At 73.2% G+C, this 55,470-nt stretch carries 54 protein-coding genes and 1 tRNA gene (2 of these 55 running past the window's edge); 21 read left to right on the forward strand and 34 right to left on the reverse strand.

Translation table 11 applies throughout. The features are described from left to right. On the forward strand, nt 1-57 hold the end of the coding sequence (locus tag ACZCAH_RS04125; RefSeq protein WP_464339861.1) for a zinc-binding alcohol dehydrogenase family protein. 960 nt of this gene lie to the left of the window's left edge; the window shows 57 of its 1,017 coding nt (coding positions 961-1,017); its start codon lies beyond the left edge, outside the window; its stop codon occupies nt 55-57. 38 nt (nt 58-95) lie between these two features. Then, nucleotides 96-1,529: a tagaturonate epimerase family protein gene (locus tag ACZCAH_RS04130; protein WP_464339862.1), complete on the forward strand. Its 1,434-nt coding sequence runs from the start codon at nt 96-98 to the stop codon at nt 1,527-1,529. An 18-nt stretch (nt 1,530-1,547) separates the two neighbouring features. On the opposite strand, the gene ACZCAH_RS04135 is transcribed toward ACZCAH_RS04130, so the two are convergent. Beyond that, nucleotides 1,548-2,165 (reverse strand): biotin transporter BioY, encoded by a 618-nt coding sequence (locus ACZCAH_RS04135; RefSeq protein WP_464339863.1) that lies wholly within the window; start codon nt 2,163-2,165, stop codon nt 1,548-1,550. A gap of 59 nt (nt 2,166-2,224) precedes the next feature. Continuing rightward, nucleotides 2,225-2,944, reverse strand: a complete 720-nt coding sequence (locus ACZCAH_RS04140) for a M50 family metallopeptidase (RefSeq protein ID WP_464339864.1) — start codon at nt 2,942-2,944, stop codon at nt 2,225-2,227. On the opposite strand from ACZCAH_RS04140, the gene ACZCAH_RS04145 reads away from it, so the two are divergent. After that, nucleotides 2,937-4,532 carry a SulP family inorganic anion transporter gene (locus ACZCAH_RS04145; protein ID WP_464339865.1) on the forward strand — a complete coding sequence of 532 codons (1,596 nt, stop codon included), beginning with the start codon at nt 2,937-2,939 and terminating at the stop codon, nt 4,530-4,532. The two genes, ACZCAH_RS04140 and ACZCAH_RS04145, sit on opposite strands and share 8 nt — an antisense overlap. Before the next feature lie 80 nt (nt 4,533-4,612). Continuing rightward, entirely contained in the window at nt 4,613-6,859 is a 2,247-nt protein-coding gene (locus ACZCAH_RS04150) for a family 78 glycoside hydrolase catalytic domain (protein ID WP_464339866.1), read from the forward strand. Nucleotides 6,860-6,964: 105 nt separating this feature from the next. Here the strand turns inward: ACZCAH_RS04150 and ACZCAH_RS04155 are convergent, their stop codons facing one another. The 3 genes from ACZCAH_RS04155 to ACZCAH_RS04165 all read right to left on the reverse strand — a co-directional run bounded on the left by ACZCAH_RS04155 (nt 6,965) and on the right by ACZCAH_RS04165 (nt 8,065). Beyond that, nucleotides 6,965-7,168, reverse strand: coding sequence for a cold-shock protein (locus ACZCAH_RS04155; RefSeq protein ID WP_329747072.1), 204 nt, complete (start codon nt 7,166-7,168; stop codon nt 6,965-6,967). A gap of 171 nt (nt 7,169-7,339) precedes the next feature. Further along, a complete protein-coding gene (locus ACZCAH_RS04160; protein ID WP_329747071.1) occupies nt 7,340-7,552 on the reverse strand; it encodes a helix-turn-helix domain-containing protein in 213 nt (70 codons plus the stop codon). Then, nucleotides 7,553-8,065, reverse strand: coding sequence for a DUF2975 domain-containing protein (locus ACZCAH_RS04165; RefSeq protein ID WP_464339867.1), 513 nt, complete (start codon nt 8,063-8,065; stop codon nt 7,553-7,555). 141 nt (nt 8,066-8,206) lie between these two features. Here ACZCAH_RS04165 and ACZCAH_RS04170 point away from each other — a divergent pair, with 141 nt between their 5' ends. From ACZCAH_RS04170 to ACZCAH_RS04185, 4 genes are all read left to right on the forward strand, one after another. Next, nucleotides 8,207-8,518, forward strand: a complete 312-nt coding sequence (locus tag ACZCAH_RS04170; RefSeq protein WP_464339868.1) for a putative quinol monooxygenase — start codon at nt 8,207-8,209, stop codon at nt 8,516-8,518. A gap of 222 nt (nt 8,519-8,740) precedes the next feature. After that, nucleotides 8,741-10,783, forward strand: coding sequence for a PTS sugar transporter subunit IIA (locus ACZCAH_RS04175; RefSeq protein ID WP_464339869.1), 2,043 nt, complete (start codon nt 8,741-8,743; stop codon nt 10,781-10,783). 7 nt (nt 10,784-10,790) lie between these two features. Next, nucleotides 10,791-11,933 carry a mannitol-1-phosphate 5-dehydrogenase gene (locus tag ACZCAH_RS04180; RefSeq protein WP_464339870.1) on the forward strand — a complete coding sequence of 381 codons (1,143 nt, stop codon included), beginning with the start codon at nt 10,791-10,793 and terminating at the stop codon, nt 11,931-11,933. Nucleotides 11,934-12,002: 69 nt separating this feature from the next. Beyond that, the gene (locus tag ACZCAH_RS04185; RefSeq protein ID WP_464339871.1) at nt 12,003-12,275 is read left to right on the forward strand and encodes an HPr family phosphocarrier protein; all 273 of its coding nucleotides are present in this window, start codon (nt 12,003-12,005) and stop codon (nt 12,273-12,275) included. Nucleotides 12,276-12,353: 78 nt separating this feature from the next. Here ACZCAH_RS04185 and ptsP read toward each other — a convergent pair whose 3' ends face one another. Next, nucleotides 12,354-14,042: a phosphoenolpyruvate--protein phosphotransferase gene (gene ptsP, locus ACZCAH_RS04190; protein ID WP_464339872.1), complete on the reverse strand. Its 1,689-nt coding sequence runs from the start codon at nt 14,040-14,042 to the stop codon at nt 12,354-12,356. Nucleotides 14,043-14,104: 62 nt separating this feature from the next. Between ptsP and ACZCAH_RS04195 the strand changes: the two genes are divergently transcribed. Next, nucleotides 14,105-15,010: an SDR family NAD(P)-dependent oxidoreductase gene (locus ACZCAH_RS04195; protein ID WP_464339873.1), complete on the forward strand. Its 906-nt coding sequence runs from the start codon at nt 14,105-14,107 to the stop codon at nt 15,008-15,010. Between the two features lies 1 nt (nt 15,011). Here the strand turns inward: ACZCAH_RS04195 and ACZCAH_RS04200 are convergent. After that, nucleotides 15,012-15,099: transfer RNA gene (locus tag ACZCAH_RS04200), tRNA-Ser, on the reverse strand. Between the two features lie 108 nt (nt 15,100-15,207). On the opposite strand from ACZCAH_RS04200, the gene ACZCAH_RS04205 reads away from it, so the two are divergent. Both ACZCAH_RS04205 and ACZCAH_RS04210 read left to right on the forward strand, forming a co-directional pair. Continuing rightward, nucleotides 15,208-16,185, forward strand: a complete 978-nt coding sequence (locus ACZCAH_RS04205) for an MDR family oxidoreductase (protein WP_464339874.1) — start codon at nt 15,208-15,210, stop codon at nt 16,183-16,185. Between the two features lie 141 nt (nt 16,186-16,326). Then, nucleotides 16,327-17,277, forward strand: coding sequence for an NAD(P)H-quinone oxidoreductase (locus tag ACZCAH_RS04210; RefSeq protein ID WP_464339875.1), 951 nt, complete (start codon nt 16,327-16,329; stop codon nt 17,275-17,277). On the opposite strand, the gene ACZCAH_RS04215 is transcribed toward ACZCAH_RS04210, so the two are convergent. The 3 genes from ACZCAH_RS04215 to serS form a co-directional block, all read right to left on the reverse strand. Beyond that, nucleotides 17,261-17,452 (reverse strand): hypothetical protein, encoded by a 192-nt coding sequence (locus ACZCAH_RS04215; RefSeq protein WP_464339876.1) that lies wholly within the window; start codon nt 17,450-17,452, stop codon nt 17,261-17,263. The two genes, ACZCAH_RS04210 and ACZCAH_RS04215, sit on opposite strands and share 17 nt — an antisense overlap. Before the next feature lie 341 nt (nt 17,453-17,793). Beyond that, complete coding sequence (locus ACZCAH_RS04220; RefSeq protein WP_464339877.1) at nt 17,794-18,660, reverse strand: HAD family hydrolase; 867 nt, start codon at nt 18,658-18,660, stop codon at nt 17,794-17,796. A 74-nt stretch (nt 18,661-18,734) separates the two neighbouring features. Further along, nucleotides 18,735-19,997: a serine--tRNA ligase gene (gene serS, locus ACZCAH_RS04225; RefSeq protein ID WP_464339878.1), complete on the reverse strand. Its 1,263-nt coding sequence runs from the start codon at nt 19,995-19,997 to the stop codon at nt 18,735-18,737. A gap of 44 nt (nt 19,998-20,041) precedes the next feature. Between serS and ACZCAH_RS04230 the strand changes: the two genes are divergently transcribed. Then, the gene (locus ACZCAH_RS04230) at nt 20,042-21,223 is read left to right on the forward strand and encodes a diacylglycerol/lipid kinase family protein (protein ID WP_464339879.1); all 1,182 of its coding nucleotides are present in this window, start codon (nt 20,042-20,044) and stop codon (nt 21,221-21,223) included. Nucleotides 21,224-21,233: 10 nt separating this feature from the next. Here ACZCAH_RS04230 and ACZCAH_RS04235 read toward each other — a convergent pair whose 3' ends face one another. From ACZCAH_RS04235 to ACZCAH_RS04260, 6 genes are all read right to left on the reverse strand, one after another. After that, nucleotides 21,234-21,773, reverse strand: coding sequence for a YdeI/OmpD-associated family protein (locus ACZCAH_RS04235; protein WP_464339880.1), 540 nt, complete (start codon nt 21,771-21,773; stop codon nt 21,234-21,236). Nucleotide 21,774: 1 nt separating this feature from the next. Continuing rightward, nucleotides 21,775-22,752 carry a prephenate dehydratase gene (gene pheA, locus ACZCAH_RS04240; RefSeq protein ID WP_464339881.1) on the reverse strand — a complete coding sequence of 326 codons (978 nt, stop codon included), beginning with the start codon at nt 22,750-22,752 and terminating at the stop codon, nt 21,775-21,777. Nucleotides 22,753-22,766: 14 nt separating this feature from the next. Next, entirely contained in the window at nt 22,767-24,278 is a 1,512-nt protein-coding gene (locus ACZCAH_RS04245) for an HNH endonuclease signature motif containing protein (protein ID WP_464339882.1), read from the reverse strand. 149 nt (nt 24,279-24,427) lie between these two features. After that, nucleotides 24,428-24,931, reverse strand: a complete 504-nt coding sequence (locus tag ACZCAH_RS04250; RefSeq protein WP_464339883.1) for a GNAT family N-acetyltransferase — start codon at nt 24,929-24,931, stop codon at nt 24,428-24,430. Then, nucleotides 24,928-25,341: a GntR family transcriptional regulator gene (locus tag ACZCAH_RS04255; RefSeq protein WP_464339884.1), complete on the reverse strand. Its 414-nt coding sequence runs from the start codon at nt 25,339-25,341 to the stop codon at nt 24,928-24,930. Before ACZCAH_RS04255 ends, ACZCAH_RS04250 begins: the two co-directional genes overlap by 4 nt. Next, complete coding sequence (locus tag ACZCAH_RS04260) at nt 25,338-26,255, reverse strand: hypothetical protein (protein ID WP_464339885.1); 918 nt, start codon at nt 26,253-26,255, stop codon at nt 25,338-25,340. The genes ACZCAH_RS04255 and ACZCAH_RS04260 overlap by 4 nt, the downstream gene beginning before the upstream one ends. 149 nt (nt 26,256-26,404) lie before the next feature. Between ACZCAH_RS04260 and ACZCAH_RS04265 the strand changes: the two genes are divergently transcribed. Next, nucleotides 26,405-28,351, forward strand: a complete 1,947-nt coding sequence (locus ACZCAH_RS04265) for a hypothetical protein (protein WP_464339886.1) — start codon at nt 26,405-26,407, stop codon at nt 28,349-28,351. Here the strand turns inward: ACZCAH_RS04265 and ACZCAH_RS04270 are convergent, their stop codons facing one another. The 11 genes from ACZCAH_RS04270 to ACZCAH_RS04320 all read right to left on the reverse strand — a co-directional run bounded on the left by ACZCAH_RS04270 (nt 28,352) and on the right by ACZCAH_RS04320 (nt 40,019). Then, a complete protein-coding gene (locus ACZCAH_RS04270; RefSeq protein ID WP_464339887.1) occupies nt 28,352-29,680 on the reverse strand; it encodes a glycosyltransferase family 2 protein in 1,329 nt (442 codons plus the stop codon). Continuing rightward, nucleotides 29,677-30,507: a DUF5926 family protein gene (locus ACZCAH_RS04275; RefSeq protein ID WP_464339888.1), complete on the reverse strand. Its 831-nt coding sequence runs from the start codon at nt 30,505-30,507 to the stop codon at nt 29,677-29,679. Before ACZCAH_RS04275 ends, ACZCAH_RS04270 begins: the two co-directional genes overlap by 4 nt. A 10-nt stretch (nt 30,508-30,517) precedes the next feature. Next, nucleotides 30,518-31,015, reverse strand: coding sequence for a GNAT family N-acetyltransferase (locus ACZCAH_RS04280; protein ID WP_464339889.1), 498 nt, complete (start codon nt 31,013-31,015; stop codon nt 30,518-30,520). After that, nucleotides 31,012-32,055, reverse strand: coding sequence for a glutaminase A (gene glsA / locus ACZCAH_RS04285; protein WP_464339890.1), 1,044 nt, complete (start codon nt 32,053-32,055; stop codon nt 31,012-31,014). The genes ACZCAH_RS04280 and glsA overlap by 4 nt, the downstream gene beginning before the upstream one ends. 36 nt (nt 32,056-32,091) lie before the next feature. Next, nucleotides 32,092-34,125, reverse strand: a complete 2,034-nt coding sequence (locus tag ACZCAH_RS04290) for an iron ABC transporter permease (protein WP_464339891.1) — start codon at nt 34,123-34,125, stop codon at nt 32,092-32,094. Then, nucleotides 34,125-35,162, reverse strand: a complete 1,038-nt coding sequence (locus tag ACZCAH_RS04295) for an iron-siderophore ABC transporter substrate-binding protein (protein WP_464339892.1) — start codon at nt 35,160-35,162, stop codon at nt 34,125-34,127. The genes ACZCAH_RS04290 and ACZCAH_RS04295 overlap by 1 nt, the downstream gene beginning before the upstream one ends. A gap of 11 nt (nt 35,163-35,173) precedes the next feature. After that, the gene (locus ACZCAH_RS04300) at nt 35,174-36,034 is read right to left on the reverse strand and encodes an ABC transporter ATP-binding protein (RefSeq protein ID WP_464339893.1); all 861 of its coding nucleotides are present in this window, start codon (nt 36,032-36,034) and stop codon (nt 35,174-35,176) included. A gap of 50 nt (nt 36,035-36,084) precedes the next feature. After that, nucleotides 36,085-37,380: a uracil-xanthine permease family protein gene (locus ACZCAH_RS04305; protein WP_464339894.1), complete on the reverse strand. Its 1,296-nt coding sequence runs from the start codon at nt 37,378-37,380 to the stop codon at nt 36,085-36,087. A 29-nt stretch (nt 37,381-37,409) separates the two neighbouring features. After that, nucleotides 37,410-38,993 carry a DUF7937 domain-containing protein gene (locus ACZCAH_RS04310; RefSeq protein WP_464339895.1) on the reverse strand — a complete coding sequence of 528 codons (1,584 nt, stop codon included), beginning with the start codon at nt 38,991-38,993 and terminating at the stop codon, nt 37,410-37,412. A 118-nt stretch (nt 38,994-39,111) separates the two neighbouring features. Next, nucleotides 39,112-39,603 (reverse strand): flavin reductase family protein, encoded by a 492-nt coding sequence (locus tag ACZCAH_RS04315; protein WP_464339896.1) that lies wholly within the window; start codon nt 39,601-39,603, stop codon nt 39,112-39,114. Continuing rightward, nucleotides 39,600-40,019 (reverse strand): YccF domain-containing protein, encoded by a 420-nt coding sequence (locus ACZCAH_RS04320; protein ID WP_464339897.1) that lies wholly within the window; start codon nt 40,017-40,019, stop codon nt 39,600-39,602. The genes ACZCAH_RS04315 and ACZCAH_RS04320 overlap by 4 nt, the downstream gene beginning before the upstream one ends. 46 nt (nt 40,020-40,065) lie before the next feature. On the opposite strand from ACZCAH_RS04320, the gene argS reads away from it, so the two are divergent. Together argS and ACZCAH_RS04330 are read left to right on the forward strand one after the other, a co-directional pair. Then, nucleotides 40,066-41,817: an arginine--tRNA ligase gene (gene argS, locus ACZCAH_RS04325; RefSeq protein WP_464339898.1), complete on the forward strand. Its 1,752-nt coding sequence runs from the start codon at nt 40,066-40,068 to the stop codon at nt 41,815-41,817. Nucleotides 41,818-41,894: 77 nt separating this feature from the next. Further along, on the forward strand, nt 41,895-42,602 hold the full coding sequence (locus ACZCAH_RS04330; protein ID WP_464339899.1) for a lysoplasmalogenase family protein: 708 nt from the start codon (nt 41,895-41,897) through the stop codon (nt 42,600-42,602). A gap of 3 nt (nt 42,603-42,605) precedes the next feature. Here ACZCAH_RS04330 and ACZCAH_RS04335 read toward each other — a convergent pair whose 3' ends face one another. Beyond that, nucleotides 42,606-43,502 carry an alpha/beta hydrolase fold domain-containing protein gene (locus ACZCAH_RS04335; RefSeq protein WP_464339900.1) on the reverse strand — a complete coding sequence of 299 codons (897 nt, stop codon included), beginning with the start codon at nt 43,500-43,502 and terminating at the stop codon, nt 42,606-42,608. A 91-nt stretch (nt 43,503-43,593) separates the two neighbouring features. Here ACZCAH_RS04335 and mtnN point away from each other — a divergent pair, with 91 nt between their 5' ends. Both mtnN and ACZCAH_RS04345 read left to right on the forward strand, forming a co-directional pair. Beyond that, a complete protein-coding gene (gene mtnN / locus ACZCAH_RS04340) occupies nt 43,594-44,313 on the forward strand; it encodes a 5'-methylthioadenosine/S-adenosylhomocysteine nucleosidase (protein WP_464339901.1) in 720 nt (239 codons plus the stop codon). A 191-nt stretch (nt 44,314-44,504) separates the two neighbouring features. After that, nucleotides 44,505-46,274: a BCCT family transporter gene (locus ACZCAH_RS04345; protein WP_464339902.1), complete on the forward strand. Its 1,770-nt coding sequence runs from the start codon at nt 44,505-44,507 to the stop codon at nt 46,272-46,274. A 21-nt stretch (nt 46,275-46,295) separates the two neighbouring features. On the opposite strand, the gene ACZCAH_RS04350 is transcribed toward ACZCAH_RS04345, so the two are convergent. Continuing rightward, complete coding sequence (locus ACZCAH_RS04350) at nt 46,296-47,237, reverse strand: phosphoglycerate dehydrogenase (RefSeq protein WP_464339903.1); 942 nt, start codon at nt 47,235-47,237, stop codon at nt 46,296-46,298. A gap of 50 nt (nt 47,238-47,287) precedes the next feature. Here ACZCAH_RS04350 and ACZCAH_RS04355 point away from each other — a divergent pair, with 50 nt between their 5' ends. Then, nucleotides 47,288-49,075, forward strand: coding sequence for an alpha/beta hydrolase (locus ACZCAH_RS04355; protein ID WP_464339904.1), 1,788 nt, complete (start codon nt 47,288-47,290; stop codon nt 49,073-49,075). Here the strand turns inward: ACZCAH_RS04355 and ACZCAH_RS04360 are convergent. From ACZCAH_RS04360 to ACZCAH_RS04380, 5 genes are all read right to left on the reverse strand, one after another. Then, entirely contained in the window at nt 49,050-49,892 is an 843-nt protein-coding gene (locus tag ACZCAH_RS04360; RefSeq protein ID WP_464339905.1) for a sulfurtransferase, read from the reverse strand. The genes ACZCAH_RS04355 and ACZCAH_RS04360 overlap by 26 nt on opposite strands. A gap of 17 nt (nt 49,893-49,909) precedes the next feature. Beyond that, complete coding sequence (locus ACZCAH_RS04365; RefSeq protein ID WP_464339906.1) at nt 49,910-51,127, reverse strand: endonuclease/exonuclease/phosphatase family protein; 1,218 nt, start codon at nt 51,125-51,127, stop codon at nt 49,910-49,912. Nucleotides 51,128-51,188: 61 nt separating this feature from the next. Then, nucleotides 51,189-51,485, reverse strand: a complete 297-nt coding sequence (locus ACZCAH_RS04370; RefSeq protein WP_329747029.1) for a hypothetical protein — start codon at nt 51,483-51,485, stop codon at nt 51,189-51,191. Between the two features lie 10 nt (nt 51,486-51,495). Next, entirely contained in the window at nt 51,496-52,689 is a 1,194-nt protein-coding gene (locus ACZCAH_RS04375; RefSeq protein ID WP_464339907.1) for a TFIIB-type zinc ribbon-containing protein, read from the reverse strand. Beyond that, a complete protein-coding gene (locus ACZCAH_RS04380) occupies nt 52,686-53,870 on the reverse strand; it encodes an SPFH domain-containing protein (RefSeq protein WP_464339908.1) in 1,185 nt (394 codons plus the stop codon). Before ACZCAH_RS04380 ends, ACZCAH_RS04375 begins: the two co-directional genes overlap by 4 nt. A gap of 115 nt (nt 53,871-53,985) precedes the next feature. Between ACZCAH_RS04380 and ACZCAH_RS04385 the strand changes: the two genes are divergently transcribed. The 3 genes in view from ACZCAH_RS04385 to ACZCAH_RS04395 are tightly spaced (at most 4 nt apart) and all read left to right on the forward strand, a layout consistent with a single transcriptional unit that may run on beyond the window. Then, the gene (locus ACZCAH_RS04385; RefSeq protein WP_464339909.1) at nt 53,986-54,321 is read left to right on the forward strand and encodes an ArsR/SmtB family transcription factor; all 336 of its coding nucleotides are present in this window, start codon (nt 53,986-53,988) and stop codon (nt 54,319-54,321) included. Beyond that, a complete protein-coding gene (locus ACZCAH_RS04390) occupies nt 54,321-55,004 on the forward strand; it encodes an SRPBCC family protein (protein ID WP_464339910.1) in 684 nt (227 codons plus the stop codon). The genes ACZCAH_RS04385 and ACZCAH_RS04390 overlap by 1 nt, the downstream gene beginning before the upstream one ends. A 4-nt stretch (nt 55,005-55,008) precedes the next feature. After that, nucleotides 55,009-55,470: the beginning of an arsenic resistance protein gene (locus tag ACZCAH_RS04395; RefSeq protein ID WP_464339911.1), read on the forward strand. 468 nt of this gene lie beyond the right edge of the window; only the first 462 of its 930 coding nucleotides appear in the window; its start codon is at nt 55,009-55,011; its stop codon lies off the right edge, out of view.

A 55,470-nucleotide genomic window follows, 5' to 3' on the forward strand; every position in this document is an offset into this window, starting at 1 on the left:
GCGGCCGCCGAGGGCGCCACGGCCGACCTCAAGATCCTGCTCGACCTGACCCGCTGACCCGACCCCACCCAAACCCCTTCAGATCGGAGAGATCCATGACCCTGCGCACCGACGCGCTCGAGGCCGACATCCACTACGACGGCGCCGTCCGCTCCCTGCACGTGCGCGCCGCCGCCGCGGACGCGCTCGCCCCCTTCGAGGGCGAGATCCGCCCCGACGGCGAGGCCCATCTGCTCGAGGGCCCGCTCAGCACCGCCAATGCGAAGGCCCTGCAGGACGCCTTCGCGGTGTTGCGCCCGCAGCTGATCAGCCGCCACCGCACCTCGGTCGGGACCGGCGACCGCATCGGCCTGGCCGGTCCCGGGCAGGCCGCGGCCTTCGCCGCCCACGGCCAGGGGGTCATGCCGGTGCTGGCCCAGCAGTCGATCCGCGAGATGGACCGTCTGGGCCGCTCGGCCCGGACCGTCATGGACGATGCGGTCTTCGGCCTGCTCGAGGCCGGCTGGGAGGGCGGCTTCGGCGCGGACTGCGACCACATCAAGACCACCGAGGGCATCGACCGCGGACTCGAGGCCGGATTCGTCATGTTCACGCTCGATCCGGGCGATCACGTCGCCGACGTCACCGGCGGCGTCACCGCGGCGGACGCCGCCTCCCTGCCCTGGGACGCCCTCGAGGACACCCTCGAGCAGACGCTCGCCCGCTACGCCGGCCTCACCCTCGACGTCGGCCACTCGCGGATCGAGGTCACCGAGCAGGACGTGATCACCGCGGCCGTGAAGTACGGGGCGGCGGTCGCCGACGCGATCCGGCTGTACCGCCACGCGACCTCGACCGCCCGTCACGAGATCGAGATCGAGTTCGCGGTCGACGAGACCGCCTGGCTGACCACCTTCTTCGAGCACTTCTACCTGGCCACCGAGCTGAAGCGCCTCGGGGCGAGCTGGTTCAGCTTCGCCCCGCGCTACGTGGACGGCTTCGAGAAGGGCCTGGACTTCCTCGGCGATCCCGAGGAGCTGCGCCTGAACCTCGAGGCCCATCACGCGATCTCCGAGCAGTTCGGCGGCTACCGCATCTCGCTGCACTCGGGCTCGGACAAGTTCTCGATCTACCCGCTGTGCGTCGAGGCGACGCAGGGCCACGTGCACCTGAAGACCTCCGGCACCAGCTACCTGTGCGCCCTCGAGATCATCGCCGCCCACGACCCGGAGCTGTTCGCCACGATCTGGGGGATCTCCCGCGCCTCCTACGTGAAGGCCCGCGCGAGCTACCAGGTCTCCGCGCACGAGGACCGCACCCCCACGACCCTCGAGGGGGTCGACCTCACCGAGCTGATCCGCTCGGACGATGCCCGGCAGATCCTCCATGTCGGCTACGGCGACTCGCTGAACGGTGCACTGCCCTCCGGCGAGTCGATCCACGACCGCTTCCTGCGGGTCGTCGCCGCGCATCAGGAGGAGCACACCGCGGTGGTCGCCGAGCACATCGGTCGACACCTGGCGCCCTTCAGCGCGGGCACCGGAGCCTGAGGTCCGCCTCGCGCGGGGTCAGCGGCGCGCGTCGAGCGCCCGCACCCCGCGCCAGGCGGCGGGGAGCAGCACCGCGGCGATCGCGGCCTTCACCACGCCGCCGGGCAGGAAGGGCCACAGGCCCGCCGCGAGCACCGAGCCGACGGTGACCTCCACGCCCATCACCGAGTGCAGGATCATCGCGAGGTAGGGGACGCCGACCAGGAAGGGCACCGCGCTCGCGGCGAGGAAGCCGGCCAGCGCCAGCAACGGCCGACGGTCCCAGGCCCGCTCCGCGAACCAGCCGGCCACGAAGGCGGCGGGCACGAAGCCCAGCGCGAAGCCGAAGCTCGGGGCGAGGAGCATGGCGGGCCCGCCGGAGAACTCGGCGAAGACCGGCGCGCCCGCGAGGCCGACCAGCAGGTAGGCGAGCATCGAGAGGGCGCCCCGACGGGAGCCGAGGGACGCGCCGACGAGGATCACGCCGAGGGTCTGCCCGGTGATCGGCACGAGCGGCAGCGGGATCGTCAGCTGCGCGAGCGCGGCGAGCACGACGACGCCGGCGAGGATCAGCCCCGCATCGGTCAGCAGGGTGCGGTGCGCGGGCAGCGCATCGGCCAGGACGGGGCGGCGGGCCGGGACGGCGATCGCGGACATGGGGCTCCTCGGGACGGCGGGCGGAAGCGCCCAGCGTAGACCAGGCGCGAGCCGCGGCCTCAGAGCAGGTCGCCCAGCGGTCCGGCGAGCACCGCGCCCGCCCACAGGGTGCAGGCGGCGAGGACGAGGGCGAAAGAGGCTGTCCATGCCCGGGCGGGCAGAGCCGTGAGCCGGGAGAGCTGCGCGGGATCGTCACCGCTGCGACCGGAGGCGATGACCGCCCCGAGGTGCCGCCACGCACCGAGCAGCAGGAAGGCACCCGCGGCGAGGGTGAGCAGCGCGATCGGTCCCGGGCCGCCCCACCACCAGAGGGCGCCGACGCCCGCTGCGGTGGCGAGCACGGCCAGCACGGTGTGCAGCGACCGGGAGAAGATCAGGGCGAGGGCGAGTGCGAGGAGGGCCGCGAACAGCGCTGTGCGCCCCCACCCGGCGAGGGCGACCTGCACCAGCAGCGCGCCGAGGATCGCGGGCGCCGGATAGCCCGCCCAGGTCGACGCGATCCGGCCGAACCCGCGGGGGCGCCCGACGGTCACCGCGTGCCCGGACATGTCGGCGCTGACCACGAAGCCGGTGAAGCGCCGTCCGCAGAGGACGCCGACGACGGCGTGGCCGAGCTCGTGCACGATCGTCACGGCCGGGCGGGTCAGCCGCCACAGCACAGGCACGCTCACCGCGAGCGCGGTCGCGACGAGCGCGAGCACCAGCCACCAGCCGGGCGAGGGAGCCGCATCGGGCGGGATCCGCCCCCACACGGCCGCGAGCGCTCCGGGGATGTCCATCGGGCCATCGTGCCAGCGGCCCCGGGGCGGAGCCTGGGATCATGTCCCGGTGACCCGATCCCCCGTCCTCCCCGACGCCCCCGCGCACTCCCAGGCGAGCCCGCCGTCGATGCTCTCCGCCCTCCGCTCCCCCCGGCTGCTGCGCATCGAGCTGCTCTCCGGGCTGGTGGTGGCGCTCGCGATGATCCCCGAGGTGGTGTCCTTCTCCGTGCTCGCCGGGGTGGATCCGCGGGTGGGCCTGTTCACGGCGGTGATCATGGCGATCACCATCGCGATCGTCGGCGGGCGCCCCGCCATGGTCTCCGCCGCGGCGGGGGCGACCGCGCTGGTGATCGCCCCGCTCGTCGCGTCGCACGGCATGGACCACCTGATCGCCGCCGTGCTGCTGGCGGGGGTGCTGCAGATCCTGCTGGCGCTGCTCGGCGTCGCACGGCTGATGCGCTTCATCCCCCGCTCGGTGATGACCGGCTTCGTCAACGCGCTCGCGATCCTGATCTTCACGGCCCAGCTGCCCCACCTGTTCGGCGGGGACGTTCCGTGGGTGGTGCTGCCGCTGCTCGCGCTGGCCCTCGCCCTGCTGATCGTGGTGCCACGGCTGATCACCGTGATCCCCGCTCCGCTGATCACGATCGCCGTGCTCACCGTCCTGGTCGTGGTCACCGGCTGGCAGGTCCCGGACGTCGCCGACCAGGGCGAGATGCCCGAGTCGCTGCCCGTGCTGATGGTCCCCGATGTGCCGCTCACCCTCGAGACGCTGCGGATCATCGCGCCCTATGCCGTGGGAATGGCGCTCGTGGGCCTGATGGAATCTCTGCTCACCGCGAAGCTCGTCGACGACCTCACCGACACGCACTCGGACAAGACCCGGGAGGCCTGGGGGCAGGGCGTCGCGAACCTCGCCGCGGGGGCCTTCGGCGGCATGGGCGGCTGCGCCATGATCGGCCAGACCATGATCAACGTGAAGGACGGCGGGGGTCGCACGCGGCTGTCGACGCTCAGCGCCGGGGTGTTCCTGCTGGTCCTGGTGATGCTGCTGAGCGACGTGGTGGGCCGGGTGCCGATGGTGGCTCTGGCCGCGGTGATGATCATGGTGTGCGTGGCCACGGTGGATTGGCACAGCGTGCGCCCGTCGACCCTGCGCCGCATGCCCGTCTCGGAGACCCTGGTGATGGTGGTGACGGTCGTGGCGACCGTCGCGACCCACAATCTCGCCGTGGGCGTGATCGCCGGGGTGCTCACCGCGATCGTGGCCTTCGCCCGCCGGGTCGCGCACCTGGTGAGCATCGAGGCGGTGTGGGAGAGCGACCTCGACGGCGACGGCACGGTGGACGCGCGCCGCTATCTCGTCCACGGCCAGCTGTTCTTCGCCTCGAGCAACGATCTCGTCTACCGCTTCGACTACGCGGGCGACCCCGAGGTGGTGATCGTGGACCTCACGGGCGCGGACGTCTGGGACGCCTCGAGCGTCGCGGCCCTCGACGCGATCCGCGGCAAGTACGCGGAGCGCGGGAAGGAGGTGCGGATCGTGGGCCTGGAGGGCGAGAGCGCCCGCCGGATGGAGCTGCTCTCGGGCCATCTGGGGAGCTGAGCCGCCCCCCCTCGCGCCCTGCACCCTGCGTGACAGACTGCCTCCGACGCCGACGTCGCACAGAGAACCAAGTGGCAGCCATGTCCGCAGCCCTCGATCCGCTCGATGCCCGATGGATCACCGCCCCCGGGGACGATCCCCAGAACCCGCTGCTGCGCGCCCTGCTGCACCTGCCCGCCCCGCCGCTGTCCGCACGTTGGCGGTACACGGGGCTCGGCACGGTGCGGGCCTGGGTGAACGGCTCCCCCGCCTCCGCCTCCCGTCTGGATCCGGGACTGACCGATCCGCGGGTCCGCGTGCAGGTCCTCGACGTCGACATCGCCCCGCTGCTGCGGGCGGGCGAGAACGTGCTGGGCTTGGACCTGGGTCGCGGCTTCCACGCCCTCACGACCGAGAACGTGTGGCGCTGGGAGCAGGCGCCGTGGCGGGGACCGGTGCGGGCCTGGGCGCATCTGCGCGTGAACCTCGCCGACGGCAGCTCGCGGGTCCTCACGACCGGGCCCGAGTGGCGCACCGCCCCGGGGCCGGTGACGCACGACTCGATGTACGCGGGCGAGACCTTCGACCCCCGGGAGGACCCCGCCGCCTGGCGCCTGCCCGGCTACGACGACGCCACCTGGGACCCGGTGCTGGTCGAGCCGGACTACCCCGCCTCCCGGCGACGAGCGGACGTCGACGAGCCGATCCTGCAGCTCCAGGCCCAGGAGCCGATCGTGGTGCGCGAGGAGATCGCCCCCCGCACCGTCTCCGCCGGGCCCGAGCGGATCGTGCTGGACCTGGGTCGGGTGATCGCCGGCTGGTGCCGCTTCGAGCTCGCCGAGCACGTCGACGCCCTCGCCGAGCCGGTCGCCTTCCGGGCCCGGCACGGGGAGAAGCTGCGGGCCGACGGCACGGTCGACGACGACAACGAGCACATCCGCGCCGACCGCTTCCAGCGCGACGACGTCCGCCTGCGCCCCGGGATCGCCGAGTCCTTCGAGCCGCAGCACTCCTACAAGGGCTTCCGTTACGTGCAGCTCGAGGCCGTCGCCGGGGACCTCGCGGACGTGCGGGTGACGGGGCTGCTCGCCCATGCGGATCTCGCGTCGGCGAGCACGCTGACCAGCTCGGAGCGCCTCGTCGAGCGGTTCGACGCGGCGATGCGCGCCTCGCTCGCCAACAACATGCACCACGTCCCCACCGACACCCCGATGCACGAGAAGAACGGCTGGACCGGCGACGCGCTGACCGCGCTCGCGGCGATGACCACGAGCTTCGACATGCACCGGATGCTGCGCAAATGGCTCGACGACCAGGTCGACGCGCAACGCGCCGACGGCTCCCTCTCGGTCATCTCGCCGAACCCCGGCTGGGGCTACGAGGAACTCTCCCCCGCCCCCGAGTGGACGACCCTGATGCCAGTGCTGCTCGACGAGCTGGCCTGCGAGTACGGGGATCTCGCGGCGGTCCGCACCCACGAGGCCGCGGCGCGCCGCTCTCTCGACCACGAGCTGTCCCGCCGCGACGGCGACGGCCTGATCTCCGGGGTGCTCGGCGACTACCTCGCGCCGGGGAGCCCCGGCCCCGCCCCCGAGGACAAGCGGCTCAGCGCCACCCTGATGGTCGCGAGCGCCCAGCGCCGCCTCGCCCACGCCCTCGAGCTGGCGGACCTCGGGGGCGGTGCGGAGCTGCGCGCCTCCGCCCAGCAGCTCGAGGAGGCGGTGAACCGGGTCTTCCTCGATGCCGAGCGCGGCCTCTACCGCGACCCCGGCGGCGCCGGCTACCGGCAGACCTCGAACCTGCTCCCCCTCGCACTCGGCACGGTGCCCGCCGAGCAGGTCGCGGCGGTGCAGGAGAACCTGGTGCGGGAGATCGAGAGGGCCGGGGACCACCACGACTGCGGCCACCTGGGCGTGCGCTTCCTGCTCCCTGTGCTCTCCGCGGCCGGGCACGGGGCGCTCGCCTGGCGGGTGCTCGCGAATCCCACGGCCCCCGGCTGGCGGGCCTGGCTCGAGGCCGGGAACTCGACCTTCATGGAGATGTGGGAGGACCCGCGATCCTGTTCGCACTACTTCATGGGCACCCCGGCGACCTGGCTGCACGAGAACGTGGCCGGGCTGCGCCGCGGACCGGGCGGCTGGGGGAACTTCCTGGTGGCGCCGGATCCCGACGTCCCCGTCGGCCGGATCACGATGACGCGCCGCACGCGGGCGGGCGAGATCGCGCTGACGGTGGACCGCGAGGCGCGCACGCTCCGGATCACCGTCCCGGGCGGCACCCGTGCCCGCGTGCTGCTCCCGGGCACGGACCGGCAGCTCGGGCCCGGGGAGCACGCCCTGGACTGGTGAGCCTGGTGAGACTGGTGAGGACATGAGGCACGCCCGCCGCTCCGGCACGGGGCCGGGGCGACGGGCGCGATCCGCAGGTCCCTGATCAGGGACGGGCGGGAGGTCTCAGAGGGGGCGGATGTTCGACGCCTGCAGGCCCTTGGGGCCCTGCTCCACGTCGAACTCGACGCGCTGGTTCTCCACCAGGTCGCGACGGCCGGTGCCGACGATGGCGGAGAAGTGCGCGAACACGTCCGCGCTGCCATCCTCGGGGGCGATGAAGCCGTAGCCCTTCTCGGAGTTGAACCAGTTGACGGTGCCAGTTGCCATGGCGATATTCCTTCGGTCGTGAACCACTTCAGTGGTCCGTTGCCCCCGTCGAAGGTGCCGACGGGAGATCCGCCGCAGGTGCGGCGCAGTCGCCGGAGCGACCTCGTCGAGCCTACGGCACCGAGCCGACATGCGACACCGCGTTGTGGACGGCGACGTGTGCGCCCGCTCTCATTCCCCGTCGGGCTCGTGCCGCAGCAGGTCCCCGACCTGGCAGTCGAGTGCCTCGCACAGCGCGGCGAGGGTCGTGAAGCGCACCGCCCGCGCCCGACCGTTCTTCAGCACCGCGAGATTGGCCGGGGTGATCCCGACCCGCTCGGCGAGCTCGCCCACAGTCATCCGCCGGCGGGCGAGCTGCACGTCGATGTCCACCACGATGCCCACTCAGATCACCTCGTCGAGCTCGGACTGCAGATGCTCCGCCCGGGTGAGGGTCTCGGTGGCCTGCACCAGCAGCTGGCGCTGCACCCGGATCACCAGCGCCACCCCCGCGACCACGAGAGCCATCCCGCCGAGCACGAGCACCATGCCGGGAGCCATCGCATCCCCCGGGTGCAGGCGGTTGGCGATCGCGCCGACGATCGGCACCCCGAGCACCACCGCGGCGAGCGCGAGCACGGCGACGACGATCCGGTCCACCTCGCGGAAGGAGCGCGCGGAGAACACCCGGCCCTTCCGCACCAGGGTGAGCAGGCGCAGGATGCTCACGGCCACGACCTGGAGGGCGAGGATCCCGAGCACCGCGAGGACGATCAGCGCGACCGTGATGCCGTCGACGCGGTCGGGGGCGTCCTGGTCCCACCAGGAGCAGGTGATCACGGCGAGCTGCACGACAGCGCTCCCCGCGAGGGAGATCCACAGGATGATCCGCAAGATGACGATGGTGGAGGCTGCCATGACCCTTCCCTCTCTCGATGAACGACAGAAAACTATCGTTTTTCGATAGATCTGTCGAGGGGTGGACGACGCGGGGCACGGACACCATGCCCCGGTAGCCTCGGAGGTGACCGACCCCGCCGCTGGTTCGAAGGAGTCCCGATGACCGTCGTCGTCACCGCCGTGTTCTACCCCCTGCCCGACCGCAAGCAGGAGCTGGCCGATGCCATGCAGCGCGGGATCGCCGCCGTGCACGGGGAGCAAGGCTGCGAGCTCTACGCGATTCATGACGCCGAGGACGGCACGATCACCATGATCGAGAAGTGGACGACGGTCGAGGACCTCGACGCCCACGGCTCCGGGAGCGTCGTCGAGATCCTCCGCGGGGACGTGAAGGACCTGGTGGCGAAGCCGGCGACGGTCACCCGCATGACCCCGATCCCCGCGGGCACCGAGGCGCAGGGCCAGCTCTGAGTCCTCTGCCGGGGTGACATGCCTCGCTCCGGGCAGCCGCTCGCCCCGTGCGGCACGCGCGTCGTGTTCCCACCAGGACCCTGGTCCTCCTGCGCTGACCTGCGGGACCGTCCTAGACTGACCCTGAGCCTGTGACGACCCCATCCCCTCATGGTCAGTGCCGATCCCGGGCTCCCGGCGCCCCGCTCGGTGCGCCGCGGCCCCCGGAGTCGAGGACGAATCATGACTACAGCGACCGAGGCGCCTCGCGGGTTCTCCCCGCGCGTGGCGCTGCAGAAGGTCGGCACCTCCCTGTCGAACATGGTGATGCCGAACATCCCCGCGCTCATCGCGTGGGGCATCCTCACTGCCTTCTTCATCCCTGACGGCTGGACGCCGAACGAGCCGCTCGCGAGCGTCGTCGGCCCGATGATCCACTACCTGCTGCCGTTGCTGATCGCGAACACCGGCGGCCGGATGGTCTACGAGGCGCGCGGCGCCGTGGTCGGCGTCATCGCGACCATGGGCGTGATCGGCGGCTCCGACTGGCTGATCGCCCAGGAGAACGTCAAGCTGCTCGAGGAGTGGGTCGCCGCCGGCAACGCCGAGGCGGACTTCGCAGCCCTCGGCCAGGTGCACATGTTCATCGGCGCGATGATCATGGCCCCGCTCGCGGCTTGGCTCATGAAGCGGCTGGACCGGCTGTGGCAGGAGCACATCCCTGCGGGCTTCGAGATGCTCGTGAACATGTTCTCCGCCGGCATCTTCGGCTTCCTCATGCTGGTGGTCGGCTTCTTCGGCCTGGCCCCGGTCGTGAACGGCCTGATGACGCTGCTCTCCAACGGTGTGGCCGCCCTCGTGAACGCGGGGCTGCTGCCGCTGGTGTCGATCCTCATCGAGCCGGCGAAGGTCTTCTTCCTCAACAACGCCATTAACCACGGCGTGCTGACGCCGCTGGGCATCAGCCAGGCCGCAGTCGACGGCAAGTCGGTGCTCTTCCTGCTCGAGTCGAACCCCGGCCCGGGCCTCGGCATCCTGCTCGCCTTCTCCGTCTTCGGCCGCGGGGCCGCGAAGGCCTCCGCCCCGGGCGCCGCGATCATCCACTTCTTCGGCGGCATCCACGAGATCTACTTCCCCTACGTGCTGATGAAGCCGCTGCTCATCCTCGCCGCGATCGGCGGCGGCATGACCGGTGTCGCGATCAACGTCGCCTTCGGCACGGGCCTGATCGCCCCGGCCTCCCCCGGGTCGATCTTCGCGATCTTCGGCGTCGCCGCTCGAGACTCCTACCTGGGCATCGCCCTCGCCGTGGGCGGCGCGGCGCTCGTGAGCTTCCTGCTGGCGACCCTGTTCCTCAAGATCGGCAAGCAGGACGACGGCGACCTCGCCGCCGCCACCGCCAAGATGGAGGAGATGAAGGGCAAGAAGTCCTCCGTCGCGGGCGCGCTCACCGGCGCGGGTGCGGGGGCAGGTGCCGCCGCCGCGGCCGACGCGTCCGGCCACACCGGGCCGATCCGCAAGATCGTCTTCGCCTGCGACGCGGGCATGGGCTCATCCGCCATGGGCGCCACGGTGCTGCGCAAGAAGGTGCGCGCGGCCGGCTTCGACGACGTCGAGGTCACCAACCGGGCGATCTCGAACCTGAGCGACGAGTGGGACGTCGTCGTCACCCAGAAGGAGCTCACCGACCGTGCCCGCCAGCGCACCGGCTCGGCCGTGCACGTGAGCGTGGACCAGTTCATGAACTCGCCCCGCTACGACGAGGTCGTCGACCTCGTCGGCCAGCGGAACAACGCGGCAGCGGCACCGGCCGCAGCGGCACCGGTCGCGGCAGCGCCGGCGGAGCAGCCGGCCGGCGGCTCGATCCTCACCCGCGAGTCGATCATCCTCTCCGGCTCGGCGACCGACGCCGCCACCGGCATCGAGGAGGCGGGCGGTCTGCTCGTCGCCGCCGGGGCCGTGGACGACGCCTATGTCACGGCGATGCACGACCGCGAGGCGACCGTCTCGACGGTCATGGGCAACGGGCTCGCGATCCCCCACGGCACGAACGAGGCGAAGTCCTCGATCCGCCGTTCGGCGATGAGCGTGGTCCGTTACCCCGAGGGCATCGACTGGAACGGACAGACCGTGCGCTTCGCGATCGGCATCGCGGGCGTCGGCAACGAGCACCTGGAGCTGCTGCAGAAGGTCGCGATGGCCTTCTCCGACGCCTCCCAGGTGCACAAGCTCGAGCAGGCCACCACGGCCGACGAGATCCTGGCGATCTTCCAGGACGGGAAGTGAGGCACTGATGAAGGCCGTCCATTTCGGCGCCGGCAACATCGGACGCGGCTTCGTGGGGCTCCTGCTCCACGAGGCCGGGGCGGAGCTCGTCTTCGCCGATGTCGCCGCGGCGCTCATCGACCAGCTGCAGGCGGCGGACTCGTACACGGTCCGCACCGTCGGCCAGCACCCCACGGAGACCGTCGTCGACGGCTTCCGGGCCGTGAACTCCTCGAGCGACCCGGAGACCCTGACCGCGGAGCTCTCCGACGCGGACCTGGTGACCACCGCCGTCGGCGCCCACATCCTGCGCTTCGTGGCGCCGGCCATCGCGGCCGGCATCGCGGCGCGCCCCGAGGGCGCCCCGCGCATCGCGGTCCTCGCCTGCGAGAACGCGATCAACGCGACGGACCTCCTCGAGCAGGAGATCCGCGCGAACTACCCGGGCGAGGACCTCGACGAGAAGGCTTTCTTCGCGAACACCGCCGTGGACCGCATCGTGCCGGTGCAGGCCGAGGGCTCGGGCCTCGACGTCACCGTCGAGGACTTCCACGAGTGGGCCGTCGAGCGCGGCCCCTTCGGCGGTGCCGAGCCGGACGTCCCGGGGATCACCTGGGTCGACGAGCTCGGGCCGTACATCGAGCGGAAGCTGTTCACGGTGAACACCGGCCATGCCACCGCGGCCTGGCACGGTTTCGCCGCGGGCCACGCCACGATCGCCGACGCGGTCGCGGATCCGCAGGTCTCGGCCGAGGTCGCGGCGGTGCTCGAGGAGACCTCCTCGCTGCTGGTGGCCAAGCACGGCTTCGCCCCCGAGGAGATGGAGGCCTACCGCACGAAGGTGCAGGGCCGTTTCGCGAACCGGGCGCTGCCCGATCCGGTCGAGCGGGTGGGCCGCGCTCCCCTGCGCAAGCTCTCCCGGGACGACCGGATCATCGGCCCGGCCGCGGAGCTCGCCGAGCGCGGCCTCACCGCCGACGCCCTGCTGCGCTCCCTCGCCGCGGCCCTCGCCTTCACCCCCGAGGGCGATGAGGAGGTCGAGCGCCTGCAGGAGATCCTGCGGACGTCCGACGCCGATGCCGCCACCACCGAGGTGACCGGCCTCGCTGCCGACCACCCGCTGTTCCCCGCCGTGCGCGACGCGATCGCCGCCCGGAAGGCTCAGCTCTGACGGGACGGGTCCGCTAAGGTCCCATCCCGTAGGCACCCGCCACCACCACCCCGACTGAAAGGCCATCCCATGGCAGAGCGCACCGTCACCATCGCCAGCGCCTCCGGGCTCCACGCCCGTCCGGCCACCATCTTCTCCAAGGCCGCCGGCGAGCAGCCCGCCCAGGTCACCATCGAGAAGGTCGGCGGCAACCCCGTCCCCGCCGCCTCGATGCTGATGCTCATGACCCTCGGTGCCGGCAACGGCGACCAGGTCGTGCTGCGGGCCGAGGGCGAGGGCGCCGAGGAGTCCCTCAAGGCCCTCGGCGACCTGCTCGAGACGGATCTCGACGCGGACGCCTGAGAGCCCCGCGCACGACAGACGAAGGGCGCCCCACCTCGCGGTGGGGCGCCCTTCGCGCGTCCTGCGGTCAGTGGCTGGTCACAGACCCAGCTCGCCGAGCACCGGGAGGCCCGCGCGGATCGCGTCGCGGCCCTCCTCGGCAGTGCGGGCGGAGACGGCGGCCCGTGCCAGCTCCTGCGCCTGCTCGAGGGTCACGGTGGAGAGCACCTTCGCGACCGCGGGCAGGGAGCGCGGGGTCATCGACAGGGAGGTCACGCCGAGGCCCACGAGCACGACCGCGAGGCCGGGGTCGCCCGCCGCCTCGCCGCACACGCCCACGGGCTTGCCGCCCGCCGTGGCGGCGCCGGTGCAGGTCGCCTCGACGAGGGCGAGCACCGCGGGCTGCCACGGGTTGTTGAGGTGCGCGAGGGAGCCGAGCATGCGGTCGGCCGCCATCGTGTACTGGGTGAGGTCGTTGGTGCCGATCGAGGCGAAGTCGCACGCGGCGAGCTGCCGGTCCGCGGTGATCGCGGCCGACGGGGTCTCGACCATGATCCCGGCGGGGCTGAGGCCGCGCTCGGCGCACAGCGAGGCGAAGTCCTCGGTGTCCTCGACGGTCGAGATCATCGGGGCCATCACCCACGGGGTCGCCTCGGTGTCCGCGCCCGCGGCGGCGATCGCGTCGAGCTGGTTGGTGAGCACGGAGCGCTTCTCCCAGCTGGTGCGGTAGGCGCGCACGCCGAGGGCGGGGTTGGGCTCCTCGGCGTCGGTGAGGAAGGGCAGCGGCTTGTCGGCGCCGGCGTCGATCGTGCGCACCACGACCTTCTTCCCCGGGAACAGGGTGAAGACCTCGCGATAGGCGGCGGTCTGCTCCTCGACGGTGGGCTCGTCCTCGCGGTCCAGGAAGAGGAACTCGGTGCGGAACAGGCCCACTCCGTCGGCGTGCGCGGCGACCGCCTTCTCGGCGTCCTTGGCGCCGCCGATGTTGGCGAGCAGCTGCACCGTGTGGCCGTCGGCGAGGACCCCGCCGCCGCCCTCGTAGGTCAGTGGGTTGCGCTGCAGCTCGGCCCATGCCGCGGCGTAGCGGTGGTGCTCCTCGGTGACCTCGTCGGTGACGGTGCCGTAGCCGGCGTCGACGAACACCTCGGTGCCGTCGGCGAACTCGTGGATGCTCTTCGCGGCGACGATCGCGGGCAGGCCCAGCTGCCGGGCGAGGATCGCGGTGTGGGACTGGGGGCCGCCGTCGGAGGTGACCAGGGCCAGGACCCGCTCCGGATCGAGGGTCGCGGTGTCGGCGGGGGCGAGGTCGATCGCGGTGAGGATGAAGGGCTCGTCGACGTCGGGGATGCCCGGGGCCTGCTCGCCGCGCAGCTCGGCGACGATGCGGGCGCGCACGTCGCGCACGTCGGTCGCGCGCTCGGCCATGTAGCCGCCGAGGCCCTCGAGCATCGTCGCGACCTGGTCACCGGCCTCCCACACGGCTCGCTCGGCGCTCTTGCCGGCGCTGAGGACGAGGCCCTTGGCGGTGGTGGTCAGGGACGGGTCCGCGGCCATCTGCGCGGTGGCCTCGAGGATCGCCTTCCCGTCCCCGTTCGCGCGCTCGGCGAGCCGGGTGAGAGCGGCCTGCACCGCGGCGGCGGCGGCGGGGATGCGCTCGGCCTCGGCGGCGGCGTCGGCCCCCTCCGGGAGGGTCGCATCGGCGGCGGGCTCGGCGACCGGCGGGGCCATGGTGCGGATCGTGCCGACCACGCGGCCGGGGCTGACGGGGACGCCGGTGTACTGGGCCATTGCGGTGTTCTCCTCGGTGCGACGACGGCGCGGGACCTGCCCTGCCATCCTACGATGACCGCATGACGGCGATGGCGTGGGAGCACCTCCGCGAGCCCGACCTCCGGGGCCGGACCGCGGTGATGACCGGGGCGAGCGACGGGCTGGGGCGGGAGGCGGCGCTGCAGCTGGCCCGCTGGGGCGCCGACCTGGTGCTCGGAGTACGCAGCCGCGCCAAGGGGGAGATCGTCCGGGAGCGGATCGTCCGGGAGACGGGCCGCCCCGACGCGATCCAGCTGGTGGAGCTGGACCTCGCGGGCCTCGCCGCGGTCCGCGCCGGCGCCGCCCGGATCACGGAGGCGGTGGAAGGGCGCGGGATCGACCTGCTGATCCACGTCGCCGGGACGGTCACCCGGCGCCGCGAGGTCACCGCCGACGGCTTCGAGCGGATGACCGCGGTCAACGCCCTGGCACCGCTCCTGCTGACCGATCTGCTGCTGCCGCTGGTGCGGGAGCGGATCGTGGTCACCGCCTCGCACGCCCACACCTTCGGCGCCATCGACCTCGCCGATCCCCACTTCGCCCGGGGCGGCTGGTCGCTGCGCGCCGGCTATGGGCGCTCGAAGCTGGTGACGATGCTGTGGGGGCTCGAGCTCGCCGAGCGTCTGCAGGATCGCCCCGGCGGCGTGGACCTCCAGCTCGTGCATCCGGGCTGGGTGCTGACGAACCTGCAGAACGCGACCGGCTCCGCCCGCCTGGACCGGGTGGTCACCGCCGCGAGCCGCCCCTTCGCGATGCCGGCCGAGGAGGGCGCCGCCGCGGTGCTGTTCGCCGCGACCCAGCCGCTCCCTCCCGGCTCCTACATCGGGCCCGACGGGCGCGGGGCGCTGCGGGGGCGGCCGACGCTGCGGCGCCGCTCCGCGGCCGCGCTGGACCGGGACCAGGCACGACGGGTCACCGCCTGGGCGCGGGCCGAGGTGGCGCGGTGAGCGGAGGGTGCGGGATTCGAACCCGCGGTACAGGGTCACTGCACAATGGTTTTCAAGACCATCTCATTCGGCCGCTCTGACAACCCTCCCGGTGCCCGGAGGCACCCGCGGGAGTCTACCGGGACCTGCGGCGCAGCGCCGGGCGGGACGAGGCATACGCTGGTGCCGCCCCCTCCCCCGAGCACGAGGAGCACCCGATGCGCGCGATCCTGATCGAGTCCGAGGGGGCGACCCCGCGTCTGCTCGAGGACGCCCACGAGTCGCTGCTGGACGGCGCGGTCGCCGTGGACGTGGAGTACTCCTCCCTCAACTACAAGGACGGCATGGCCCTCGCGGGGCGGGGCATCGTGCGCCGCCACCCGCTGATCCCGGGCATCGACCTGGTCGGCACGGTCACGGAGTCGGCCGACGGGCGCTTCGCGCCGGGCGATGCGGTGGTGCTGAACGGCGACGGGATCGGCGAGACGCGGCACGGCGGCTTCGCGACCCGCGCCCGGGTGCGGCCCGACGCTCTCGTGCGCCTGCCGGAGGCGATCTCCCCCGCCCGCGCCGCGGCGATCGGCACCGCGGGCTTCACCGCCATGCTCGCCGTGCACCGCCTGGAGGACGCGGGACTCGCCCCGGAGGACGGGGACGTGCTGGTCACCGGCGCCTCGGGCGGGGCCGGCTCGATCGCGGTAGCGCTGCTCGCCGCCCGCGGGCACCGCGTGGTCGCGGCGACCGGGCGGCGGGAGGAGAACGGCGAGCTGCTGCGCGCGCTCGGCGCCGCGGAGGTGATCGACCGAGGCGAGCTGCTCGCGGCCGACGGGAGGCCTTTGCAGTCCCAGCGCTGGGCCGCCGCGGTCGACGGCGTCGGCTCCGCGACCCTCGCGAACGTCCTCGCGCAGACCCGCTGGGGCGGGACGGTCGCCGCCTACGGCCTCGCCCAGGGCCCGGATCTGCCGACCACGGTCCTGCCCTTCATCCTGCGCCAGGTGACGCTCGCGGGCGTGAACTCGGTGGACGCCCCCCGCGCCGCCCGGGAGCGGGCGTGGGCAGGGCTCGCCGCGGAGCTGGACCTCGCCCTGCTGGACTCCCTGACGGCGACCGTCGGCCTCGCCGGAGTGCTGCCGCTCGCGGAGCGGATCCTCGCCGGACAGGTGAGCGGCCGGACCGTCGTGGACGTGCGGGCCTGAGCGGCTGCGCTCAGCGCACCTGGGTGCGGGCGCGCAGGGCCCGGACCGCCCGTCGGCGACGACCGCGACGAGCGGCCGGTTCTCGTCGACCATGGAACCAGCCTCGGGTCACGCCTCCCGCGGGGGGCGTAGCGTGACCCCATGCGCGCGATGACGATCACCCCCGAGCACCGCCTCCTCCTCACCGACCTCCCGGAGCCCTCCCCGGCCCCCGGCGAGGTGCTCGTGGACGTGGTCGCCGCGGGGGTGAACCGTGCCGATCTGCTGCAGGTCGCCGGGGGCTATCCGCCGCCCGCCGGGGCCTCCGAGCTGCCGGGGCTCGAGGTCGCCGGTCGGCGCCGCGACACCGGGGCACCGGTCGTGGCGCTCCTCGCCGGGGGCGGCTACGCCGAGGTCGTCGCGGTTCCCGAGGGCCAGCTCCTCCCCGCTCCCGCCGGGGTGGAGGCGGTCACGGCGGCCGGGGTGCCCGAGGTCGCCGCGACCGTGGTCTCGAACCTCGTCCTCGAGGCGGGGCTGCGCGAGGGCGAGACCGTGCTGATCCACGGGGCCTCGGGCGGCATCGGCACCGCCGCGGTGCAGATCGCCCATCACCTGGGCGCCCGGGTGCTCGCCGTGACCGGCTCCCCCGAGGCCCGCGAATCGGCGCGCGCACTCGGGGCCGACGCCGCCTGGGACCGCCGCATCACGGATCTCCCCGCGGCCGTCGCCGCCGAGGGCGGGGCCGACGTCATCCTCGACGTGGTGGGCGGGTCGCTGCTGGCCGAGAACGTGGCGATGCTGCGCGAGCGGGGCCGCCTGATGATCATCGGGACCCTCGGCGGGGCACGGGGCGAGCTGCCGATCGGCCTCCTCATGGGCCGCCGAGCCCGGATCATCGGGACCACCCTCCGCTCACGACCCGTCGCGGAGAAGCAGGAGATCCTCGCGCGCACCCAGGACCTGGTGTGGCCGCTCCTCGCGGACGGCTCCGTCCGGGTGCCGGTGCACGCACGGCTCCCGCTCGAGGAGGTGGAGGAAGCTCACGCGATGCTCCGCCGAGGCGGCCACCTCGGCAAGGTGATCCTCGAGGTGGATCTCAGCGGCGCATGGTGAAGCGGACCGAGCTCCAGGCGACGCGGGCGGCGGAGTCCTCCGGACGGCTCCGACACGTCGGATGCGGGAGGGGTTCTCGGCAGACGCTGGTGAGGCGGTCCGGGCAGTGCACGGAACGACGATGCTCGGTCGCCGCGGCTCCGCGGCTCTCGCGCGGCTCGTTCTGCTCTGCCATGGAGGTGCTCCTCGATCCTGGGTCGTCGCCATCCGGTTTTCTCGGCCCGACAACAATGCCTCGGAAACCAATGGTTTCCGACAGGTATCCACAAACCTCACCCCCTCATTCACCCTGTGAGGCTCGGCACATACGATAGGACAGGTTCTACGTTCGTGCAGGCCACGGCCCGAGGAGGTGACATGCCCGCGACGGAGGAGGCCTGTCCGGACCTGCAGGGAGACCTACGACTCGGGGCGCTGCTGGTCGAGCGCGCGGTCCTCCTGGCCCGGATCCTCGAACCGGGAGCAGGCGCTGTCGCAGGCGATGGCCTGGGGAATGCTGGGCTCCCCGCCGGAGGATCAGCCGCGCAGCGACTCGAGCACGAGCACCGTGCCGTCCTGGTAGACCGACTCGGTGACGACGTCCGCCACGTCCTTGACGCCCTGCGGTGCCTGGCCCATCGCGACCCCCACGCCCGCCCAGGCGAGCATCTCGACGTCGTTGAACCCGTCCCCGACCGTCACCGTGCGGCTCGGATCGATGCCCAGCCGCTCGCGCAGCTCCTCGAGGGCGCTCGCCTTGGAGATGCCGGGCGCGGCCATGTCCAGCCAGGCCGTCCAGCCGATCGAGTACTCGACTCCGTGCACCCCGGACTCCGCGATGACCTCGCTGAACTCCTGGGGCGAGAGATCGGGGACGTGGACCACGACGCGCACCGCCTCCAGCTCGAGCAGCGTGTCGAGATCGCTCTCGATCGCCTCGACCCCGAAGCTCGCATCCTGGAAGCCGGCCGTGGCGTGGAAGGTGCCGTCGGCCATCTCGACCGCGTAGTGCGCGTCCGGGGCGACCTCGCGCAGGGTGCGCAGGGCGTGACCGGGCTGGAAGCTGCGGGTGCCGATCACGCGATGGCCGCCCTCGGCCTCCGGGTCCATCTCGAGCGTGACCGCCCCGTTGGAGCAGACGGCGAAGCCGCGGGTGATGCCGGCGGTCTCGACGATCGGCACCGTCGCGCCGAGCGAGCGGCCGGTCGCGATCACCACGGTGTGCTCCGCGGCGGCGGCGCGCAGCGCCTCGCGCATGGCGGGCGACATGGTGCCGTCGTGGTCCACGAGGGTGCCGTCGACGTCGAGACCGATCAGCAGCTGCTCCCCGGAGAGCTCCCCGAGATGCTCGCGCAGGAGATCGCGGGTGGGGGCGCGGTCGGGGGCGGCGGCGGGGAAGGTCACGCCGTCCACTGTCCCAGGCCGATCTGACCCCCGGGTCAACCTGCGGTGACGCAGGGCCTGCAGGAGCCGTCGGATCATGCGACGACCTCGAAGACCTCGCGACCCCCGAGGTACGGGCGCAGCCCCTCCGGGATGACGACCGAGCCGTCGGCCTGCTGGTGGTTCTCGAGGATCGCGGCGAGGAAGCGGGTGGTGCCGAGGGTGCCGTTGAGCGTGGCGACGGGGCGCAGGCCGTCCTCGGTGCGCTCGCGGATGTTCAGCCGCCGCGCCTGGAACTGGGTGGTGTTCGAGGTGGACGTGAGCTCGCGGTAGGTCTCCTGCGAGGGCATCCACGCCTCGCAGTCGAACTTGCGCGCCGCGGAGGTGCCGAGGTCGCCGGCGGCGGTGTCGATGATCCGGTAGGGCACGTCGATCTTCGCCATCATCTGCCGCTCCCAGTCCAGCAGCCGCTCGTGCTCCGCGTAGGAGTCCTCGATGCGGCAGTAGGAGAACATCTCCACCTTGTGGAACTGGTGCACCCGGATGATCCCGCGGGTGTCCTTGCCGTAGCTGCCCGCCTCCCGGCGGTAGCAGGCGCTCCAGCCGGCGTAGCGCAGGGGGCCGTCCGAGAGGTCGAGGATCTCGTCCTTGTGGTAGCCGGCGAGCGCGACCTCGCTCGTACCGACGAGGTAGAGGTCGTCGCCCTTGTCGAGGTGGTAGACCTCGTCGGCGTGCTCGCCGAGGAAGCCGGTGCCCTCCATCGACTCGGGCAGCACCAGGGTGGGGGTGATCATCGGGGTGAAGCCGGCCTGGGTGGCCTGGTCGATCGCGGCGTTGAGGACCGCGAGCTCGAGCTGGGCACCGACGCCGGTGAGGAAGTAGAAGCGGCTGCCGGAGACCTTCGCGCCGCGCGCCATGTCGATCGCGCGCAGTCCCTCGGCGATCTCGAGGTGGTCCTTGACCGGGGCCTCGAAGCTCGGGATCTGCCCGACGGTCTCGCGGACCACGAAGTCCTCCTCGAGACCCTCGGGGGCGCCTTCGGCGAGGTTGGGGATGGCGCGCAGCGCGCTGTCGCGGGCGACGGCGGCCTCCGCGGCCTCCGCCTCGAGCCGCTTGACGTCGGCCGCGAGCTGCTTGACCTCGCCGAGCAGCGCCTGCTTCTCCTCACCCGTCGCCTGGGCGACCTGCTTGCCGAAGGCCTTCTGCTGGGCCCGCGCGTTCTCGAAGGCGGTGGTCGCCTCGCGCCAGCGGGAATCCGCGGTGAGGACCGCGTCGACGGTCTCGGGGTCACGACGACGGGCCCGCTGGGCGTCGCGGACGGCTTCGGGGTTCTCGCGCAGGTGCCGCAGATCGATCATTCCCCCAGGGTACCCGGGGCCCCGCTCGCGATTACCCTGACCGCATGGACGTCACCCTGCTCGCCCTCAGCATCGTCTCGGTCGTCACGACCATCGTGACGATCGCCCTGCTCGTCGTCGTGCTGCGCCGCCTCGGCCGCCACCGCCGCGAGCTCACCGCCCTGAAGTCCGCCGCCGAGCGTCGCAGCGCGGTGCGGGAGGAGCCGCCGACGGAGGACGGTGCAGATGCCGTCGCCGGTGCCACCGGCGTCACCGGCCCGACGGACCGGCTGCGCCGGGTCGCCGTCGTGCTGAACCCCTCGAAGTTCTCCGGCACCGACGCCTTCCGCCGCCAGATCACCGAGGCGGTCGAGCGGATCGAGGGGGCGGAGACCGCGTTCTACGAGACCACGATGGACGATCCCGGTCGGGGGCAGACGGAGCAGGCCCTCACCGACGGGGCGGACCTGGTGATGGCGGCGGGCGGCGACGGCACCGTGCGCATGGTCGCCTCCGTGCTCGCGGGCACCGACACCCCGATGGGCATCATCCCGGCGGGCACCGGGAACCTGCTCGCGCGCAATGTGTCGATCCCGCTCGAGGATCCGACGGCGGCGATGGTCGCGGCCCTCACCGGCGAGGACCACCCGGTGGATGTGGGCTGGCTGCGCGTGGGCGCCTCGGCGAGCGCGGCCCGCTCCGCGCAGAAGCAGATCTTCCTGGTCATCGCCGGCTTCGGCGCGGACGCGGAGATGATCGGCTACACCGATCCGCAGATGAAGAAGCGGATCGGCTGGATCGCGTACATCTTCGGCGGGATCCGCACCGTGGTGGGCCGCTCGGTCGATGTGGTGGTGCAGCTGCCGGACGAGACCCGGCACGCCCACAAGGCCCGCACGGTGCTGCTGGGCAATGTCGGCAAGCTGCCCGGCGGCTTCGTGCTCATGCCCGATGCGACGATCGACAACGGCCGGCTCGAGGTGGTCGTGGCCGGCTGGCGCGGGGCAGCAGGCTTCAGCCAGGTCGCCGCGCAGGTGGTGAACCCCAAGCTGCGCCCGACCTTCGGTCCGAAGCTCTCCACGCTCGAGCGCTACCTGACCACGGGCGTGCAGGTCACGACCGCGAAGCCGCAGCCGGTGCAGCTCGACGGGGACACGGACGTCGAGGCGACCCACCTGATCGCGACCGTCGACCCCGGGGCGCTGCACCTGCGGGTGCCGGAGGGGCTGGACGGCACGGCGGGCTGACGTCGGCCCGTCACTCCGGGAGCTTGCCGCTGCGGGCGAGCTCCGGGTCGGTGCAGGAGGACAGGTCGAAGCAGCACGGGCGGCGGGAGCCGTGGCGGAGCTTGTCGATCGAGACCTCGACGCGGCGGGCACGGGTGTCCCCGCTGCGGGTGGCGCGGACCCAGCGGACCCATTCCCAGCGGGCCATGGGGGTGAGGGCGGGCCAGGTGTCCGCGAGGTCGTCCGCCTCCTCGAGGGCGGCGGCGAGATCGCCGGGAACCTCCGGCTCGGGCCACTCGGCGCAGGTGGTGAGGGTGACGGCGAGGCTCGTGCCCTCGGTGAGGTCGAGGTCGTCGATGAGCGCCGCGTCGAGGGCGATCCAGTGGCCCTTGCGGCCGTCGGGCTCGAGCACGGTGGTCAGCGGATACTCCTCGAGCGTGCCCTCCACGGCGACCTGACCGCGGGAGGGCAGCTTCGCGCTGAGGTCCTCGGGCAGCGGCAGGATCAGCCGCTCGCCGATCGCGCGCACCTCCGCGCGGCCCGAGACGGTGACGGGGGTCTTGGCCGCCATGTCAGATCGCCGCCCCGGGATCGGCGGGGGTGATCATGCCGCTGAGCCGTTCGAGCCACGCGTGGGCCTCGTCGTAGGCGTGGTCGACGAAGTCCTCGCGCACCTCGGGCTGGGCGCCGTCGACCCGCGGGTAGGACCCGAGGTAGTGCACGACGGGGCAGAGGCGGTGCAGGGCGCGCAGCGCAGCGGCGACTCGGCGGTCCTCGAGGTGCCCCTCGAGGTCGATCGAGAAGGAGTAGCGGCCGAGGAAGTCGCCGACGGGTCGGGACTCGATCCGGGACATGTTCACCCCGTTGGACCCGAGGATCTCGAGCGCCTCGAGCAGGGCGCCCGAGCGGTTGTGCGGCAACTGGATGACGACCGTGGTCTTGTCGGCCCCGGTGCGGGCGGGGATGCGGCCCTCGCGGGTGACGAGCACGAAGCGGGTGATCGCGCCCTCGTGGTCCTCGATGCCCTCGGCGAGGACGGTGAGGCCGAAGTGCTCGGCGGCGAGCGGTGAGCAGACGGCGGCCCGGCCCCGAGCGGACTCGGCGTCGAGGGCGGCGAGGTCGCGGGCCGCGGCGGCGGTCGAGGAGGAGGCGGCGACCTGGGCGGTCGGCACGTTCGCGCGGAGCCAGCCCTGCACCTGCGCCTGGGCGTGCGGGTGGGAGGAGACGCTGGTGAGCTCGTCGAGCGGTGTGTCCTCGCGCGCGGCCAGGACGAAGGTGATCTGCACGGTCTGCTCGGCGACGATCGTGATCGACTCCGTCGCGGCGAGCACGTCGAGGGTGCCGGAGACGCCGCCCTCGACGGAGTTCTCGATCGGGGCCATGAGCGCGTCGACGTCCCCGGCGAGCAGGGCGGTGGTCGCGGTGGCCACGGAGGAGAAGGGCACGGTCTCGGGGGCCGACGCGCCGGGCTCCGCGGGGATCTCGGCGAGTGCCTGGAGGAGGGCCTGGTGGGTGAAGGTCGTCTCGGGGCCGAGGAATCCGTACCGCATGAGGGGAAGGGTACTCAGAAGGGCGGGTCCGGCACCGCGTCGCCCGGCATCCAGCCCTCGCGCGGATCAGGGGGACCCCACTCGCGCAGCATCCGCTCCAGCTCGCCGCTGCGCTCGAGAGCCTCGAGCTCCTCGTGCCAGCGGTGGTGTTCCCAGGACTCCTGGAGCGCCCGGGCGAGACGGGGCGTCGCGAGGTCGCCGCGTGGGCGGACGCGGATCGTGACGAGGGCCGGCGCCCCGACCGTCCAGATGGTGGAGCCGTCGGGTTCGCGCACCGGGTCGATCCGGCCCGCGGTCTTCAGATCGTGGTGGCCCCAGTGGAGGCGGTGCAGGTTGTGGAGGGAGGTCGGCCCGCCGCGGGCGGGGTCCGCGTGGTCGAACTCCTCGAGATGGTCGGTCTCGGCGTCATCGGTGGTGTGCCGCGTGCACCCGGGGACCGCGCAGAGCGGATCCCGGAGGCGGAGGTGCTCGACCATCGCCTCGGTGGGCCGGTAGCGCTCGGCGGGGAGGGGGAGGAACTCGCCGCTGATCGGATCGGTGAAGACCCGGTGCCACACCGGCTCGGCGGCGGCGAGATCCCGCGCCATCTCCGCGGGCAGCGGGTGGGTGCCGTCGAGGGTGGCCGGGGTGTCGTCGAGCCCCATCAGGGTGAGGACGGGGATGACCACGTTGAGGCGGAAGCGGGGTGCGGGCACCTCGACGCCGCCGGTGTCCAGGAATGAGCGGAGCATGATGGCGTAGCGGAGCTGGGCGAGGCTCATCGCCCGACCGGCGCCGGCGACCGTGCCGTCGAGGTCGAAGGGAACAGGGGCGCCCTCGTCGAGGGCGCGGCGCTGGGCGGCCTGCACGGCCCGCGCCCCGGCGTCGAGCCGTCGGGCGAGATCGAGGATCTCGGGGATCGGGCCGGTGACGCGCAGGGAGGCGGTACCGTCCCCCTCGCGCCCGCCCTCGAGAACCACGTCGCGGAGGTCCTCCGGCCGGGGCAGCGGATCGGCCGAGCGCTGCCAGGCGATGACCTGTCGCAGCTCGTCCCGGAATCGCTCCGCGGGGATCGAGGCGAGATCCCATCCGGCGATGACGGAATCCACCTCGTCACGCTGGAACGGGGTGAGGTCTCGGCATTCCCGCAGCATTCGGCCATGCCACTCCCGGGGCATCTCCCCTGCGGCGAGGCGGGCGAGGGTCCGCGGCATCTCCACCACGGCCATGTGCGCGCCACGGATCTCGCCGGCGGCGCGGGAGCTGGTGGTGCGCAGGGCGATCGCGACGGCGAGGCTGCGCTCCTCCCGGGAGTCGGCGAGCTCGGGATCCTCCGAATCGATCCAGAAGGGGGCGAGTTCCTGCAGGCGACGCGCATGCCGACGGGACTCCTCGCGCTCGGCTTCGAGCAGCCGGGTGATCGCGCGGGCGTCCGCCGAGCCCCTGTCGACACCGCCCCGGCGCAGCAGGGAGTCCTCGGTGAGCGGCGAGCGGGCCCGGACGGACCGGGAGGGCTCGGAGCGTCGACGATCCAGCACAGTGACCATGTCGCCCCCCCCCCCCCGCTTGTTATCGAATGTCCGTTCGTAAGCCCCTCGAACCAAGACTCCTCCAGGCTACTCCCACAGGACCCCTCACACAAGGATTTGGACCGGACCCGCCGATTTTGTGGATAACTCCGCGCGTGGAGGAACGATCACTCCCCGAGGGCCGCCACCCAGCGCTCCGCCGTCCGCCCGCGGCCCGCCGGATGGGGCACCCGCTCCCCCGTCGGCCGGGCACCGATCCCCCGCGCCACCGCCTGCGAGGAGCCGTTCGCCGGATCGATGAGCAGAACCGCCTCGCGCACCCCGGGCATCGTCGCCGCGCGGGCGAGGACCGCGGCGGCGAGCTCGGTGCCGAGCCCGCGTCCGCGCGCGTCGGCCAGCAGCCAGTAGGTCAGCGCCACCTGGTCCCGGGCGAGTCCCGGAGCGAACCGGTTCAGCCCTCCCCCGCCGAGCAGCCGGCCGCTGCTCGACTCGACCGCGGCGAGCTCGCGGAGCGGCCCGTCGGCCCGCCAGCGAGCGCACCGAGCCAGGAACTCCTCGAGCGAGGCGGCGGTCCAGGGCCGCCCGATGGTCTCCCGCTCCAGCGCCTCGTCCTGGCCGGCGAGGATCTCCGGTCCGTGCTGCGGGCCGAGGGGCTCGAGGCGGATCCTCACCGTCGGTGGGCCAGCACCGCCCGCACGGCGGCGAGGATCGCGGCGTCGTCGGCCCCCAGCGCGCGGGCCTCCTCGAGCGGCGCGGTCAGCAGCTCCACGAGGGTCGGATCCGCCGCGCCCGCCGCCGGGAGGCGCAGCGCGCCGAGCAGCCGGCGGGCCTCGATCTCCGCCCCCGCGGCGACCGTGGTGCCCGCGCCGCGGCGGGTGCTGACGATCCCCGCCTCCTCGAGCTCCTTGTAGGCGCGGGCGACGGTGCCGGCGGCGAGGCCGAGGTCGCCGGCGAGGACGCGGATCGCGGGGAGGCGGTCGCCGGGGCGCAGCTCTCCCCCGCGGATCTGCTCGAGGATCTCGCGACGGACCTGCTCGTAGGGCGGGGTGGGGTTGTCCATGTCGACCACGATATGGGTCATCCCGCGACCCCCTCGACCGCGACGGTCGCAGCCGATGCTCGAGCCCGCGGCCCCGAGCGGGCGAGAACCTCGGGGACCATCACCATCGCGAGGCCGAGTGGGAGGGCGAGCAGGCCCACGACGATCCCACCCGCGGCGATCCCGGTGCCGGCCTGCATCCCCGCGGTGATCGCGAATTCGCCGCGCACCAGCAGCAGCGGACGCAGGAGCGCGAGCGCGACCGGCACCGTGCAGGCAGCCGCGGCGAGGACCACGGCCCCGGCCACGGAGGTCGCGGAGCGGCGGCGCAGCAGCAGGTCGTGCACATCGTCGCTCGGCCGGCGACGGAGGATCAGCGCGAGCGCTCCACCCGCGACGAGTACCAGGATGAGCATCCCGGCGGCGATCGTCACGGTGTAGTCGCCGCCCGGGAAGGGGCCGTAGGCCACGCCCTGGCCGAGGTCGTCGCCCGACGGCGGGGCCTCGATCGCGAACGTGGACCCGTCGGCCGCGAGCAGCAGCCCGGTGAGGGCCACGAGGGCGAGGACTGTGAGCGTGAGGGCGACGAGTACCGCGGCGGCCCGCGGGAGGAGCGTGCCCAGGGTGCGTCGGCGCAGGGAGGCCCGGCGCACCGCGACCTGCGGAGCGGGGAGGGTGAGCTCGCCGGCCGCGATCGCGAGGAGGAGCACGATGCCGCCCGCCGCGGGTCCGAGCGCGGCGAGGGACTCTGTGTCGGCCGTCCGTCCCGACGCGGCGGCGACGATGACCAGCATCATCACGACCATGCCGAGCGGGAGGCCCACCCAGCGGGCGGCGAGCGCGCCGCGGTGCAGGCCGGTGCGCTCGGCGCCGAGAGCGCGTGCGAGCAGGAGCGCGATGAGCACGACGGGCAGCGCGACCAGCATCATCAGGGGCAGGAGCGGGCCGACGACCATGAGGACCTCCGGGAGGAACGGGCGGCGATGCCCGACGACGCCGATTTGTACCGACGTGATGACACAATGCGCCGATCCCCACACTTGTGTCAAGACCCCGACACAACTTCTCCACCGCTGCCGCATGACCCGCCCCGTAGCATCGGGACGTGCCCGCCTCCCCAGCTCGCAGCCCGCTTCGCGCGCTCCTGCTCGCCCTCCTCGCCGTCCTGCTGCTCCTTCCCTCCGCCGCCGCCCGCGCCGACGATGAGACAGCCGACGCTCCCGTGCGCCTGGTGATCGCGACGGCAGGTCTGACCTGGGAGGACATCGACGCCGAGAGCACGCCGACGCTGCAGTGCCTCGCGGACCGCGCGGGCGTCGGCGCGATGAACACCACCTCCACCACCGTCGTCTCCACCAAGCGGCAGGGGCTCGAGACGCTGCGCACCGGCTACCGGGGCCTCGCCGAGGAGGCCCCGCGCACGAGCGGCATCCCCACCCCGCCGACGGACCAGTGGCAGCAGCTCCCGGTCGACGTGACCTCCACGGACGACCCCGCCGCCGTCGCGGGTGCCCTCGCGGACGACGACCTCGTCGAGCTGCTCGCCCCGTCGATCCCCGACCACGACGACCCCGTTCGCGCGGAGGCCCTCACCGCGCTCGACGGCACGGTTGCCGCGGCGCTCGAGGACCTCGGCGGCTGCGCGGCGACGGACCTCCCCCGTACCCTCCTCGTCTCCGTCGCGGCGACCGACCCTGCGCATCCGGAGGAGGTCGAGCGCACCGGAGCGGTCGCCTCCCGCACCGTCGGCCTGCAGGTCGCGATGGACACGGGACTTGCCGGACAGGCCCTGACCAGCGGCGCGACCAAGCAGACCGGAGTCGTCGTGCTCACCGACGTGCTCGCCACGATCCTCGACTCGCACGGGGCGAGCCCCCAGGGATTGATCCCCGGGCAGCCGTTCCGCGGCGCGGACCACGCCGATCCGCAGCAGCTGGCGTGGGACCGCTCCGAGGCGGGGCGACTCGTCGACGCCGCGACACTCCCCGCGCTCGGCTCCTGGCTCGCGCTCGGCGTCGTCGGCCTCGTGATCGTGCTGGTCCCGGCGCTCGCGCGGCGCCCGCGGCTCGCCGCCGTCGGCCGCTCGCTCGCTACCATCGCCCCGCTCGCCCTGCCCGTCGGGCTGTGCGCCTCCCTGGTCCCGTGGTGGCGGGCCGAGCACCCCACCCTCGCCCTCGCCGGCGTGGTCTGGGGCGGGTGCGCGCTGCTGTCCGTGCTCGTGCTCGGCGGGCCCTGGCGGCGCAGCCGCTTCGGACCGGCGGGGGTCTCCGCGGCGCTCATCGCGGGGATCGTGCTGCTCGAGTCGGCGACCGGGTCGCGCCTGCAGCTCTCCTCCCCGCTCGGGGCGCAGCCGATCTCCGGCGGGCGCTTCTACGGGCTGTCCAACCATCTCTTCGGCCTCGTGCTCGCCGCGGCGCTGATGGCGCTGCTGTGCCTGTTCACGGTGGTGCGCCCGCCGCGAGCGCGCGTGCTGTGGACCGTCGGCGTCGGGCTGGTGACGGCCGCCGTGTGCGTCGCCCCCTCCATGGGCGCGGACTTCGGCTCGGGCCTCGCGACCATCCCCGCCTTCGGGCTGCTGGCGCTGCTGGTCTCCGGGATCCGGCTGCGGGTGTGGCACGTGCTCGCGCTCGGCGCGGGCGGGGCGGCGGCGGTGCTCGGCGTGTCCTTCCTGGACTGGCTGCGCCCCCCGGAGGACCGCACCCACCTGGGGCGCTTCATCGACGAGCTGCTGAGCGGTGAGCTGGTCTCCGTGGTCGTTCGCAAGCTGGCGCAGAACGTGGCGATGGCGACCGGCTACTGGGCGCTCGCAGTGGTCCTGGTGCTCGCGGTCCTCGCCTCGGTCGCGATCCTGCTGCCGGGCCGGATCCGCTGGCGGCGGCTCGCGGCGCTCGATGCGGCGCACCCCGTCGCCCACCGGGTGCGGATCGCGCTCGTGGTCGGCGCGTGGGTCGGCTACGCCGTCAACGACACCGGCCCGGTGCTGGTCGCGGCGATGCTCGGCGTGTGGCTGGTGCTGCTGCCGGCGGTGCTGCCGGATCCCGAGCGGGTCTGATCAGGAGTTCTCGGCCTCGACCGCGGTGTGCACGATGAGGGAGGCGTACTCGTCGGGGCTGATCGGCGGGCGCAGGCCCTCCGGCAGCTCGGGCTCCGGGGTCCCCAGGTGCGAGGCGATGATGACCGCCTGCTCGGGGGTGAAGCGACCGTCGACCGGGGCGCGGCCCAGGCGCTGGGCGAGCAGGGCGAGGTCGGTCCCCGCGAGGAAGACGACGTCGTCGGGCGCGAAGCGGCCGTCCACGGGCAGGGCGCGCAGCGCCGCATCCAGCGCGTCCGCGTCGACGTCGCCGAGGGCGCGGGTCTCGTCGTCGCTGAAGGCGCCGTCGACCGGGAGGTCGGCGAGCGTGGCGCGGCGCCGCTCAGCGCGCTCCTCGGCCGACGCATCGGGCGTGGGGCCGGCGGGGGCCGTCTCGCTGGGCGCGAGGCTGGTGGTGGACTCGGGCTCCGGGGTCCACACCTCGGTCTCCTCGCCGCCGACGGGCTCCGGCGACTCCTCGAGGTCCGCGATGGTGTGGCGCCGGCGGGCCAGGGCCCGCAGCACGTCGCGCAGCTGGGCGGCGCGGTGCAGCTGCCCCGAGAGGTCCTTGCCGGTGGCGCGGTGATGGAGGTCCGCGGGGATCTCCTTGACCCAGAAGCCGCTGCTCAGCGCGTCGATGCTGAGGGAGGTCTCGACGCCCCAGCCGGGGGCGAGCGGCTGGCAGGCCTCCCAGGTCTCGCGGGTGATGCAGCGGGTCCCGGAGAGGGGCTGCTCGGGGCGCCAGCCGGTCGCGCGCTCGATCCCGCGGCGGGCGGTGCGGACCACGATCCCCATCCCGGCGGCGCCCTCCTGCGGGGGCAGCAGCGCGATGGCCATGTCGACGCCCTCGTCGAGCACCGCGTCCACGAGCCCCTGGGCGGCCGAGGCGGAGGAACCCATGTCGGCGTCGAGGAAGAGCAGGGCGCGGGGCACGTCGGTGCCCGGGTCGATCGCGGGGAGGGGGCCGGTGTGTCCCGGGGTGCGGGGCTCGGCGTGGAGCTCCTCGCGGAAGCGCTCCCCGCCCTCGGCCCGCTCGGCGCCGTCGCGGATCGCGACCATCTGGGCTGCGGTCGCCATCGCGGCGGCCTTGCCCTGGTTGGAGCGGTGGCGCACGACCAGGGCGTCGGCCCCCATGGCGACCGCGGACGTGGCGTCGGTCGAGCCGTCGTCGACGACCACCACGAGGTCCACACCGCGGATCTCGCGCGCGGAACGGATCGTGGCCTCGATCCGCTCCGCCTCGTTCTTGGCGGGGATGACGACGGCGACCCGCTCGGGCCGGAGGGTCGTCAGCGGCCCCGCGCCGTTCATCGCAGGGTCACCTGACGGGCGACGATGCCGCCGCGGGCGCGGCGCTCGGCGGGGGTGAGCGGCTCCGTCGAGGCGAGGGCCTCCTCGAAGCGGGCCCGGAACTCCTCGGCCGCCGCGTCGACGGCCTCGACGCCGAGGCCCTTGTCGATGTCCCACACCGGGATCGCGAGGCCCTCGGCGCGGAAGGAGCCGACGTACTTCGAGCCCTCGCAGATCGCCGACTGGCGCCGTGCGTGGAGGCGGGTCACGGCGTCGATCACGCGGTCCTCGTCGGCGTCGAGCACCCAGCGCACGTGGTCCTTGGCGCCCGCGTCGACCCAGTAGGCGTGGTCCAGGCCGGTCACGGCGCGGGTGGTCATGATCGCGTCGTTCGCCTGCTCGATCGCCTGCTGGATCTCGCCGGTGCGCTCGGCGCTGGGGTCGAGCCAGAAGTCGAAGGTGTCGTGGATCTCGAAGGCGAACTCGCCGTCGAGGTCGAGGACGTCCTGCAGCCGCGGCGAGTCGTCCTCGACGGTCACGGAGGTGACGGCGTTGCCCGGCTCGAGCGCGGCGGCCTGCACGATCGCGGCGCCGAGACCGCGGGAGAGGTCCCCTCCCGGATAGGGCGCCTGGACGCCGACGGTGACGGTGCCGTCGGTGCGGCGCACGCCGGGCCAGGCCATCGGCAGGACCGTCGCGAGCTGGACGTCGAGGCCGCCGAGCTCGGCGGTGGTGCGGGCCCGCAGGGTCGCGGCGGGGATCAGCTGGCGCATGGCGACCAGCTCCTGCTCGACGGGGAGGCCCTCGAAGGGGCGGCGGACCAGGGCGTTGCCGGAGGTGGAGCTCATGGCGGGGAGTCTACCGATCGGGGCGGGGCTCGAGGCGCTGCTCCATCACCAGTTCGGCGTCGTCCTCGGGGTTCGGGCCGAGCACGGTGAAGCCCAGGCGCTCGTAGAGGCGTCGCGCGGGCCGGTTCGTCGCGACGACGTCGAGGCGCAGCGCCGTCCCCGGATGCCGGGCGGCGAGCCAGTCCGCGGCGGTCCGGAGCAGCTTCTCACCCGCGCCGCGCCCCCGGGCCTCGGGGGCCACCCACAGCGAGTAGAGGTGGGCCGGCCCCGCCGGATCCTCGACCACCAGGCGGGCCATCCCGGCCGGCGTACTGTCCAGCTCCGCGATGAGGACGGGGCCGGTCGGCGAGAAGTAGCCGCGCCAGAACGCCTCGCCCTCGCGCGCCTCCCGCTCGAGGGTGGCGGCGAGGGTGCTGCCGAAGGCCTGGGGGGAATCCTCCAGCGCGCGCAGGCGCAGCTCCCGCCAGATCGCCCACTGGGCTTGCTCGAGGGCGCGGACGAGGATCACCGCGCCTCCCCCGCCGCGAGCAGCTCCCGGGCGCGCTCCTCGAGATCCAGCGCCGCGGTCCCGTCGAGCATGTGCAGGTCGAAATCGGCGCTGAGCCGCTCGAAGAACAGGGTGCCCCGCACCGAATTGCCGTGCAGGTCCAGCTGCGGGGCGTAGCTCGCGACCCCCAACCGGGAGGGCAGCGCCGCGATGATGCCGCCGCCCACCCCGGACTTCGCGGGCAGGCCGACATCGCTCACCCAGTCCCCCGCGTTGTCGTACATGCCGCAGGTCATCATCACCGAGAGCACCTGCCGGGCGGCGATGCGCGAGAAGACCCGCTCCCCGGTCAGAGGGTTGCGGCCGCCCGCGGCGAGGGTCGCGGCCATGACGGCGAGGTCGGTGACGGTGGTGAGCACGCCGCAGCCCTCGACATATCCCTCGACCACCTCCTCTGCGTCCTCGTCCATCGATCCCGCCGCGCGCAGCATGTAGGCGAGCGCGAGGTTGCGGTCCGAGGTGGCGAGTTCCTCGTCGACGGTCTCGCGGTGCAGCTCCAGGGACCGCCCGGCGGCGGCGTCGAGCACCGCGCGCAGCCGCTCGGTGCGCTCCTGCCGGGTGGTGCCGAGCATCGCGTGGGTGCGGATCGCACCGATGTTCACCAGCGGGTTCTTGGGCTTGCGGGTGTGGCGGTCGATGCTGAGGGCGTTGAACTCCTCCCCCGTCGGCTCCTCGTCCACGACGGAGTACACGTACTCCATGCCGTGGAGGTCGATCGCGGCGCCGTAGGCGAAGGCCTTGGAGATGGACTGCAACGGGAAGGCATGGTCGCTGCCGGCGGCGGTGATCTCCCCGTCGGCAGAGCAGACCGCCGCACCCAGGTGGTCCTCGCGCGCCCCGGAGAGGCGGGAGAGCGCGGGGATCTCGCCGTCCGCCTCGGCGCTGCCGATGATCCCGCGATCGGGCAGCACCGCGTCGGGGTCGCCGCTCGCGGTCGCGGTCGCGAGCGCCGCCAGCAGTCGGTCGAGGTACCGGGTCAGGGAGGTCTGCGCGCTGGTCACGCCCCGACGGTACCGTGGCGGTGACGCGGGGACCCCTCAGGCCCGCGACCGCCAGAGCAGCCAGAGGAAGTAGGGCGCGCCGAGGAGCGCCACGAGCAGTCCCGCCGGGATCTGGGCGGGCGCGATGAGGCTGCGACCCAGCAGGTCCGCGAGGCCCACCAGGATCCCGCCGAGAAGCATCGCGACCGGCAGCATCCGCAGATGGCGCCCGCCCACGAGCGCGCGGGCGAGGTGCGGGGCGACGAGGCCCACGAAGCCCACCACGCCGACGGCGACGACGCTGATCGCGGCGAGCACCGCGGCCAGGGTGAGCACCAGCACCCGGGTGCGCTGGGTGCGGACCCCGAGCACCGTCGGGGTGTCCTCGTCGAGGGCGAGCAGGTCCAGCTCCCGCTGCACCGCGAGGACCAGCGGCAGGGCGAGGGCCAGGGCGATCGCGACCGGGAGGACGTCCACCAGGGAGCGGCCGTAGGTGCTGCCGGAGAGCCACGTCAGCACCTTCGGGGTGTCGAAGGGGTTCGCGCGCAGGAGCACGAAGGTGGTCAGCGCCGTCATCCCGTAGCCGACGCCGATCCCGACGAGCACGAAGCGCTCAGGGGCGAGGCCGCCCCGCCAGGAGAGCAGCGTCGTCAGGGCGAAGGTCGCCACGCCCATCAGGACCGCGAGGCCGATCATCACCGGTCGGCCACCGCCGAGGGCGGTCACCACGACGGCAGCACCCAGGCCCGCGCCCGCTGTGATCCCCAGCAGCCCCGGTTCGGCGAGGGGGTTGCGGACCATCGACTGCACGAGCGAGCCCGCGAGGGCGAGGGTCATGCCGGCGAGCACGGCGGCGGTCATCCGCGGCAGCCGCTCGCCGAGGGAGCGCGCGATGAGGTCCGGGGCCGCGCCCTGCATCCAGGCGAGCACGTCGCCGAGGCGCAGCCACAGGGAGCCGGCGAGCAGACCGGTCACGGAGACGGCGGCGAGCGCGAGGACCAGCACCGCCAGCACGATCACCAGGCGCCGGCCCGAGCGCAGCCCGGTCCGCGCCTGCGGGGGTCGGCGGGCGGGGCCGGCATCCCGCAGCCGCCGCGCCATCAGCACGATGACCAGCGCCCCGAGCAGCGCCGTCGGCACCCCCGTCGGGATCCGCGCGGCGGAGGCGGCGCCGAGCACCGCGCGCAGGGTCGCGTCGGCCGTGAGCACGACCAGCGCACCGAGCAGCCCCGCCGTCGGCAGCAGGAGCAGATGGCGGTGCAGGGCGGGGACCGCCCCGGCGAGGAGCCGGGCGAGCACGGGGGCGCCGAGGCCGACGAAGGCGAGGGGGCCGGCGACGGTGACCGCGACGGCGGTGAGCACCACGGCGGCGAGGATCGCGAGCACCCGGGTGGGGCGCACCGGCACGCCGAGGGAGGCGGCGGCGTCCTCGCCGAGGCCGAGCACGTCGAGGCGTCGGGCCAGCAGCAGGCCGAGCAGCAACATCAGGGCGATGACGGGCAGGGCCCGGGCGGAGGCGTCGAGGTTCAGCTGGGCGAGGGAGCCGCTGCCCCAGGCGTACAGGCCCGTGGTCTCCTGCTCGAAGAGGATCAGCAGCATCGACGTGCCGGACTGGAGGGCCAGGGCGACGGCGGAGCCGGCGAGGATCAGCCGCGTGGTCGAGGTGCCCGCTCCCCCGGCGAGGGCGAGCACCGCACCGGCCGCGAGGAGCCCGCCGAGGACGGCGACGCCGCTGCTCGCCCACAGCGGGACGGAGAGGCCGAGCGCCGCCACCAGGCACAGCGAGAAGTAGGAGCCCGCGGTCACCGCGAGGGTGTCCGGGGACGCCAGGGCGTTGCGGGAGATCGACTGCAGCAGGGCGCCGGCCACGCCGAGGGCGAGGCCGACGAGGGCCCCCGCGGCGAGGCGCGGCAGACGGGAGGCGGTGAGGATCGCCGCCACCGCGGGATCGGGGCGGGAGCCGGTGAGATGGGCGAGCAGGTCGCCGGGGCCGACGCCCGAGGTGCCCTGGGTGAGGTGCCACAGCCCGACGGCGGCGACGGCGAGTCCCAGACCGAGCAGGACCGCGCCGCCGCCGAGCGGACCGCGCATCAGGCGGTGAGCAGATCGACGTAGGCGTCGATCGCCTGCTCCGAGGAGCGGGGGCCGCCGAAGGTCCAGATGCCGGCGGGGAAGCCGAAGGCGCGGCCCTCCTGGACGGCGGGCAGGGAGGTCCACAGCTCGTTCTTCTCGAGCTCGGTGACGTAGTTCCCGGCCGGGTCGTCGGTGCTGGTGTAGAAGAGGGTCGCGTCACCGACGGTGGTCAGGCCCTCGATGTCGGTCTGGCCGAGGCCGTAGACGGGGTCCGTCTCCTCGGTCCATGCGGAGCTGAGGCCCAGCTCCTCGCCGAGGGCGGTGAACAGCGCGCCCTTGCCGAAGGGCCGCAGCGTGACGTTGCCGCCGTCGACCCAGCCGTCGAAGTACACGAAGTTGGTGGTGGGCAGGCCCGCGCCCTCGACCGCGGCCTTCGCCTCGGCCACGTGGGCGTCGAACTCCCCCAGGACGACCTCGGCGCGCTCGCTGCGCCCGGTGGCCTCGCCGATCAGGGTGAAGAGGTCCTTCATGTTCTGCACCGGGTCGGCGGCGTCGGCGCCGACGGTCGCGAGGACGGGCACGCCGAGCGCCTCGAGCTGGGCGACGACCTCGTCATCGGGCGAGCTGACCTCGACGATGATCAGGTCGGGGTCGGCGGCCGCGAGGGCATCGAGGTTCGGCTCGCCGCGGGTGCCGACGTCGGTCGTGCCCTCGGGCAGGGTCTCGGCGCTGACCCAGGTGGAGAAACCCTCGACGTCCGCGACGGCGACGGGCGCGATGCACAGCGAGAGCAGGTCCTCGGTCTGCTGCCACTCGAGGACGGCGACCCGCTCGGCGGGTGCGTCGAGCTCGACGGTGCGGCCCAGGTCGTCGGTGAGGGTGACGGGGTCGGTCGAGGTGGCGGTGGTGTCCGCGGCGCAGGACTCGGAGATCGCGGCGGCGTCCCCGGCGGGGGCGGCGGCCTCGGGGACCTCGGTGGTGCCGCAGGCGGCGAGGGAGAGGGTCGCGGCGGCGGCGGTGAGGGTGGCCGCGAGGCGGCGCGTGATGGTGTGCATGGGGTCCTCGGTCAGATGGCGGTCGCCCGGTCGGGCTGCACGCGGCGCTCGTGGCGGCCGCGGGCGTCGATGCGCAGGCGGCCGTCGGCCTCCCGCGTCACGGTGAGGGGGAGGCCGTAGACCTCGGTGAGGTGCTCGCTCGTGAGCACCGCGGCGGCGGGCCCGGCCGCGTGCACGGCGCCGTGGTGCAGCAGCACCACGTGGTCGGCGATGCGGGCGGCGTGGTCCAGGTCGTGCAGCACGATGCCGACGGCGACGCCGTGCTCCTCGGCGAGGTCGCGCACGAGGTCGAGGGTCTCGATCTGGTAGCGCAGGTCGAGGTGGTTGGTGGGCTCGTCGAGGAGCACGATCGCGGTGTCCTGGGCGAGGCAGGAGGCGAGCCAGACGCGCTGCATCTCGCCGCCGGACAGCTCGTCGACGCCGCGGGCGGCGAAGGATCTGACACCTGTCAGATCCATGGCGCGGTCGATCGCGGCCCGATCGGCGGGGGTGAGCCCCGCGAAGCGCCGCCGGTGCGGATGGCGGCCGAAGGCGACGACCTCGCGCACGCTGAGACCCTGCGGGGCGGTGCGGGTCTGCGAGAAGAGGGTCAGCTCGCGGGCGAGCTCGCGGGCGGACAGCAGCGCCGTGCTGCGCTCGGTCGTGCCGCCGAGCAGCACCTCGCCGCCGCCGACGGGGTGGAGGCGGGCGAGGGCCCGCAGCACCGTCGACTTCCCGCTACCGTTGGGGCCCAGCAGAGCGGTGACCTCGCCGGGGCGGAGCACGAGGTCGACGCCGTGGACGACCTCGTCCTTGGCGTAGCCGAGGCGCAGGTCGGCACCGCGCAGCGAGGGCGCGGGGAGGTCGGTCGCGAGGACGAGCTGAAGTGGCACGCGCGGTAGCTTAGCCTCACCTCATCAGATTCCGAAACAGCGTCCGCGCATTAATCGGCGGGAGCGGGCTCGGGCTCCCTTTCGGTCCCGACCTCGGTGCCGGTGAGCCGGCCGAGCCGATCCATGCCGTGGTAGATCACGAGCGCCGCGAGGGTGCCGAGCGCGATGCCGGTGAAGGCGAAGCCGCCGATCTCCCAGTGCAGGTCCGCGATCGCGATGACGAGGGCGATGCCCGCAGTCATCTGGTTCTTGGGCCGGGAGAAGTCGACCTCCCCGTCGATCCACATGCGGAAGCCGACGATCGCGATCAGGCCGTAGAGCACGAAGGTCACGCCGCCGAGCACGCCCGGGGGGATGGTGTTGATCAGCGCGCCGACCTTCGGCGAGAGGGAGAGCAGGATCGCCACGACGCCCGCGACCCAGTAGGCGGCGGTCGAGTAGACGCGGGTGGCGCTCATCACGCCGATGTTCTCGCCGTACGTGGTGGTCGGCGAGCCGCCGAAGCCCGCCGAGAGGGCGGTGGCGGCACCGTCAGCGAACAGGGTGCGCCCCACCATGTGGTCGAGGTTCCGCCCGGTCATGGTGCCGACGCTGGTCACGTGGCCGACGTTCTCGGCCAGCAGCACGACGATCACGGGCAGGAAGATCGGCAGCAGGCCGAGGTTGAGCTCCGGGTGGTGGAACTCGGGGAGGCCCAGCCAGGCAGCCTCCCGCACCGGGGTGAAGTCGACCTCGCCGCGGGCCAGCGCGATGAGATAGCCGACGACCACGCCCACCAGCACGCTGATCCGGCCCAGCAGACCGCGGAACAGGGCAGTGCACAGCAGGATCGCGATCAGGGTGAGGGTCGCGGTGACCGGGGCCTGGGAGAAGTTGTTCTGGTACGTGGTGGGGACGAGGTTCAGGCCGATCAGCGCGACGATCGAACCCATCACCACCGGCGGCATGAGCGTCCCGATCCAGCCCGTCCCGATCCGCTGCACGAGCAGGCCGAGCAGCGCCAGCAGCACGCCGGTGACCATCACGCCGCCGAGCGCGGCGCCCATCGAGTCCGCCTGGGTGGAGGCCGTGATCGGGGCGATGAACGCGAAGGAGGAGCCGAGATAGCTGGGCACCCGGTTCCTCGTGATCGTGAGAAACAGCAGCGTGCCGATGCCCGAGAAGAGCAGCGTGGTCGAGGGCGGGAAGCCGGTGATGACCGGGACCAGGAAGGTGGCGCCGAACATGGCGATCACGTGCTGGGCGCCGATCCCGATGGTCAGCGGCCAGGCGAGCCGCTCCTCGGGGCGGACGATCGCGTCGGGGGCGACGGTGCGGCCGTCTCCGTGCAGGGTCCAGCGGAACATGGGCTCTCCTGGGAGGGATGCGGGGCGCCTCAGGCGCCGGGGAAGTTCTTGCGGCGCGCGGTCTCGACCGTGACGTCGGGGACCAGGCTCAGCAGGGAGACGCGGCCGCCGTCACGATGGCGGAAGTCGGCGAACATGCGGGCGAGGTCCGGGGCCCCGTGCTCGTCGCGCACCGGCGAGGGGACGGTGAGCATGAGCGCGGCGGCGATGCCGGAGGCGACCGCGAGCCCGCCCGTCACCAGGCCCGCGCCCGCGCCGAGGGCGAGGGAGTTGACGATCACGTCGAGGAAGCCGATCACCACGAGCGCGAGACCGGCGATCACACCGGTGCTGCGCGCGGGCCCCGCGGGACGGGTGAGGAGGGTGTGCCGCGCGAAGAGGGAGATCGCCGCGAGGCAGGCGCACACGCCCGCGTCGATGAGGTGGATCGCGACACCGCCGGGCGCCTGCCCCGTGGGGGCGGCGATCGCGGTCAGCAGGTGCCACACGACGGCGGCGACGTGCATCACGGCGGAGAACTCGAAGGCGCGGACGGTGTAGACGAGCCAGTCGGTGCGCCGGAAGGTGACCGGCATCGTGCGCACGAAGGAGCGCGAGATCATCACCCCGAAGGCGATGAACAGCAGCGGCAGGTAGACGTAGCCGGTGGCCACGCTGGTGGGCGCGGCGAACTGCAGGCGCAGGGAGTTGTCGGCGAGGGCCGCGAGCACCAGGCCCGCGGTGACCGCGGTCGAGAACACGAACCAGGAGCGCTCCCGGAGCAGGGCCGAGGCCAGCACGATGCCCAGCAGCAGCGCGGAGACCAAGGCGTCCGCGAAGGTCACCAGCGAGTACCCCCAGCCGGTCGTGAACAGCCGCCCGATGAGCATCACCAGGGCCAGGAGCAGCAGGGCCGCGGCGGCGACGCCCACGCCCACGAGGATCAGCCGGGCCGTGCGCCGGGCGCGCGCCTGCGGGAGATACCCCTCGTGGGCGCGCGGCTCGATGCCGATGATCGCGCCGAGCAGCAGCAGGGCGACCCCCACGCCGATACCGACGGGGGGCCCCTCGGGCAGCGAGGCGAAGAGCACCGGCAGCGAGGAGACCAGGTCGACGACGAGCGCGAGCAGACCCACGAGCAGCGCGGGGGCGAGGCCGATCACGCGCACCGAGCGGACCGCTCCCAGCGGCGGGTCCGGCGGCAGCCAGCGGACCAGCAGCACCACCACGAGGGACACCAGGGCCAGCCCGATCGCCCAGGGGGCGAGGCCCGCGAGCCAGTGGCCCGGCGCGGCGGTGAAGGTCGTGGTCATCGCCGCGCTGAGGCAGACCAGCGCGATCACGTCCCGCAGGGCGTCGAAGATGCCGAGGTCGGCGAAGCGCGCGGGGACCGTGAAGCCGAGAGCGGGCAGCTCCTCGTGCTCGGCGTTGGGGGTGGTGCCGGAGCGGGCGTAGCTCGCGGGGGCGGGCCGGGCGGCGGCGCGGCGCTCCTCGCGCTCGGCGAGCAGCGGCGCGGAGTAGCGATCGAACTCGGCACGGTCCGGGAGCCGATCGGTCGGTAGCGTGCGGGGGTCGTCGGAGGCGAAGATCCAGTCCGCGTCCTGGGGGTCCGCGTCCCCTGGGTGCCTGTCCATTCCCCGGCTCTCCTGCCCTGCTGACCTGCTCGCCCTGTGCGCGCAGGCGGTCTCGATGATAAGGACGCCGGGACGCCGCGGACGGTCGGCGCGCCGCAGGCCGGATGCGCCGTCGCTCTCAGCGCAGCGCGCGACGCTCCCCCGCGAAGCGGATCGCCGGACCCGGCCCGGGGCGCCCCTCCCCCATCTCCACGACGGGGCCGATCAGCAGGCGGTGGGTCGCGGCGTCGACCGCCTGCTCGAGGCGCAGCGCGAAATGGGCCAGGGCCCCGGGCAGGATCGCGTCGCCGTCGGCCGTGCGGGAGACCTCGAGGCCCGCGAGCATCCCCTGCAGCGGGGCGCCCGGGGTGCCGAAGCGGTCGGCGAGATGCTGCTGGTCCTCCGCGAGGACGTTCAGGCACAGGTGCCCCGCCTCCTCGGCGGCCTCCGCGGCGCGGCCCATGCCGTAGAGCGCCACCAGCATGGTCGGCGGGTCGTAGGAGACGTCGAGATACGAGTCGACGGTCACCAGCAGGTCGTGCGGGCCCTGCCGGGTGGAGAGCACCGCGAGGCCCGCGGCGATCAGATCGCTCGCGCGCCGGTAGTCCTCGAGATCGACGGGCGTGCTCACCGGGCGGTCGGGAGCATGCGGGCGCGGGCGTCGTCGGAGTCGACGACCTCCTTGCCGAAGGGGAAGCAGGTCACCGGGATGAGCTTGAGGTTCGCCCAGGCGAGGGGCAGGCCGATGATCGTGATGGCCTGGGCGAGGGCGGTCGCCACATGACCCAGGGCGAGCCACCAGCCGGCGACCACGAACCAGATCACGTTGCCGAGGGCACCCACGGCGGAGACCCGTCCGGTGTCGACCACCTCCCGGCCGAAGGGCCAGATCACGAAGCCCGCGATGCGGAAGGAGGCGAGGCCGAACGGGATGGTGACGATCAGCAGGCAGGCCAGCAGCCCCGCCACGACGTATCCCAGGAACAGGGCCCAGCCCGCGGTGAGCAGCCAGATGACGTTGAGGATCAGCGAGATCAGGGAGCGCATGCCGCCAGCGTAGGGTCCGTCGCCGCGCGCGACTACCCTGGTCCCCATGCCTGCACCCGAGATCGCGCTCACCGAGCGCTTCCAGTCCGCCTTCGCCGCCGCCTTCGGGCCCGAGCACGCGCAGGCCGACCCGATCATCCGCCCCTCCCAGTATTCGGACTTCCAGTGCAACGCCGCGATGGGGCTCGCGAAGACCCTCGGCCGCAAGCCGCGCGACATCGCGGCGGACATCCTCGCGGCCGTGGAGCTCGACGACATCGCCGAGACCCCCGAGATCGCGGGCCCGGGCTTCCTGAACATCCGCCTGCGCACCGACTGGATCGCCTCGCAGGCCGCCGAGCTCGCGGCCGACGAGCGGCTCGGACTGCCCCTCCCCGAGCTGCCGCGGACCGTCGTGATCGACTACTCGGCGCCCAACGTCGCCAAGGAGATGCACGTCGGCCACCTGCGCACCACCGTGGTGGGCGACTCGATCGCGCGCACCCTGGAGAAGCTGGGTCACACGCCCGTCCGCCAGAACCACATCGGCGACTGGGGCACCCCCTTCGGCATGCTCATCGAGCACCTCCTCGAGGTGGGCGAGGACAGCGCCGAGGCGGATCTGCTGCGCACGGACCCGAACGCCTTCTACCAGGCGGCGCGCGCCAAGTTCGACGCCTCAGAGAGCGGGTCCGACGGCGACTTCGCCGCGCGCGCCCGTCGGCGGGTCGCGACCCTGCAGTCCGGTGATCCGGAGTCGCTGCGCATCTGGACCGACCTCGTCGAGCTGTCGAAGCAGTACTTCCACCGCATCTACGACCTGCTCGACGTGACGCTGCGCGACGAGCATCTCGCGGGCGAGTCCACCTACAACGATCAGCTCGAGGCGGTCTGCGCGGATCTCGAGGCGGCCGGCATCGCGCGGATCTCCGACGGCGCGCTGTGCGTCTTCCCCGAGGGGTTCACGGGACGCGACGGGCAGCCGCTGCCGCTGATCATCCGCAAGTCCGACGGCGGCTACGGCTACGCCACGACCGACCTCGCGGCGGTGCGCCACCGCGTGCGCGATCTCGGCGCCGACGCCATCGCCTATGTGGTCGGCTCCGCGCAGGAGCTGCACTTCCAGATGGTCTTCGCGATCGCGCGGGAGGCCGGCTGGCTGCCCGCCGAGGTGCGCGCCGAGCACGTAAAGATCGGCTCCGTCCTCGGCGAGGACGGCAAGATCCTGCGCACCCGCTCCGGCGCCTCGCTCCGGCTGATGGCGCTGCTCGAGGAGGCCGTGACCACGGCCCGAACCGTCATCGACGAGCTGCGCCCCGACCTGCCCGAGGCGGAGCGGGCGCAGATCGCGCGCTCGATCGGCATCGGCGGCGTGAAGTACGCGGACCTCTCCACCGCGCACGACTCGGACTACACCTTCGACCTCGACCGGATGCTGGCCCTGACCGGCAACACCGCGCCGTACCTGCAGTACGCGGTGGCCCGGATCCGGTCCATCTCCCGCCGCGCCGCGGCCGAGGGCGTCACCGCCGCCGCGGCACCGCTCGTCGAGAACGATGCGGAGCGGGCGCTGGCCCTCGCGCTGCTCGAGTTCGCGCCGGTGCTCACCCAGGCCGGCGAGGGCTACGAGCCTCATCGGCTGTGCGCCTACCTGTTCTCCCTCGCCCAGGCCTTCACCGCCTTCTACGAGGCCTCCCCCATCCTCAAGGAGAGCGACGAGGCGCTGCGCGCGGGACGGCTCGCCCTCGCCCAGCTCACCGAGCGGGTGCTGGTGGAGGGTCTGGACGCCCTCGGGGTGGACGCTCCCGCGCAGATGTGACCGAGCGTTACCCGATCGTGCCCGAATGCGCCGTCATACCGCTGGTCACCGCCGGGTCCGCTTCCTAGCCTGAGACGGTGCAGCCGTCCCGAACCGCCCATACCCTGCTCTGGGTGGTCTATGCCCTCGTGGGCAGCGTGCATCTGACCGCGATGCTCACCGAGGTCGAGGGGCTGCAGCGCGTCACCCAGTCGCTGCTCGCCCCGCTGCTGATCGGCGTGGTGCTGACCGCCGTCCCACACCTGTCGCGGACCTCGCGACTGCTGCTCATCGGGTTGCTGTGCGCCTGGTGCGGGGACTTCTTCAGCCAGATCGCGCCCGAGCAGGTCGAGACCATCTCCGCGCTGTTCTTCCTGGGGGCGCTGGTGGCCTACTCCTGCGCCCTCGCCCCGCTGTGGCGGCGCAACCGGGACCCCATGCGCATCGCGCTGGCGATCCCCTACGGCGGCGTGGTGATCGGCCTGTTCGTCGCCTGCGCCGACGGGGCCGGACCGATGCTCCCCCTGGTCGCGGCCTACGCCGTGGCCCTCGCCGTGACGGCCTTCCTCTCCGCGGGCGGCAACGGGCTGACCTGGTCGGGAGGGACGCTGCTCCTGCTGTCCAGCTCGCTGCTGGCGATGACCTGGTTCCTGCCTGGCGCCGCGATCCTGTACAGCACCGTGTGGGTGATGGTCACCTACATCATCGGCCAGGCCCTGCTCGTGGCGGGCCTGCTCCGCGCCCTCCCGCAGCGTCGCTGGGCGATCGCGCCCGCGGGCGCCGCCCTCGTGATCGTCGAGAGCTGACCCTCAGTCCCGCAGCGCGCGGGTGATCAGCGCCGCCTGCTCCCGGTGCAGCCGCTCCATGTCCTCGCCGCGGCGCACCCGCAGCTGCAGGCCGAGCCGGCCGCTGATCTCGCGATAGGCCACCTCGACACCGATCTCCTCGAGCTGCAGCCGGGCGATGCGCACCTCGGCGAGGAAGAGGTCACGCATCCCCACCGAGAGGTGCAGCGGCGGCAGCCCGGAGAGATCGGCGTTCAGCGGCGAGAGGTCCGGGTCCTCGAGCGGTGTGCGGCCCGCGTAGCGGATCGCGGCATCGCGCAGCAGGCGCCGTTCGTGCACCGGATCCGCCTGGTCGGTCTCGGTGATCCCGGCGTTGGCGAGCTCGAGGTCGAGCCAGGGCGACATGGCCACGAGCGCCGAGGGCGCGGGCGCCTCCGCCGACTCCCGCAGACGGCGCGCGACGGTCAGTGCGAGCCCGCCGCCCGCGTGCTGGCCGGCGAGGACCCACGGCTGACCGGCGAGGCGGCCGTCGTCCCGCAGGCCGGCGAGCACGGCCTCCACGTCGTCGAGGGCAACGGGGTGCTGGTGGTCGGGGGCGGTGCGGTAGTCGACCATGAGCCCCGCGCAGCCGAGCGCGTCGATGTGGCGGGAGAGCCACAGCCAGTCGCTCGCGAAGGGGCCGGAGACGTACGCGCCCCCGTGCAGGAAGACGATCAGGCCACGATCCCCGCGGTGCCCGTCGAGCCACACCGTGCGGGTGCGACCGATCATCTCGTGCTCGACGGCGTGCGACTTCAGCACCGCCGACGGGGGGTTCGGGCGGCGCGCCTCGCGCAGCGCCTGATGCGTGAGGGTCGAGGGCAGGGGGATGCGGCTCACCGCGCGGGCTCCGGTGACGACGGCTTCGCGGACACGACCCATGACTGCCTCCTCCTGCGGCCCCGGGGGCCGCCCTCGCTGCGGGTCCGTCCAGCCTAACGAACGGGCCTGGGGGCGGCGGTACGCTGCGGCCATGACCTCCGCCCCCGCCCCTCTGCTCGTCCTCGCCGCCATGCCCGAGGAGTCCGCGCCGCTGCACGCGCGCCTCGTCGGCGCCGAGGAGCTGCCCACCCCGCTCGCCACCCCCGTCACCGCCCGGCGGGGTCTGCTCTCAGGGCGGGACACCGTCGTGGTGACCACCGGCATCGGGGTCGCGGCCGCGGCCGCCGCCGCGACCTGGGGGATCCTCGCCCACCGGCCGCGCGCCGTGGTCTCCGCGGGATCCTGCGGAGGGCTCGCGGCCGACGTCGAGGTGGGCACGCTGATCATCGGGGAGGAGTTCACTTGGTCGATCGCGGACGCGACCGCCTTCGGCTACGCCCCGGGGCAGGTGCCCGGCGGTCCCGAGCGGCACCGGGCGGACCCCGCCCTGGTGGACGCGGCGGAGTCCGCGGCCCGTGCGGTCGCGGCGCGCGGCTGGCGACGCGGGCTGATGCTCGCGGGCGATGCCTTCGTGACCGCTCCCCTCGCGGAGCCGATGCGGGAGCGCTTCCCCGCCGCGCTCACCGCGGACATGGAGACCACCGCGAGCGCGCGCACCGCGGAGGCGCTGGGGGTGCCCTTCGTCGCCCTGCGCGCCGTCTCGGACCTCTGCGGACCCGCCGCCGGCCAGCAGTTCCACCTCGAGATCGACGTGGTCGCCGAGATCTCCGCCACGGCCGTGGAGGCCCTCGCGGCCGGATTGTCGGACTGACCGAAGCGCAGGTCACGGCGGGGATCAGCAGCCTCGGAGCGCATCATCCGAGGTCGGAGGCCTTTTCTCGCGCTCCGGGGACGGGTAGGGTGCCCCACGGCCCGTCCGCCCGTGGAGACCCCACCGCAGGATCCGGGGTTCCAAGGGGGCGACGCGGTCACGTCCCATCCCCCACCCCGGAACGAGGAAACGTGTCAGCCTCCACGGCCCAGTCGCCGCCGCACTCCTATTCCCTGTCGAAGCCGGTGTTCTTCATCGCCGGCGGGATCATCCTGCTGTCGGTGCTCTTCGCGCTTGTCTTCCCGGCGCAGTTCAACAGCGTCATCTCCACGCTCAACGCGACCGTCGTGAACTCGGTGGGCTGGTACTTCGTCCTGGTCGTCACCGCCTTCGTCGCCTTCGGCATCGTCGTCGCGGTCTCCCGCATGGGGAACATCAAGCTCGGCAAGGACGACGAGGAGCCGGAGTACGGGCTGTTCTCGTGGTTCTCGATGCTGTTCGCCGCGGGCATGGGGATCGGCCTCGTGTTCTGGGGCGCCGCCGAGCCGCTCACCTTCTTCGCGGACACCGGCGGCGACGTCCCCGGCATCCCGCCGAACGCCGCGGGCCTGGACGATCCGGTCCGCGCCGAGCGGGCGCTGGGACAGACTTTCCTCCACTGGGGCCTGCACGCCTGGGGCATCTACGTGGTGGTCGGCCTCGCCGTCGCGTACGCGGTGCACCGCAAGGGTCGTCCGATCTCGATCCGCTGGGCGCTCGAGCCGGTCCTCGGCAAGCGCACCGACTCCTGGATCGGCGATCTGGTGGACATCATCGCGATCGTCGGCACCCTCTTCGGCATCGCGACCTCTCTCGGCTTCGGCGTGAACCAGATCGCCGCGGGCCTGGACCACCTCGGGGTGCTGCCCAATGCGCCGGTCGTGCAGGTGACGATCGTGCTCGTGGTGACCGCGCTCGCGACCCTCTCCGCCGCGAGCGGCGTGGACAAGGGCATCAAGATCCTCTCGAACCTCAACATGGGCCTCGCCGCCCTGCTGCTGGTGGCCGTGCTGATCCTGGGCCCGACCCTCTTCCTGCTGCGCGACGTGGTCTCGAACATCGGCTACTACCTGCAGAACATCCTGCAGCTGTCCTTCCAGACCCTCCCCTTCCGGGGTGACGAGGGCGCCGGCTGGCTCAACGGCTGGACCACCTACTACTGGGGCTGGTGGATCTCCTGGTCGCCCTTCGTGGGCGTGTTCATCGCGCGCATCTCCAAGGGGCGCACGATCCGCGAGTTCATCACCGGCGTGCTGCTGGTCCCTACCGCGGTGACCTTCCTGTGGTTCACCATCATGGGCGGCACCGCCCTCTACGAGGCGGTCATCGGCGGGGTCGACTTCACCGACGCCGACGGCAACATCGACGCGAACACCGCCCTGTTCGACACCTTCTCCCACCTGCCGGCCGGCGCGCTGCTCTCCGGCATCGCGGTGATCCTGGTGTCGATCTTCTTCATCACCAGCGCCGACTCCGGCGCCTTCGTGATGGACATGATCGCCCACCGGGGCGATCCGAACCCGCCGCGCCTGACCCGCATCTTCTGGGCCAGCTCCTCCGGCGTGATCGCTGCGGCGCTGATCTGGGCCGGTGCCGTCTCCGGGGACGCCACCTCGGGCATGACGGCGCTGCAGTCCCTCGCGCTGCTCTCGGCGCTGCCCTTCTCGATCGTCATGATCGGCATGATGATCTCGCTGTGGCGCTCGCTGTCCCGCGAGGTGAAGGTGATCGAGCGGCTCGAGCTGCGCATCCGCCAGCGCGAGTTCCTCGAGCGCTACTCCGACACCCTCACCGCGCAGGTCGAGGAGACCGTCGCGACCCAGCTCGGGGGCGAGGTCGGCCAGCAGTTCCAGGCGCAGCTGAGCCAGCAGGTCAGCGAGCAGGTGCAGGAGCACCTGGACGCGGACACCAAGCGCAGCTGAGGCGCAGCGGCCTCAGCAGGCTCAGCGAGAAGAGACGTGCGCGATCTCCGCGCCCTCGGCGAGGGCGCGGAGGTTCGCGGAGATCCGCTCCTCGGCGCCGACGGGCCGTCCGCCCGCCCCGTGCGGGGTGATCAGCAGGCGCGGCGCGTCCCACAGCGGGTCCTCGGCCGGGAGCGGCTCGGGATCGGTGACATCGAGGCCGGCACCCCCCAGGGTGCCGGCCTCGAGCGCTTCCCGGAGGGCGACCTGGTCGACGGTCGCGCCGCGGCCCACGTTGATCAGCAGGGCGTGATCCGGCAGCGCCGCAAGCACCTCCGCGTCCACTGCGTGACGGGTCGCCTCGGAGGCGGGGAGGATGTCGATGAGGACGTCGGTCTCGGGCAGGGCCGCGGGCACGTCGCTCTCGGCGATGACCTCGAAGCCCGCGCGGGTCCCGGCCGAGCGGGCGGCTCCGCGCACCTGCGCGCCGAGGGCGCGCAGGGTCGGGGCGAGGGTCTGCCCGATCTCGCCGAAGCCCCAGATGAGCACTCGGGTGCCGAGGAGCGTGGTGATTCGGTCCTCGGGGTGGAGGGGCTGCAGGCCGCCCAGCTCGGAGGACCACTCGTGGCGCTCCTGGGCGGCGGCCGCCTCGGGCAGGCGCCGCACGAGGGTGAGCAGGAGGGCGAGGGCGTGCTCGCTCACCGTCGCCGAATGCAGACCCGCACCGGTCGCGATCACCACCTCCGGGGCGAAGCCGGCGGCGAGTATCCCCTCGACCCCGGCGGAGAGCGACTGCACCAGGCGCAGCTCCCCCAGCTGCTCGGCGGCGGAGGCGAGGTGGGCGCGGGAGGCGCCCCAGACCACGAGCGCCGCGGCGTCGTGGTGCTCGGCGGGGATCGCGGCGCGGGCGTCGACGACGACGGCCTCCCACCCCTCGGGCAGCTGCGGGGACAGGGCGATGGTGTCGGGGAGCAGGAGCTTCATGGCTCCAGGCTACGGAACCGGCTCCTGCCCCGCTCCGATACGCTCGACCCATGGGATCCGGCCACTCCTCGTCCGCCGTCCGGCGCCTTCTCGGTGCCACCCTCCGACGGGTGCACCGCACCACCTCGAGCGCCGGTCATCGCGTGCGCCGGGCCGAGATCGGCAAGCCCCTGGACACCGGGGGCTTCCTCGGCGCCTCGGTCACCGGCTGGATCTCGACCTCGCCCAGCTTCCTGCCGCGTACCTGGTGGATGTGGTCGGCGAACATCGGCCTCTCGCAGATCTACGGCTACGCCGCCGGGGTCCTCGCCGGGAAGGTGGTGCGGCGCGCGATCGCCGGCATCGGCCTGGAGATGTCGATCGCCCCGGATCACCGCCGGCGGGCCCGCTGGGCGGGCGCCGCGGCGCTGATCGGGATCTCCGCCTACTCCTGGGCGCGCGGGGTCATGCGCCAGCGCGAGATCAGCCATCTGGTGCGCGCCGAGCCGAAGGGCCTCTCGACCGCTGCGGTGGGCACCGTCGGCGGGGTCGCCTTCTCCGCCGCGGCGCTGGTCGCGGTCCGCGCGGTGCGCTCCACGGCGCAGCTGTACCGGGCGATGCTCCGGCCGTACCTGCCGCCGCGGATCGTGGGCGCCGTGTCGCTCGTGCTCACGGCGGTGACGGTGGGCGTGCTCGTGGAGCGGCTGATCCGGGGCCGGCTGCTGGAGCAGATGATCGAGCGGGCCGAGGCCGCGAACCGGTTGATCTCGCCCGACGTCCCCCGTCCCGTCTCCCCGCTGCGCTCGGGCAGCCCCGCCTCGCACGAGACCTGGCAGTCCCTGGGCGCCCCGGGACGCAAGATCGTCTCCTCCGGGGCGAGCGCCGAGCAGATCGCCGCGGCCACGGGCGAGGACGCGCAGGAACCGATCCGGGTGTACGCCGGGAAGTCCTCCGCGCGCTCCCTCGAGGAGACCGTCGAGGCGGTGATCGCCGAGCTCGACCGCACCGGCGCCTGGGAGCGCGAGGTGCTCGTGCTGTTCACCGGCACCGGCACGGGCTGGCTGCAGGAGTGGTCGCTCTCCGCGATCGAGTTCCTCACCGGCGGGAACTGCGCGACCGCCTCCCTCCAGTACTCGGTGTACACGAGCGCGCTGAGCTACCTGGTCGACCGCCGCTCGCCGCGCCGCGCCGGGAACCTGCTGCTGCACGCGGTGCGCCGGCGCCTGAAGTCCCTGCCGCCGGGGCAGCGGCCGCGGCTGTTCGTGGCCGGGGAGTCGCTCGGCTCCTTCGGCGGGCAGGCTGCCTTCCGCGACCTGCAGGAGATGCTCGCGAGCGTCGACGGCGCCGTGTGGACCGGCACCCCGAGCTTCACCCCGCTGTGGCGCGAGCTGGTCTCGCGCAGCCGGGAGGGTGCGCCCGCGATCGCCCCGATCCTCGACGACGGCCGGCACATCCGCGTGGTCACCCGCGAGGCGGATCTGCACCGCAACTACCACGGCGGCCTCTACGCCGAGTGGAAGAGCCCGCGGGTGGTCTACGCCCAGCACCCTTCGGACCCGGTGGTGTGGTGGCAGCCGGCGCTGCTGTGGGACGAGCCGCGATGGCTGCGGGAGCGGGTGGGGCACGATGTCACCCCGGCCATGCGCTGGTTCCCGTGGATCACGTTCTGGCAGGTCGCGGCCGATATGCCGCTGTCGATCAAGGCGTCCGGCGGGCACGGCCACTCGTATCACGAGGAGATGGTGCCGATCTGGGCCGCGGTCCTGGGGCAGGACGCGGGCGGGGCGCTCACCCTGGTGCAGCGCCGCCGCCACCAGGCGATCACCGAGGCGATCAGGCGGGTGCATCCCCGCGGCTGAGGGGTCGCTGCGGATCGCTGCTCCACTGCGACCAGGAGCCGGGGAAGAGCCGCGCCCCGTGGATCCCGGCCCGTTCGAGGGCGAGCAGGTCGTGGGTCGCGGTGACCCCCGAGCCGCAGTACACGACGGTCTCCCCCTCGGGGTCGACGCCCGCGGCGAGGAAGCGCTCGCGGAGCGCCTCGGGGGCGGCGAAGCGGCGCTCGGCGTCGAGGTTTCCGGCGTAGGGGAGGTTGACGGCCCCGGGGATGTGGCCGGCGCGCGGGTCCACGGGCTCGACCTCGCCGCGGTACCGCTCGGGCGCGCGGGCGTCGATCAGGAGCGCTCCCCCGGCGGCGACCTCGTCGATCGTCGCGATCCGCCCCGCGGGCCAGGGGCGCTCGAGCACCGTGCCGAGGGTCGGCGGCGGGGTCTCGCCGCTCTCGAGCGGCCCGTCCCAGTGGGCGATCCCGCCGTCGAGCAGCGCGGCCTCCTGACCCACGGCGCGCAGCATCCAGACAAGTCGTCCCGCGGGGGCGCCGTCGGTGTCGTCGTAGGCGACGACGACGGTGTCCTCGTCCACCCCGAGGCGGCGCAGGGTCGCGGCGAAGTCGGCGGGTTCCGGCAGCGGATGGCGGCCGACGGCGGGGCTCGCCGGGGCGGCGAGCTCGGTGTCGAGGTCGACCCAGTGGGCGCCCGGCAGGTGCGCGGCGAGATGGGCCTCGCGCCCGGTGGAGCCGTCGAGGGCCCAGCGCACGTCGAGCAGACGCACGGGGGCCTTGGCCTCCAGCAGCTCGTGGAGGCGGGCGGAGTCGATGATCGGGTCGAGCGCAGCAGCCATGGCGGCGAGCCTACTGCTCAGGAGCGCACCTCGAGGTCCACGCGGACCAGGCGATGGTCGGAGGTGGGGAAGGGGTAGGTGCCGGTCAGCTCGCTGCCGGGGCGCCCGGAGCGGGGCCAGAAGACGGCCGAGGAGACCACCTGGAGGGTTTTGGCGGGCAGCACGTAGTCCACGCGCAGGTTGCCCGGGGAGGGGCTGTCGCCGAAGTCGGCGGTGTCGTAGCGAGGATCGCTCCGGTGGGCGTCGTTCGCGCCGCCCTGCGCGGCCGCCTCCTCCGCGCCCTCGGAGCTCGGTCGGGTGTCGCGCACGCGGGCGTGGGTGAGAAGCTGGTCGATAGCGCCGGGCCAGGAGTCGCCGTCGGCCGGATCCGAGTTGTAGTCCCCGAGGATCACGAACTCCTCCTGCGGGGCGAGGCCGCCGACGACGCCGGCGTCGTCGGTGATCCAGCGGGAGCGCCGGCCGGGGCTGAGGTAGTCCGCCCAGAGACGGATCTCGTCGTTGTTGCGCCGCTGGTTGCGCTTCTCGGGGCCGTCGAAGCTGGGCGGGGTGGGGTGCGCGGCGAGCACGTGCACGGTGGTCGAGCCGATCCGCACCGGCACGTCCCAGTGGGACTTCGAGCTCAGGCGCAGCTGCTCGGCGATCTCCTCGCCGTAGAACTCGACGGGCAGCAGGCTCGAGGGCATCGCCGCCCAGCGCAGGTTCTGGAAGGTGCGGATCTGCTCGGTGAGGATCGGATGACGGGACAGCAGCACCATCCCGTACTGGCCGGGGAAGGCGCCGAAGCCCCAGGCGTCATCGGGCCCGCCGACGGTCCCGTCGCGGTTCAGGTCCAGGCCCGAGGGCACCCCGGTGTTGACGGGGGCGGTGTAGGCGTAGGGGTAGTGGACGGGGGTCGCGCCGTTCTGGCTGACCTCGAGGTACTTCTCGCGCAGCAGGTCGATCGCGCGGCCGTCCTCGTCGTGATCGACCTCGTTGAGCAGCAGCACGTCGGGGTTGTTGAGCTGGATGACCTGCGCGACGGCGCGGATCTGGGGGTCCTCGCCAGTGGCCAGGTCCGCGAGCAGCTGCCCCTCGGTCGCGCGGTTGAGGGAGGCGTTGTAGGTGGCCACCCGCACCCTGGTGCTGCCTCCGCCGCGCCGGGCGGGCTGCGGGGCGGCTTCCGCGGCGGCGGGCACCCCCAGTCCGGCGGCTGCGGCGGCGACGAGGGCTCCACGACGGCTGATTCTCGGCGACATGGTCTCCATTGTGCACGCTCCCGGGGATCGGTGACAGCGCCGGCGCAGGTCCGCGAGCACGTCATTCCACCCGGATGCGCTGCACGCGCCGCAGGTGGTCCCCGGTGTTGTCGCCGTTCATGCGGGCGCTGCTCTGGCGGTTGTTCTCGCCGACCTTGCGGTCGTTGCTGCGCAGGTTCCCGACGCGCACCTCGGTCTCCTTCTCGAAGACGTGGCGCTTGTCGGTGTTGCGGTAGTAGCGGTAGATCAGCCCGTACACGGCGGCGAACACCGCGGGCCCCGCCAGGAGCGGGAACAGGAAGCCGGCCGCCGAGGAGTCGCCGGAGCCGGCCAGCAGCAGGGGATAGAGCTCGATCATCGGATGCTCCTCAGCTGACGACGAAGAAGGCCAGGGACAGCGCGGCGGCCACGGCGGTCGCGACGACCCCCGAGGCGCAGGCGACGGCGAAGATCTTCGGATGGGAGACGGGCACCGAGCCCATCGTCGTCCCGGTGCGGCCGTTGACCGCGATGTAGTGGGTGAGGGAGCTGCCGTCGCGCGCGGAGTCGGCATAGGAGTACAGCCACACCGGCACGTACACCGCGACCCAGCGGGTGCCGTGCACGGCCACCCCCTCCCGCTCCCAGCGCACGCCGCGGTCGAGACCGCGGACGGTCGGCTGGGCCTTGGCCCGGGCGATGGCGAGGAACTTCTCCTCCACCTGGCCGTCGAGATCGCGGACGTTCAGGTCGCGGCGCTCCGAGGTGAAGCCTTTGAGGTAGTTCGCGTTGTAGGTGACGGCCTTCTCGGTGTCATAGGGCTGCACGGCGTTGAGCACGTTGTTGGTCGCCGAGCGGTTGTCCTGGGCGGAGAAACGCTGCGCCGACTCGATCGTGAGGTCGTCGACCAGGAGGTCGAAGGCCCGCTGGACGCGGTAGACGTCCGCGTCGTAGCGGGTCTCGCGCCGCTTGTTGTCGCCGCTGCCGACCGTCACCGTGTACTGCCTCGTGGTGACCTCGCCGGTGCCCTGCAGCACCGCGTGCATGTTCCCGTCGACCACCAGGTACGGGATGTACACGCCCATGACGTTGTCGGGCACGTACTGCTCCTTGAAGCGGGCGTGCGCGAAGGCTCGTCGGTTCGCGACGAAGGCGTCGATCTGCGCGATCGCCTGCTCCCGGGTGAGCGCGAAGGGCAGCACCGCATCGGGGATCGCCCCGTTGGGGATCTGCGTGTTCAGCGAGAGGGTCTGGCGGCACCAGTGGCACCGCGACTGCACCTGCTCCGCCGCGTTGATCACGACCTCCGCCCCGCAGCCCTGGCATTTCAGGGTGACGACCGAGAGGTCCTCGCGGACGTCCGCCGTGCCCGAGGCCATGGTGTGCCCGCGCAGCTCCGCGATCGCGGAGTCGAGCCCGAACGCGGTCTCGGCGACCTCCTCGTTCCACTGGAAGCGGCAGTACCCGCACACGAGCGAGCCGACCGAGATCTCGTAGTGGATCTCGGCCGACCCGCACCGCGGGCACTTGTCGAGGCCGTCGTCCCTGCCGGAGCTGGTGTCGACGATGCGGTCGTCGGTCACAGGCCGAGCGCGGCCTTCTTCGCCGCCTCGTAGTCCGCCTCGGAGATGAGGCCCTGGTCCAGCATCTGCTTGTACTGGGCGAGCTTCGCGACCGGGTCCTCCGCGGCGGGGGCCGCCGGAGCGGCCGGGGCCGCCTGCTGCTGCGGGGCGCCGGTCTGCTGGACCGGGTTCACGAGGCCGCCGACGGCACCCGCACCCGCGCCGAACATGGCCAGGCCCGTCCCGCCGCCGTTCTCGCCGGCGGCCTGCACACCGCGGGCCACGGACTGGTTGAGGTAGGACTGCGAGCGGGCGCCGGAGAGGGCGTCGGCCTTCTGCACCTCGGTGAGCAGGGCGCGGGTGTTCGCGTCGTACTCGATGGAGACGATCGCGGTCTTCACGATCGCGAGGCCGCGGTCGGTGGACCAGCGGTAGCCCTCCTCGACGGCGGCGGAGAGGGACTGGGCGAAGCCGACGGAGTCGCCCTGGATCTTCGTGATCCGGTTCCCCTTGTCGGGATCGTTGGTGTAGCGCGAGAAAGCGGCGGCGAGGGAGCCGACGACCTCGCGGAACAGCTGGTTGCCCGCGGCATTGTCCGGATCGGAGAAGTCGAACACCCCGGCGTTCGCGGAGATGAAGGCGGCCGGCACGAAGTTGTGCACGAAGAGCAGCGGGTCCACGATCCGCAGCGTGTACGAGCCGCGGGTGACCGCGCCGACCTGCGAGTTCAGGTAGGCGTCGTCCCAGTAGATCTCCGACTGGGTGCCGAAGCGGTTGTCGGGGATCTCCTTGAGGTTGACGAAGAAGGCGAGCTGCTGCGAGGAGGGGCGGCCGCCGAACTTGAAGCGCTCCCAGGAGGTCTGCACGGTCGAGGCGAGCATGCCGTCGCCCGCGAAGACCGAGCGGGAGTCCGGGGAGGAGTCGGTGAACTCGTAGCCGCCGGCCTCGGTGACCAGGCCCGTGGCCCGCCCATCGACCACGGTGATCAGCCCGTACCCCTGCGGCACGATGATCTTCGACCCGTTGGTGATGACGTTCTCCGAGCCGCGGGTGTTCGAGCCGCGACCGGCGTTGGTCCCCTGCGGCACCGCCGGGAACAGCGCCGCGGTCTGCGGCAGTCCCGACGGGACGGTGAGGAAGTCCTTCCACTGATCGGCGAGCATGCCGCCGACAGCGCCCTTGAATGCCTGGATGAATCCCATGTCAGCTCCTTCGAAGCCCCCGAGCGTGTGATCGGCGACATGCTACCGCCCGCCTCCGGGCCTTCGCTGAGCGCCCACCCCTTTCTATATCAGCGCACACTGATATCATCATAGTGTGAATTCCTTCGCCCTGCTCGCCGATCCCGTGCGCCGACGGATCCTCGAGATCCTCAGCGACGGGGAGCAGTCGGCGGGCACGATCGGGGAGGCCGTCTCCGCGGAGTTCCACATCCGCCAGCCGGCCGTCTCCAACCAGCTGCGGGTGCTGCGCGAGGCCGATGTCGTGCAGGTCGAGCCGTCCGGCTCCCACCGCATCTACCGCCTGCGCCCGGGCGGCCTCGACGAGGTCGCCGCCTGGGTGGACCGCTACTCGCGCCTGTGGCCGCAGCGCCTGGACGCCCTCGAGACCGAGCTCGCCCGCGAGAACCGCGCCCTCCCCGAGGAGACCTGATGCACCGCCCCACCGCGCGCGCCCTGACCGGCAGCGCCGACCACCCCCGACTGTCCTTCGTCCGCACTGATCGCACGAGCCCCGCGGCGCTGCGGCGCGCGCTCGTAGACCCCGAGCGCCTCGCGCGCTGGTTCGGTGAGATCGGCGGCGTCCTCGCCTGCGAGGAGGACCTCGTGCAGGTCTGCTGGTCCTGGCAGGCCGACGCGCCGGCGGACGAAGAGATCGAGGAGCGGGCCGTCGAGCGCTGGCGCGGTCTCACCCGCGCCCCGCTCGTGATCACGCGTCTCCTGCCCGCCCCGCCCGAGCGGGTGTGGGAGACCGTCGCGAGCACCGAGGGCCTGCGCTCGTGGTGGTGGACGCCGTGGGACGACGTGAGCATCGAGGCCGACATGCGGCCCGGCGGCGCCTACCGCATCCGCGCGCCGCGGATCGGCGTCGAGCTCGGCGGCACCTGCCTCGAGGCCGCGCCCGGCCGCCACCTGGCCTTCACCTGGCAGTGGGCCGATGCCGACGGCGTCTCCGCCGACGAGGCCGTCGAGATCACGCTCGCCCCGCAAGTCGCCGGGACCCTGCTGACGCTCCACCACACCGGCCCCTGGTCCGAAGGCGACGGGCAGGTCGAGAACTACCGCCTGGGCTGGGAGGACACCCTCTCCGCCCTCGAGCGCCTGCTCGGCTCCTGACGCCGTGCAGCAGCTGCTCGAGCGCCGCCAGGTCCCCCTGTACCTCCTGGCGATCGGCGCCGGGATCCTGCTCGGCGCCGTCCTGCCGGGCGCCGCGCCGGACCTCGAGCGCGCGGTCGAGCCCGCGATCGCGGCGCTGCTGCTCGTCACCTTCCACGGCATCCCGCTGCGCCGCCTCGGCGACGCCCTGCGCGATGGGCGCTTCCTGGTCGCCCTGCTCGCGGTGAACTTCCTCGCGGTGCCGCTCCTGGTGTGGGCGCTCACGCGGCCGCTGGCCGGCTCCCCCGATCTGCTGCTCGGCGCGCTGCTGGTGCTGCTCGCCCCCTGCATCGACTACGTCGTGGTCTTCACGGCCCTCGCCCGCGGCGCCCACGAGCGGCTCCTGGCCGCGACCCCGCTGCTCATGCTCGCCCAGGTCCTCGCCCTTCCGGTGCTGGTCCCGCTGCTCGGCGGCGGGGCGGCGCGG

It is taken from the genome of Brachybacterium sp. B718/18 (assembly GCF_055454375.1).

Coding starts and splice junctions, on each gene's coding strand:
- ACZCAH_RS04365 (WP_464339906.1), bottom strand. CDS start 51,127: ATGTCGCCGAGAATCAGCCGTCGTGGAGCCCTCGTCGCCGCCGCAGCC.
- ACZCAH_RS04350 (WP_464339903.1), bottom strand. CDS start 47,237: ATGAAGCTCCTGCTCCCCGACACCATCGCCCTGTCCCCGCAGCTGCCC.
- ACZCAH_RS04230 (WP_464339879.1), top strand. CDS start 20,042: ATGGACGTCACCCTGCTCGCCCTCAGCATCGTCTCGGTCGTCACGACC.
- serS (WP_464339878.1), bottom strand. CDS start 19,997: ATGATCGATCTGCGGCACCTGCGCGAGAACCCCGAAGCCGTCCGCGAC.
- ACZCAH_RS04210 (WP_464339875.1), top strand. CDS start 16,327: ATGCGCGCGATGACGATCACCCCCGAGCACCGCCTCCTCCTCACCGAC.
- ACZCAH_RS04215 (WP_464339876.1), bottom strand. CDS start 17,452: ATGGCAGAGCAGAACGAGCCGCGCGAGAGCCGCGGAGCCGCGGCGACC.
- ACZCAH_RS04155 (WP_329747072.1), bottom strand. CDS start 7,168: ATGGCAACTGGCACCGTCAACTGGTTCAACTCCGAGAAGGGCTACGGC.
- argS (WP_464339898.1), top strand. CDS start 40,066: ATGCCTGCACCCGAGATCGCGCTCACCGAGCGCTTCCAGTCCGCCTTC.
- pheA (WP_464339881.1), bottom strand. CDS start 22,752: ATGCGGTACGGATTCCTCGGCCCCGAGACGACCTTCACCCACCAGGCC.
- ACZCAH_RS04320 (WP_464339897.1), bottom strand. CDS start 40,019: ATGCGCTCCCTGATCTCGCTGATCCTCAACGTCATCTGGCTGCTCACC.
- ACZCAH_RS04170 (WP_464339868.1), top strand. CDS start 8,207: ATGACCGTCGTCGTCACCGCCGTGTTCTACCCCCTGCCCGACCGCAAG.
- ACZCAH_RS04370 (WP_329747029.1), bottom strand. CDS start 51,485: ATGATCGAGCTCTATCCCCTGCTGCTGGCCGGCTCCGGCGACTCCTCG.
- ACZCAH_RS04140 (WP_464339864.1), bottom strand. CDS start 2,944: ATGGACATCCCCGGAGCGCTCGCGGCCGTGTGGGGGCGGATCCCGCCC.
- ACZCAH_RS04260 (WP_464339885.1), bottom strand. CDS start 26,255: ATGGTCGTCGGCCCGCTCCTGCCCCTGATGATGCTGGTCGCGCTGCCC.
- mtnN (WP_464339901.1), top strand. CDS start 43,594: ATGACCTCCGCCCCCGCCCCTCTGCTCGTCCTCGCCGCCATGCCCGAG.
- ACZCAH_RS04205 (WP_464339874.1), top strand. CDS start 15,208: ATGCGCGCGATCCTGATCGAGTCCGAGGGGGCGACCCCGCGTCTGCTC.
- ACZCAH_RS04135 (WP_464339863.1), bottom strand. CDS start 2,165: ATGTCCGCGATCGCCGTCCCGGCCCGCCGCCCCGTCCTGGCCGATGCG.
- ACZCAH_RS04335 (WP_464339900.1), bottom strand. CDS start 43,502: ATGGGTCGTGTCCGCGAAGCCGTCGTCACCGGAGCCCGCGCGGTGAGC.
- ACZCAH_RS04195 (WP_464339873.1), top strand. CDS start 14,105: ATGACGGCGATGGCGTGGGAGCACCTCCGCGAGCCCGACCTCCGGGGC.
- ACZCAH_RS04180 (WP_464339870.1), top strand. CDS start 10,791: ATGAAGGCCGTCCATTTCGGCGCCGGCAACATCGGACGCGGCTTCGTG.
- ACZCAH_RS04165 (WP_464339867.1), bottom strand. CDS start 8,065: ATGGCAGCCTCCACCATCGTCATCTTGCGGATCATCCTGTGGATCTCC.
- ptsP (WP_464339872.1), bottom strand. CDS start 14,042: ATGGCCCAGTACACCGGCGTCCCCGTCAGCCCCGGCCGCGTGGTCGGC.
- ACZCAH_RS04390 (WP_464339910.1), top strand. CDS start 54,321: ATGCACCGCCCCACCGCGCGCGCCCTGACCGGCAGCGCCGACCACCCC.
- ACZCAH_RS04245 (WP_464339882.1), bottom strand. CDS start 24,278: ATGGTCACTGTGCTGGATCGTCGACGCTCCGAGCCCTCCCGGTCCGTC.
- ACZCAH_RS04150 (WP_464339866.1), top strand. CDS start 4,613: ATGTCCGCAGCCCTCGATCCGCTCGATGCCCGATGGATCACCGCCCCC.
- ACZCAH_RS04270 (WP_464339887.1), bottom strand. CDS start 29,680: ATGAACGGCGCGGGGCCGCTGACGACCCTCCGGCCCGAGCGGGTCGCC.
- ACZCAH_RS04185 (WP_464339871.1), top strand. CDS start 12,003: ATGGCAGAGCGCACCGTCACCATCGCCAGCGCCTCCGGGCTCCACGCC.
- ACZCAH_RS04380 (WP_464339908.1), bottom strand. CDS start 53,870: ATGGGATTCATCCAGGCATTCAAGGGCGCTGTCGGCGGCATGCTCGCC.
- ACZCAH_RS04255 (WP_464339884.1), bottom strand. CDS start 25,341: ATGACCCATATCGTGGTCGACATGGACAACCCCACCCCGCCCTACGAG.
- ACZCAH_RS04360 (WP_464339905.1), bottom strand. CDS start 49,892: ATGGCTGCTGCGCTCGACCCGATCATCGACTCCGCCCGCCTCCACGAG.
- ACZCAH_RS04355 (WP_464339904.1), top strand. CDS start 47,288: ATGGGATCCGGCCACTCCTCGTCCGCCGTCCGGCGCCTTCTCGGTGCC.
- ACZCAH_RS04175 (WP_464339869.1), top strand. CDS start 8,741: ATGACTACAGCGACCGAGGCGCCTCGCGGGTTCTCCCCGCGCGTGGCG.
- ACZCAH_RS04310 (WP_464339895.1), bottom strand. CDS start 38,993: ATGGACAGGCACCCAGGGGACGCGGACCCCCAGGACGCGGACTGGATC.
- ACZCAH_RS04290 (WP_464339891.1), bottom strand. CDS start 34,125: ATGCGCGGTCCGCTCGGCGGCGGCGCGGTCCTGCTCGGTCTGGGACTC.
- ACZCAH_RS04295 (WP_464339892.1), bottom strand. CDS start 35,162: ATGCACACCATCACGCGCCGCCTCGCGGCCACCCTCACCGCCGCCGCC.
- ACZCAH_RS04275 (WP_464339888.1), bottom strand. CDS start 30,507: ATGAGCTCCACCTCCGGCAACGCCCTGGTCCGCCGCCCCTTCGAGGGC.
- ACZCAH_RS04235 (WP_464339880.1), bottom strand. CDS start 21,773: ATGGCGGCCAAGACCCCCGTCACCGTCTCGGGCCGCGCGGAGGTGCGC.
- ACZCAH_RS04145 (WP_464339865.1), top strand. CDS start 2,937: ATGTCCATCGGGCCATCGTGCCAGCGGCCCCGGGGCGGAGCCTGGGAT.
- ACZCAH_RS04130 (WP_464339862.1), top strand. CDS start 96: ATGACCCTGCGCACCGACGCGCTCGAGGCCGACATCCACTACGACGGC.
- ACZCAH_RS04305 (WP_464339894.1), bottom strand. CDS start 37,380: ATGTTCCGCTGGACCCTGCACGGAGACGGCCGCACCGTCGCCCCCGAC.